Source organism: Streptomyces sp. NPDC058289 (assembly GCF_042880975.1).
Lineage (GTDB): Bacteria > Actinomycetota > Actinomycetes > Streptomycetales > Streptomycetaceae > Streptomyces > Streptomyces stoeckheimensis.
In genome coordinates this window covers 1-45,393 of the sequence record NZ_JBHVYI010000071.1, presented here as the reverse complement: position 1 = coordinate 45,393, position 45,393 = coordinate 1, and the positions used below count along the sequence as shown (strand labels likewise).

The window sequence follows — 45,393 nt, the reverse complement described above, 5'->3', positions numbered from 1 at the left end:
GGACGTACCCGGGTGCCCCGGCAGTGCAGCGAGGTGCGGTGCCGGACGGCGCGGGCCCGGCAAGATCCGAAAGAGACGGCCTAGGTCAGGTCGAACTCCCCGCCCCGTGCGTTCAGGACGAACTTGCGCCACTCGTCCGGCGCGAAGATCAGCGAGGGGCTTTCGGGGCGGTCGCCGTTGCGCATCGCGATGAACCCCTCCACGAAGGCGATCTGGACGTCACCCGCCCCCCGGCTGCTCGACTGCCAGTCCGCCTCGGTCAGATCGAGGTCCGGCTTGCCCCAGCCGGCCGGCGCCTTCGAAGTCATGCTCTCTGCCACGTGCGTGCTCCTCCCGGTACTCCCGGTTCGTCGTCCCGGGGCCAGGTTAGCCATCGCACGCCGTGCCGCACAGGCCACGGTGCGTCACTCGTGGCCTGTACGGCACCCCGCCCGGAATCCGGTTTCCGCTCAGGAGGCCGGCGGCTGCGCTCCGACCAGCCACATCGCGAAGAACTGCGCCCCGCCGCCGTAGGCGTGCCCCATCGCCCGCCGGGCGTCCGGGACTTGGTGCTCCCCGGCCTGACCGCGCACCTGGAGGGCCGCTTCCGCGAAGCGGATCATGCCGGAGGCGCCGATGGGGTTGGTGGACAGCACGCCGCCCGACGGATTGACGGGCAGGTCACCGTCGAGTTCCGTGACTCCGGCCTCGGTGAGCTTCCAGCCCTCGCCCTCCTCGGCGAAGCCGAGGTTCTCCAGCCACATCGGCTCGTACCAGGAGAACGGCACGTACATCTCCACGGCGTCGATCTCCCGGCGCGGATCGGTGATCCCCGCCTGCCGGTAGACGTCGGCCGCGCAGTCCTTGCCCGCCTGCGGGGACACGAAGTCCTTCCCGGCGAAGAGGGTCGGCTCGCTGCGCATCGCCCCGCCGTGCACCCAGGCCGGCGGCTTCGGCGAACGGGCCGCGCCCGCGCGGTCGGTGAGGATCATCGCGCACGCCCCGTCGGAGGACGGGCAGGTCTCGGAGTAGCGGATCGGGTCCCACAGCATCGGGGACGCCTGGACCTTCTCCAGGGTGATGTCGTGCTCGTGCAGGTGCGCGTACGGGTTCTTCAGCGCGTTGCGGCGGTCCTTGTACGCGACGAGCGAGCCCACCGTGTCGGGGGCGCCGGTGCGCCGCATGTACGCGCGCACGTGCGGGGCGAAGAACCCGCCGGCCCCCGCCAGCAGCGGCTGCTGGAAGGGGACGGGGAGCGAGAGCCCCCACATGGCGTTGGACTCGGACTGCTTCTCGAAGGCGAGGGTCAGCACCGTGCGGTGGACCCGGGCGGCGACCAGGTTGGAGGCGACCAGCGCGGTGGAGCCGCCGACCGAACCGGCGGTGTGCACGCGGAGCATGGGCTTGCCGACTGCGCCGAGAGCGTCCGCGAGGTACAGCTCCGGCATCATCACGCCCTCGAAGAAGTCGGGGGCCTTGCCGATGACGACCGCGTCGATGTCCGCCCAGGTCAGCTCGGCGTCCGCGAGCGCGCGGGCCGCCGCCTCGCGCACCAGTCCCGCGATGGAGACGTCGTGGCGGGCGGCCACGTGCTTGGTCTGGCCGATGCCGACGATGGCCACCGGCTCCTTGCCCGTCGTGCTCATGCTCGGTCCCCTTCCAGGACGGCGACCAGGTTCTGCTGGAGGCAGGGGCCGGAGGTGGCGTGCGCGACGGCCCGGTCGGACTCGCCGCGGTGGATGCGGGCGGCCGCCTCGCCGATCCGGATCAGGCCGGCGGCCATGATCGGGTTGGCGGCGAGCGCTCCGCCGGAGGGGTTGACGGCGACGTCCCCGCCGAGCTCGAGGGCCTTGCGCAGCACGACCTCCTGGGAGGAGAACGGCGCGTGCAGTTCGGCGGTGTCCACCGGGGACTCGAACACGCCCGCGTGCTCGGCGGCGATCCGTGTCGACGGGGAGTCGGTGAGGTCGCGCAGCCCGAGGCTGTGGGCCTCGATGCGGTGGTCGATGCCGGTGATCCAGGCGGGCCGCTCGCACAGCCGGCGGGCCACGTCCCCGGCGGCCAGGATGACGGCGGCCGCGCCGTCGCCGATGGGCGGGCAGTCGCCGGTGCGCAGCGGGGCGACCTGGTACTCGCCCTGGGCGACGGCTCCGCTGAGCTGGGCGTGCGGGTTGGCGCCCGCGGAGGCCCGGCTGCGGGCGCCGATCGCGGCGAGCCCGGCTTCGTCGGTCTCCCCCGCGTCGATGAGCGCCTGGGCCTGGAGCGCGGCCAGGGCCACCGAGTCGGGCCAGAGCGGAGCGACGTAGTACGGGTCGAGCTGGCGGGTCAGCACGTCACGGACCGACCCCGGCGAGGACTTCCCGTACGAGTAGACGAGCGCGGTGTCGGCCTCGCCGGTCTGGATCTTGACCCAGGCCTCGTACAGGGCCCAGGCGCCGTCCATCTCCACGTGCGATTCGGAGATGGGCGGCCAGGCGCCGACCCCGTCGAGGGTCATGGTGAAGGAGAAGGCCCGGCCGGCGAGGTAGTCGCTGGAACCGGAGCAGGTGAAGCCGATCTCGCCCGCCTTCAGCCCGGTGGCGGCCAGCACTTGGTGCAGGACCGGCATGACCATCTCTACTTCGCTGAGCTCGTCTGTGCGGCGCAGGTGGTCGCTCTGTGCGAAGGCGACCACCGCGACCTCGCGGGCGTATCGGGCCATCAGATGAGCTCCTTGTACACGTCGTAGTCCGCGTCCGGCTCTCCGGTGGGGCGGTAGTGGTCGGGGTAGCGGCCGCCTTCGGTCCAGACCGGTTCGACCCGCAGGCCCATCCGCACCTGGTCGTACGGGATTCCGCCGATCCGGCCGTGGAGGGCGAGGCCGGCGCCGTCGAGGGCGATGTGGGCGTAGACGTAGGGCACTTCGATGTCGAGGTTCTTGGCCTTGATGTTGACGATGCAGTACGTGGTGACGGTGCCGGCCGGACCGACCTCGACCCGGTCGGTGGTGGCGACCCCGCAGGTGGGGCAGGCGCCGCGCGGGGGCACGTACACCTTGTGGCAGGAGGGGCAGCGCTCGCCGATGGTCTTCTGTTCGGAGAGCCCGGCGATGTACGAGGTCTGCGCGCGGCCGGGGCTGTACGAGTAGTCCAGGCGGGCCTCGGCGATGATCCCGGTGACGGCGTCGGTGAACTCCCCGCTGTGCGGGGTCGCGTGCGCGGTCGGCTCCCCGCCCTCGGCGGGCTCGAAGCAGGCGATGTCGGTAATGGACCCGGTCCGCTCAGCGGCCCACCGCACGCGGACCCGCATGCCGGTGCTGACGGCCTCGGGTCCGGGGGCGTCGAGGGCGTGCAGGAGGGCGGTGTCGGCGCCGTCGAGGCGGACGAGGACCCAGGCGAAGGGCGTGGCGAGGGGCTGGTTGGGGCGCGGCGAACCGTTCCAGGCCCAGGTGGTGACGGTCCCGGTGGCGCCCACCTCGACCAGGTCGCGGATCTCCTCGGCGGTGACGGGGTCGTACTCGACGGGCGGCACCATCACCTTGCCGTCGGCGGTCGTGACCCCGAGGACGACCCCTTCGCGCAGCCCGGTGAGGAAGGCGCTCTGCACGGGGCCGAGGGAGCGGGTGAAGGGGAACTCGACGACGAGGGGTGCGCGGAGGATCTCGGGTGGCGACGCGGCTGTCATGGATGGGTCTCCGATGTAGGGGGCGGGACACGCTCGGCCCCGCCGGGCGAATCGGGATGCCGGGGCCGCACGGGCTCCGCCGGTCGAATCAGGCGCCGCGGGTCCAACTCGGCCCGCCGGGCCAATCGGGCGCCGCCGGGGGCGCATTCGGCCCCGCCGGCGTTTGAGGCGCAGGGGTCCGGGGACTGCTCCCCGGCAACGGCGCCGCACCGGTGTGCACGGCCCGGCACCGCACACACGGGCACGGGCCCGGCCGGGGCAGCCGAGCGGCCGGCCGCAAGCGAACTACTCCCGCCGATACAGCGCGGGCCGCTTCTCGGCGAACGCCCGCGCCCCCTCCTTCGCGTCAGCGGTGTCGAAGATCGGCCATCCCCGCAGCAGTTCCGCAGCCAGACCCTCCGACTCCGTCATCTCGGCCGTCTCGTAGACGGAGGCCTTCACCGCCTCCACAGCCAGGGGCCCGCACGCGTTGATCCGCTCCGCGATCTCCAGCGCCGCGGCCAGCGCCGTCCCGTCCGGTACCACCCGCCCGACGAGCCCGATCCGCGCCGCCTCCTCGGCCGCGTACGGCCGGCCGGTCAGCAGCATCTCCAGCGCGTGCGTCCGCGGTATCTGCCGTGGCAGCCGTACTGTCGAGCCGCCGATCGGGAAGAGTCCCCGCTTGACCTCGAACAACCCGAAGGTGGCCCCTTCTCCCGCGACCCGGATGTCGGTCCCCTGGAGGATCTCCGTACCGCCGGCCACGCAGTAGCCCTCGACCGCCGCGATGATCGGCTTGCGCGGCCGGTGGTGGCGCAGCATCGCCTTCCAGTGCAGGTCGGGGTCGGCCTTGAGCCGGTCCCGGTACTGGTCACCCGCCATGCCCTTGCCGGCCAGCGCCTTCAGGTCCATGCCGGCGCAGAAGTCCCCGCCGGCCCCCGTCAGCACCACCGAGCGGATCGTGTCGTCCGCGTCGGCCTCCAGCCAGCCGTCGTACAGCCCCACCAACAGTGGCAGCGAGAGCGCGTTCTTCGCCTCGGGCCTGTTCATGGTGAGCACCAGCGTGGCTCCGTGGCGTTCCACGGTCAGGTGTTCTGTCCCACCCATTGCCGTCCTCCCGTCTCAAGACCTAGAACAGGTTGCAGGAGGGGCGGGTGCAGTTCAATAGTTTTCTGACACCCAGTCAGATTTCTTGGACGGTCCCCTTCCTTGTTGGGGTTGGCGACGCTCTAATGACCGCCGAGCAGACCAGCCATGGGATTTTCTGGGTCAGGAGGACCGGTGGAGTACAACATTGCCGACCTGTTCGAGTCGGTCGTGGACGTGGTCCCGGACCGCGAGGCCCTCGTGTACGTGGACCACCCCGGGACCGGCGCCGAGCGCCGCCTCACGTACGCGGAGCTGGACGCGGCGTCCAACCGCATCGCGCACCATCTGCTGGACAGCGGCCTGAAGGCCGGTGAGCACCTGGGCCTGCACCTCTACAACGGCATCGAGTACCTCCAGACCGTCCTCGCCTGCCTGAAGGCCCGCCTGGTACCGGTGAACGTGAACTACCGGTACGTGGAGGAGGAGCTCGTCTACCTCTACAACGACGCCGACCTCGCCGCGCTCGTCTTCGAGGGCGAGTTCACCGAGCGGGTCGCGGCAGCCCTCCCGCAGACGACGAAGCTCCGTCACCTGATCCGTGTCGGGCCGACCCCCGAGGGCGCCCCGGAGCCCTCGATCGCGCCGGTCGCGTACGCCGACGCGGAGGCGGCCGGCTCGCCGGAGCGCGGATTCCCGCCCCGCTCCCCCGACGACCTGTTCATCATCTACACGGGCGGCACGACCGGTATGCCCAAGGGCGTCATGTGGCGCGCCGAGGACCTCTTCTTCGCCGGCCTCTTCGGCGGCGAACCGACCGGCGAACCGGTGAAGCGGCCCGAGGAACTGGCGGAGCGGGTCGCGTCGAAGGGCGCGGGGCTCACCTTCTTCCCCGCGCCGCCGCTGATGCACGGCACGTCCACGCTGACGTCGTTCATCGCCTTCAACTACGGGCAGCGGGTGGTCATCCACCGCAAGTACGCGCCCGAGGAGGTGCTGCGCACGATCGAGAAGGAGAAGGTCTCCAGCGTCTCGCTGGTGGGCGACGCGATGCTGCGGCCGCTCATCGACGCCCTCAACGGGCCCCTGAAGGGCGCCGACCTGTCCTCCCTCTTCAGCGTCTCCTCCTCCGGCGCGATCATGTCGGAGACGGTGCGCGCCGAGTTCCAGGCGCTCGTCCCGAACGTGATGCTCCTGAACAACTTCGGCTCGTCCGAGTCCGGCTCGAACGGCCGCGCGACGAACGACTCCAGCCCGGAGAAGGGTTTCCGACTGGAGGTCAACGAGCGGACGCAGGTGGTCGACCCGGTGACCCACGAGCCGGTGCCGGTCGGCGAACCTGGACGGCTCGCGCAGCGCGGGTACGTCCCGCTGGGCTACTACAACGACCCCGTCAAGACCGCCGAAACCTTCTTCCAGAAGGGATCCGAGCGGTGGGTGCTGCTCGGTGACATGGCGACCGTGGACGAGCAGGGCATCGTCACCGTCCTCGGCCGCGGCTCGCAGTGCATCAACACGGGCGGCGAGAAGGTGTACCCGGAGGAGGTCGAGCAGGCGCTGAAGTCCCACCCGGACGTCTACGACGCCCTGGTCGCCGGGGTCGCGGACCCGAAGTGGGGCAGCCACGTGGCGGCCGTGGTCCAGATCCGGGAGGGCGCCGCCGACCCGACGCTGGACGAGATACAGGCCCATTGCCGCACCAAGCTGGCGGGTTACAAGATCCCGCGCCAGCTCGTCGTCGCCCCCGCCATCCAGCGCTCGCCGAGCGGCAAGGCGGACTACCGGTGGGCCAAGTCGGTGGCCACGGAGGCGGCCACGGAGACGGAAGCCGCGAACTGACCCCGCACGGCGTGCGTCCGCGGGCCGGGACCCCTGACGGGTCCCGGCCCGCGGGCGTTTGCCCGTCCACGCACGACCGAGAAGGGCCGGGCCGGCGGCTCAGAGCCTGGTGCGCAGTCGGGGGCGTCCGCCTCGACGTACGCCCGCGGCCCGGCGGTCGCTGCTCAGGCCCCGGTGGCCAGGAACCGTTCGACGCGATCCGCGAACCACTAGGGCTCGTCCAGCCGGGGGAAGTGCCCGCCGCCCCGCTGCACGTCGGCGACGCCCCGCGCGAAGAGCCCCGCGAGCCGGGCGGCGAGGGCCGGGGAGGGGTTGGAGTCCAGCTCCCCGGCCAGGACCAGCGCCTCTCCGGCGAAGCGGCCGAGCGCGGCCCGGGTGGCGGGCGGGTCGAAGGCGCCCGGGCCGGCGAAGGCGACGGAGGCCTCGGCGTTCTTCTGAACCGGGCTCAGTGCCGCGTGGGCGCGCGCCGTCTCGTCCCAGCGCCCGTAGGCGAGGGGCATCGCCGCCGCCCAGTCGGCCTCGTCGGGGGTCCCGCCCGCGGCGAAGGCGGCGAGCGCCCGCTCGTAGGCCGCGACGGCCGTGTCGTAGGGCTCGCCGCCGGCCCTCCGGCGGACGTCCGCGAGGCGGGCTTCCGGGGACTCCGCGAGGTCCACGGCCCAGCAGGTCGGCGCGATCAGGGCCAGTCGGCGCACCCGCTGCGGATGCGCCGCCGTGTAGAGCAGGGCCAGGTTGCCGGAGGCGGAGTGGGCGAGCAGGTCGGCGCTCTCCAGGCCGAGGTGGCTGCGCAGCGCCTCGACGTCGGCCACCTGGTGGTCGACCCGGTACGTCGAGGTGTCGGCCGGGATCGCGGAGTCCCCGGTGCCCCGCAGGTCGAGCAGGATCAGCCGGCGCCCGGCGGACAGTCCGCCGAGGTCGCCGAGGTAGGCGGAGGCCCTCATGGCGCCGCCGGGGAGACAGAGGAGCGGCTCGCCTTCACCCTGGACGTGGTACGCGAGTTCGGTTCCGTCGTAGGTGGTGAAGGTAAAGGTGCAGGTGGAGGGGTGTGGAGGTCGACATGGGCGCAATCTCAGCAGACGATCACTCGTTCGAGTAATTGATTTGGCCGTCGAGGTCCGGCAATCTACCGAATGATCGGTCGGTTGACTCGAGATGGGGTGGGCGGCATGGGTACGGACGCGCGGGGCCACGACGGCGGTGCGGACAAGGCGGGCGCGGACACGACGGGCGCAGACACGACGGGCGCAGACACGACGGGCGCAGACACGACGGACGCGGGCGAGCGGATGGGCCGGGACGAACTGGCGGCGCTCCAGCTGACCCGGCTGCGGGCGACCTTGCGCCGGGCGTACGACCGGGTGCCCTTCTACCGGCAGGCCTTCGACAAGGCCGGCCTGCATCCCGACGACTGCCGCTCCCTCTCCGATCTCACCCTGTTCCCCTTCACCACCAAGTCCGACCTGCGCGACCAGTACCCCTTCGGGATGTTCGCCGTACCGCGCTCCGAGGTCCGCCGCATCCACGCGTCCAGCGGGACCACGGGCCGGCCGACCGTCGTCGGGTACACCGACGGGGACCTGTCCACCTGGGCGGACGTCGTTGCCCGCTCGATCCGCGCGGCGGGCGGCCGACCTGGCCAGATCGTCCACATCGCCTACGGGTACGGACTGTTCACCGGCGGCCTGGGCGCCCACTACGGCGCGGAGCGCCTGGGCTGTACGGTCGTGCCCGCCTCGGGCGGGATGACGGACCGCCAGGTCCGGCTGATCCAGGACTTCCGGCCGGAGGTCATCATGGTGACCCCCTCCTACATGCTGACCCTGCTGGACGAGATGGAGCGCCAGGGCATCGACCCCCGCACCACCTCGCTCCGTACGGGGATCTTCGGTGCCGAGCCGTGGACGGAGGAGATGCGCCGCGAGATAGAGGAGCGCCTGAACATCGACGCGGTGGACATATACGGGCTCTCGGAGGTGATGGGCCCGGGTGTCGCGCAGGAGTTCGCGGAGACCAAGGACGGGCTCCACATATGGGAGGACCACTTCTACCCGGAGGTGGTCGACCCTCTGACGGGCGCCGTGCTGCCGGAGGGGGAGGCCGGGGAGTTGGTCTTCACCTCGCTCACCAAGGAGGCCATGCCCGTCATCCGCTACCGCACCCGGGACCTGACGCGGCTGCTTCCCGGCACCGTCCGGCCCGCCTTCCGCCGGATGGAGAAGATCACCGGCCGTAGTGACGACATGATCATCCTGCGCGGGGTGAACCTCTATCCCACCCAGATCGAGGAGGTGCTCCTGCGGACCCCCGACCTGGCTCCGCACTTCCAGCTCCGCCTGACCCGGCAGGGACGACTGGACGCCCTGACGGTACGGGTGGAGGCGCGCCGCGGGAGCGACGCGGGCCGGCGGGAGGCCGCGGCGGCCTCGGTGGTGCGGGCCGTCAAGGAGGGCATCGGCGTCTCGGTCGCGGTGGAGGTGGTCGATCCGGAGACGCTGGAGCGGTCGGTCGGCAAGATCAAGCGGCTGGTGGACCTCCGGGAGGGCTGAGGCGCGGCGCGGGCGGTGGGTACCGGGCAACCCCCGGCCGGGGTTCCGCCGCCGGGCCGCGGCCGGATCCACCGGCGTCGGATCCACCGCCGTCGGATCCACCCCACCGGGTCCACCGCCGTCGGATCCACCCCACCGGGTCCACCGCCGTCGGATCCACCCCACCGGGTCCACCGCCGTCGGATCCTCCCCACCGGATCCACCGCCGTCGGATCCACCCCACCGGATCCACCGCCGTCGGATCCTCCCCACCGGATCCACCGCCACCGGATCCACCGCCGTCGGATCCACCCCTTCGGGCCCACTCGGGGGTCCTCCCGGGAAGGTGCGGGCCCATCCGGGTAGGGACAGAGGCGTGACCTCGACCTACCGGCGGATCCACGACCGGCTCCAGGCCTCCCAGGCCGGGCTGGCATGGAGCCGTGGCCGGGAGATGGAGCTGATGCACCGGGCCATGGGCTTCGCCGCCCTGGGCTTCCTCACCCTGGTGCCGCTGCTCGTCGTCGTCGCGGCCGCCGCGCCGGGCAGCGGCTCGGGCTTCGGCCGCTGGCTCGGTCAGGCCCTCGGGGTGACGGAGTTCTCCCGGGAGCGGGTGGAGATGCTGTTCGGCGCCGCGGACCTCGCGCTGGAGCGGACCACCGCCTTCGGTCTCGCCGCCCTCGCGGTCTTCGGCCTGACCTTCGGCTCCGCCGTGCAGACCGGGTACGAGAAGGTCTGGGACCTGCCGACGGCCCGCTGGCACACCATGTGGCGGCACGTCGTCTGGCTCGCCCTGCTGGTCTGCTACCTCGGGCTGCTCGTCCTCATCCCCGCCCCGTCGGACGACGCGCCCGGCACGATCCTGGGCACCACGGGCGATCTCATCGGGACCTGTCTGTTCTTCTGGACCTCCCAGTGGATCCTCCTCGGCGGCCGGGTGCGCTGGCGCGCCCTGCTCCCGGGGGCCGCGTGCACCAGTCTCGGCCTGCTCGGCCTGCGGGTCTTCTCGCAGCTGGTGTTCTCCCCGCTGATCGCCTCCAACGCCGTGACCTACGGCCCCTTCGGCACGCTCCTGGTCGTCCAGTCCTGGCTGGTCGGCGTCGGCTTCGTGGTCTACGGCGGCGCTCTCGTCGGCCGGCTCTTCCACGAGCACCTCGTCCTGCGCCGCCTCCACGAAGCGGAATTCGATTGAGCGTGCGATGCCGGCCGTGGTACCACTTCGTGGTTCGCAAGATGATCACGAGATGGACCAGAGGTGTGGTGGGCATGGCGCTCGGAGAACTGGTGAAACTGCGGGCGATGGGCCCCGAGGACGCCGAAGCCTTGTGGCGCTGGAACCACGACCCCGAGGTCATGCGCTGGATGGACGACAACTACGCCCAGCCGGTGGAGCGCGTCCGCACGTGGCTGACCGAGCGCCCCCGCAACTCCTACGGCGACCTGCTCTTCGGCATCGAGGCGCTCGCCGACGGCGTGCTCGTCGGGCTGGTCACCCTGCACGATGCGGAACCGGAGAAGGGCATCGCGAAGCTCGACATCTACCTGGGCGAGAAGGCGTACTGGGGCCGCGGCTACGCCACCGACGCGGTGCGGACGGCTTGCCGCTACGGGTTCGAGGACATGCGCCTGCACAAGGTGACGTTGACCGTGGTCACCGAGAACCACGCCGCGCGCAAGGCCTACGAGAAGGTCGGTTTCGTCGAGGAGGGCCGCCTGCGGCAGGTCTTCCGCCGCGACGGCCGCTGGTTCGACATGTTCACCATGGGGCTGCTGTCGGACGAGCTCCGCTGACTCCGCCGAGGTCGGTGCCGCTTCCCGTTCAGGCCGGGTTCGAGAAGCGGTCCCGCAGGGTGCGCTTGAGGATCTTGCCGCTCGCGTTGCGGGGAAGGGCGTCCACGAAGAGGATCCGCTTCGGGGCCTTGAAGTGGGCCAGCTTCTCGCGGGCGTAGGCCAGGAGTTCCGCTTCCGTCACCCCGTCGCGCGGGACCACCACCGCCGTGACGGCCTCGATCCACCGTTCGTCCGGCAGGCCGACGACCGCCGCCTCGGCCACGCCCGGGTGGGTGTACAGCACGTCCTCGACCTGTCGCGAGGCGACCAGCACCCCGCCCGAGTTGATGACGTCCTTCACCCGGTCCACGACCGTGAAGTACCCCTCCGGGTCCCGGACCGCCAGGTCGCCGGAGCGGAACCAGCCGTCCCGGAAGGCCTTCTTCGTGGCCTCCGCGTCGTTCCAGTAGCCCAGACAGAGCTGCGGGGAGCGGTAGACCACCTCGCCCGCCGTGCCGTCCGGCACCTCGGCGCCGTCCTCGTCGACGACGCGTGCCTCCACGTGGTGGACCGGCCGCCCGCACGAGTCCATCCGCCCCTCGTGCTCCTCCGGCCGCAGCACCGTGGCCAGCGGGCCGATCTCGCTCTGGCCGAAGCAGTTGTAGAAACCGAGTCCGGGCAGCCGCGCCCGCAGCCGTTCCAGGACCGGCACCGGCATGATCGAGGCGCCGTAGTACGCCTTGCGCAGGGCGGAGAGGTCGCGGACGGCGAAGTCAGCGTGATTGGCCAGCCCGATCCACACCGTCGGCGGCGCGAACAGGCTGTCCGCCTCCCCCGCCTCCACCAGGTCGAAGATCTCCTCCGCGAACGGCGCGTCCACGATCGTGTTCCGCGCGCCCACCGCCAGGTACGGCAGCAGGAACACGTGCATCTGCGCCGAGTGGTAGAGCGGCAGGGAGTGCACCGGCAGATCGTCCTCCGCCAGGTCCAGGGCCGCGATCGCGCTCTCGTACTCGTGGCACAGCGCCTCGTGCGTCATCATCGCCCCCTTCGGCAGGGCGGTGGTCCCGGAGGTGTACAGCAGCTGCGCCAGCCGGGACGGGTCCGCGGAGCGGGCGAACGCCCCGGGCCCGCCGGGCTCCGCCGGTTCGGCCGACCCGGTCTGCTCGGCCGACTCGGTCTGCTCGGCCGACTCGGTCTGCTCGGCCGACTCGGTCAGCTCCGACAGGAAGGAGCCCGGCGCGTCGCGCAGCGGGCGTACGGCGAAGCCTTCGGGGACCCGCCCGGCCAGGTCGGGGTCCGCAAGGACGAGCGTGCTCCCGGAGTTCTCCAGGATGTACGCGAGGTCCTCCCCGGTGAGGTTCTGATTGACGGGGACGTGCGTGAGCCCGGCCCGCGCGCAGGCGAGGAAGGCCAGGAGATAGGCGTCGGAGTTGTGCCCGAAGGTCGCGACCCGGTCCCCCTCGGCCAGCCCGTAGCGCCCGCGCAGCACGGCCGCGGCCGTGGAGACGGCCGCGTCCAGTTCCGCGTAGGTCCAGGTCCGTGCGCGGTAGCGGACCGCGATCCGGTCCGGGACGCGTCGCGCGCTGTCGTGGACCAGTCCGTCGACCGTGTTCTTCCGCACCGGGGTCATGGCGGGATCTTCGTCTGCGCGGACGGCCGGGGTCAATGACCCGGGCGCCGCGGATGCCGGGCCGGAACACCCCGTGGATACCAAACGGCATGTTGACACGGCGTCAGGTGGCCTGCATGAGTGTGGGGGCACACCAGCACCACCCGTCCGCACGGGCGATCGCGCCCGTCCGCAGGCTACTTGGGAGGTACGTTGCGCCTTTTCCACGGACGCCGTCGCGCCCGCCCGCTCCTCCGTCGTGTCGCCCTCACCGGCACCGCACTGCTGGCCGTCGCCTCTGCGATGCCCGAGGCCGCCGCCCGGGACCAGGGCTCCGGCCCGTCCGGTGGCGGCCTGTCCGCCGTCATCCGGTACACGGAGAACGGGATCCCGCACATCCTGGCCCGGGACTACGCCCACCTCGGGTTCGGCACCGGCTGGGCGCAGGCCGCCGATCAGGTGTGCGTGCTCGCCGACGGGTTCCTGACCGTCTCCGGGGAGCGGTCGCGGTGGTTCGGCCCGGACGCCGCGCCCGACGGTTCGCTCTCCTCCGCCTCCGGGAACCTCTCCAGCGACCTGTTCTTCAAGGGCGTGCGCGACTCCGGCACCGTGGAGAAGCTGCTGGCCGTGCCCGCGCCGGCCGGGCCGGGCAAGGAGGTCAAGGAGCTGATGCGGGGCTGGGCCGCCGGCTACAACGCCTGGCTGGCGCAGAACGAGATCACCGACCCGGCCTGCAAGGGCGCCGGGTGGGTGCGCCCGGTCACCGCCACCGACGTCGCCGCCCGGGGCCTGGCCGTCTCGGTCCTCGGCGGCCAGGGCCGCGCGGTCGACGGCATCACCTCGGCGCGGCCCCCGGGCACGGCGGCCGCCCCGGACACGGCCGGAGTGGGTCCGGCGGCCGGCCTCGATCCGGCGGACGCCGCGGAGGCGGCCCGGGAGTTCTTCGACACCGCCCGCTACGACATGGGCTCCAACGCGGTGGCCTTCGCCGGCTCCACCACCACGAACGGCGCGGGCCTGCTCCTCGGCAACCCGCACTATCCGTGGCAGGGCGGCCGCCGGTTCTGGCAGTCGCAGCAGACCATCCCCGGCGAGCTGAACGTCTCGGGCGGCTCGCTGCTCGGCACCACCGTGGTCAACATCGGCTTCAACGAGAAAGTCGCCTGGAGCCACACGGTGGCCACCGGTACCCCCGTCAACCTGCATCAACTGGCCCTCGACCCGGCCGACCCGACCGCCTATCTGGTGGACGGCAAGCCGGAGAAGATGACCACGCGCACCGTCAGCGTCCAGGTCGCGGGCGGCGCCCCGGTCACCCGGACCCAGTGGTGGACCCGGTACGGCCCCGTCCTGTCCGGCCTCGGCGGCGGTCTCCCGCTGCCCTGGACCACGACCACCGCCTACGCGCTGGCCGATCCCAACGCCGTGAACCTGCGCGGCTCCGACACGGCCCTGGCCATGGGCAGGGCCCGCTCGGTCGCCGGGGTCCAGGACGCCCTGCGGCGCACGCAGGGCCTGCCCTGGGTCAACACGGTGGCCGCCGACTCGGCGGGCGGCACGCTCTTCACGCAGTCCCAGGTGCTCCCCCGGATCACGGACGAGCTCGCCGCGCGCTGCTCGACCCCGCTGGGCAGGGCCACGTACCCCTCCTCGGGGCTGGCGGTGCTGGACGGTTCGCGCGGTGACTGCGCGCTCGGCTCCGATCCGGACGCGGTCCAGCCCGGGGTCTTCGGTCCGGGCCGGGCACCGACGCTGCGCGACGCCGCGTACGCCGAGAACTCCAACGACAGCGCCTGGCTGGCCAATGCGAAGCAGCCGCTCACCGGCTACGAGCGGGTCTGGGGCAATGTCGCAACGCCGCGCTCGCTGCGGACCCGGGGCGCTCTGGAGGACGTCTCCGCGATGGCCGACCGGGGCGGGCTGACGGTGGCGGACCTGCAGGAGCAGCAGTTCGCGAACCGGGTCCCGGCCGGTGATCTGGCGGCGGCCGACGCGGCGGGGGCCTGTGCGGCCCTGCCGGGCGGGACGGCCACGGGCAGCGACGGCGCCGCCGTGGACGTGTCGGCGGCCTGCGGGGTGCTGGCGGCCTGGGACCGCAGGGCCGACAGTACGAGCCGCGGCGCGCTGCTCTTCGACCGGTTCTGGCGGAAGCTGACCGCGAACACGGCGGCCAAGGACCTGTGGCTGGTGCCCTTCGACGCGGCCGATCCGGTACGGACGCCCCGCACGCTCAATCGGGCGGCGCCCGGGATCGGGCGGGCCCTCGCCGACACGGTGACGGAGCTGAGGGCGGCGGGCATCGCTCCGGACGCCCCGCTCGGGGAGCACCAGTTCGTGGTGCGCGGTGGGCAGAAGCTGCCGGTGGGCGGCGGAACGGAGGCCCTGGGCGTCTGGAACAAGATCGAGGCTCCGTGGAACGCCGCGGGCGGTGGCTACCCGGAGGTCGTGCACGGCTCCAGCCACATCCAGGCGGTCGGCTGGGACGGCGGCCGCTGCCCGGTCGCGCGCACGCTGCTGACGTACGGCCAGTCCTCGAACCCGAATTCGCCGCACTCCGCCGATCAGACCCGGCTCTTCTCCCAGGAGCGCTGGGTGAAGGCGCGGTTCTGCGAGCGGGACATCCTCACCTCGCCCCGGCTGAAGGTGGTCTGGCCGCGCGAGCGGCGCTGACCTGCGCGACCCCGTACGACAGGCTCCGGCGCCTGTCGTACGGGGTCGTGGCACGCTCAGGGGCTGACGGCGAGGAAGAGGTACGCGGCCAGCAGCACGAGGTGCACGCCGCCCTGGAGCAGCGTGGCGCGACCCGGGACGATGGTGAGGGCGCTGACGACGATGGTCAGCGCGAGCAGCACCATGTGGAGCGGTTCGAGCCCGAGCAGCAGCGGTCCGGAGAGCCAGATCGTGGCGAGGGCGATGGCCGGGATGGTCAGGCCGATGCTGGCGATGGCGGAGCCGTAGGCGAGGTTGAGGCTGGTCTGCACCCGGTCGCGGCGGGCGGCGCGGACGGCTGCCAGGGTCTCGGGCGCCAGCACGAGCAGGGCGATGATCACACCGACCACGGCGTAGGGCAGGCCGAGGTCCGCGACGCCGCGTTCGATGGTCGGGGAGACCGCCTTGGCGTTTCCGACCACGGCGACGAGCGCGACGAGCAGCAGCCCGAGGCTGATCAGGGCGGCGCGGGCGGTGGGCGGTTCGGCGTGCTCGTCGTCTTCGCCGGCGGCCGCGGCGGCGGCCGCCTGCGCGGCCTCCTTGCGGATCCGCTTGGTGTCGACGGGCAGGAAGTAGTCGCGGTGGCGGACCGTCTGGACGGCGACGAACAGGCCGTAGAGGGCGAGCGAGGCGGTCGCGGCGAAGGCGAGTTGGGCCGTGGAGAACTCGGGGCCGGGCTTGGTGGTGGTGAAGGTGGGGAGCACGAGGCTGAGTACGGCGAGCGTGGCGACGGTGGCCAGGGCCGCGCCCGAACCCTCGGCGTTGAAGACGGCGACGCGGTTGCGCAGGGCCCCGACGAGCAGGGACAGGCCGACGATGCCGTTGCACGTGATCATCACGGCGGCGAAGACGGTGTCACGGGCGAGGGAGGAGGTCTTGTCCCCGCCGTCGGCCAGCAGGGTGACGATGAGGGCCACTTCGATGACGGTGACCGCGACGGCGAGGACGAGCGAGCCGAAGGGTTCGCCGACGCGGTGGGCGACGACTTCGGCGTGGTGGACCGCCGCCAGCACCGCACCGGCCAGGCAGAGGGCGACCAGGGCCACGGCGAGTGAGGGCAGGTCGCGTCCCCAGCTGAAGACGAGCGCGACGAGCGCCACCACGGGGACCACGACGGTCCAGTCGGTCAGGGGGGATCTGTGGGTTGCCGTACTCATATCAGCCAACTTGCCAGAACTGTCCGCCCTGTGCGGTCGAACAGCCGCCTTCACGCCCCTGACGTGGCACTTCTCACGAAACTTCGGGCGTGGCGGACGGATGGACCGGGCCGGCCCCGCAGGGCCGGCCCGGTCCTCACATCGCGCGCTCGTGGCCTTCCCAGTACGGCTCGCGCAGCCGGCGCTTGTACAGCTTGCCGTTGGGGTCGCGCGGCATCGTCTCGATGAAGTCCACGGTCTTGGGCCGCTTGTACCCGGCCAGTTGCCGCTCGCAGTGGTTCAGGATCTCCGCCGCCAGCGCGTCGCTCGCCGCGAAGCCCTCGGCCGGTTCGATGACCGCCTTGACCTCCTCGCCCCAGGAGGGGTGCGGGATCCCGAAGGCGGCGGCGTCCGCGACCGCCGGATGGGTGAGCAGCGCCGATTCGATCTCGGCCGGGTAGATGTTCACCCCGCCCGAGATGATCATGTCGATCTTCCGGTCGCGGAGGAAGAGGTAGCCCTCCTCGTCCATCAGGCCGAGGTCCCCGACGGTGAAGAAGTCGCCGATGCGGTTCTTCTTCGTCTTGCCCTCGTCCTTGTGGTAGCTGAAGCCGCCGGTGTTCATCTTGATATAGACGGTGCCGAGTTCACCGGCGGGCAGCCGCTCGCCGTCGTCGTCGAAGATGGCGAGCTCGCTGATGGGCCAGGCCTTGCCGACGGTTCCCGGCTTCTTCAGCCAGTCCTCGGCCGTCGCGAAGGCGCCGCCGCCCTCGCTCGCCGCGTAGTACTCCTCCACGCACCGGCCCCACCAGTCGATCATCGCCCGCTTGACGTGGTCGGGGCAGGGTGCGGCGCCGTGGATGGCGTGCCGCATGGAGGAGACGTCGTACGCGTCCTTCGTCTCCTGCGGGAGCGCGAGGAGCCGGTGGAACTGGGTCGGGACCATGTGGGTGTGCGTGCAGGCGTGCGCGTCGATCAGGCGCAGCATCTCCTCGGCGGTCCACTTGTCCATCAGGACCAGCGGGTGCCCGATGTGCAGGGCCGCGGCGGCGAACTGCAGGACGGCCGTGTGGTAGAGCGGCGAGCACACGAGGTGAACGTTGTCATCGAAGGCGCGGATGCCGAAGATGCCGAGGAAGCCGCCGAGGTACGTCTCCTCCGGGAGCTTGCCCGGCAGCGGGCGGCGGATGCCGCGCGGCCGGCCGGTGGTGCCGGAGGTGTAGTTCATGACCCAGCCGAGCGTGCGGTCGGCGGGGGCGGTGTCCGGCTGGCCGTCGAGCAGTTCGCCGTACGAGCGGAAGCCCGCGACCGCTCCGACCGCGTACCGGTGGCTCGTGGGCAGACCCGCCTCGTCGGCCGCGGCGGTGGCGGCCTCGGCGAACCGCTCGTGGGCGACGAGGACCTTGGCTCCGGAGTCGGAGACGATCCAGGCGATCTCGGGGCCGACGAGGTGGTGGTTGACCGGGACGAGGTAGAAACCGGCCTGGGAGGCGGCCAGGTAGGCCGTGAGGAACTCGACGCTGTTGGGGAGGACGACGGCGAAGACGTCTCCCCGCTCCAGGCCGGCGGCGCGCAGGCCGTGGACGAGGCGGTTGACGTCGGCGTGCAGCCGGGCCGCGGTCCAGGTCTCACCCTCGGGGGTGACCAGGACGGTGCGCTCGGGGTCGGCGGTGGCCTGGGCCCAGAAGCCGTTGGGGGGTGTGTCGGTCATCTTGTCCACTCCTCAGATGCTCAGGCCCGGCCGGCGATGCGGGTGATGCGGTCGATGGCACGCTCGAAGCCGCTGGTGAGGTCGTCGAAGACGGCCTGCACGCTGCGCTCGCTGTTCATCCGGCCGACGATCTGCCCGACGGGGGTGCCGAGCAGCGGCTGGATCTCGTACTTCTGGATGCGGGACACGGCCTCCGCCACGAGGAGTCCCTGCAGGGGCATCGGCAGTGCGCCGGGGCCCTCCGGGTCGTCCCAGGCGTCGGTCCACTCGGTGCGCAGCTGCCGGGCGGGCTTGCCGGTCAGCGCGCGGGAGCGGACGGTGTCGCCGGAACCGGCCGCGAGCAGCTTCTCGGTGAGGGCGCGGGAGTGCATGTCCGCCTCGGTGGTGGTCAGCCAGAGGGATCCGAGCCAGGCGCCCTGGGCGCCGAGGGCCAGTCCGGCGGCGATCTGCTCGCCGCTGCCGATGCCGCCGGCGGCGAGGACCGGGATCGGGGCGACGGCCTCGACCACCTCGGGCACCAGCACCATGGTGGCGATGTCTCCGGTGTGTCCGCCCGCCTCGTAGCCCTGGGCGACGACGATGTCGATGCCGGCCTCGGCGTGCCGGCGGGCGTGCTTGGCGCTGCCGGCGAGGGCGGCGACGAGGACGCCGTGTTCGTGGGCGCGCGCGATGACGTCGGCGGGCGGGGAACCGAGGGCGTTCGCCAGGAGTTTGATGGGGTAGTCGAAGGCGACGTCGAGCTGGTTGCGGGCGACCTGTTCCATCCAGCCCGTGATGCGCCAGCCGGAGGCCTCGCCCTCCGGGAGTTCGGGTACGTGGTGTTTGGCGAGGGTGTCGCGGACGTACTCCCGGTGCGCGGCCGGAATCATCGCCTCGATGTCGGCCTCGCTGACGCCGTCGACGGCCTTCTTCGCGGGCATGACCACGTCGAGCCCGTAGGGCTTGCCGTCGGTGTGCTCCTGCATCCAGTCGAGGTCGCGCTTCAGGTCGTCGGGGGCGGTGTAGCGGACCGCCCCGAGCACCCCGAACCCGCCCGCGCGCGTGATGGCAGCGGCCACCGCCGGGAAGGGCGTGAAGCCGAAGATGGCGTGCTCTATTCCCAGTTTCCTGCTCAGCTCCGTCTCCATGGGCGGCAGGATGCCGCAGCCCGGCCGCCGAGGGAAGGGGTTTTCTGATGCAGCGTCAGATTCTTTGCCGGCCGGTCGCCGCGGGGCCCGCCTCGTGAGCGGGCAGATACTCGGGAGGGCACGACGGCGGACGGGAGGACCGGTCATGAAGGCACCAGGGGCAGCCGGGAACGACGGTGACACGAAGGGCTCCGGCGGGACCGGCCCGACGGCGCCGGAAGGCGGCGGCAGCGCGCCCGAGACGGACGGCGTCGAAGTCGAGAGCGAACTCGAGGCGGACGGCGGCGCCGGGCCCGGGGCGGACGGCGGCGCCGGGCCCGGGGCGGACGGCGGCGCCGGAAGCGGGCGGGGGCTCAGTCGGCGGCGGCTCGGGGCGCGGCTGCTGGCGCTGGGCGGCGTGCTCGTGCTCCAGGCCGCGCTGCCGGGGTCCGCGGGGGCCTCCGGGGGGCCGGCCGAGCGGCGCGCGCTCCAGGGACTGCGGCTGCGGTACGGATCCGCCCGCCAGGCCGGGCTACTTGAGAAGCATCTCGAAGGGGTGGCGGACGAGGCACGGCGCTTCCTCGGCCCCTCCCCCGAACACCCTTACTACGCCGGGGCCGTGGTCCTCGCCGGCCGGGGCCGCACCGTGGCGCTGCACCGGGCGATGGGCGACGCCGTGCGGTACGCCGACTACGACGGCCGCACCGACCGGGTCCGGGAGTTCCCGGCCGCGCAGCGGATCGCGATGGCCGAGGACACGGTCTTCGACCTGGCCTCCCTCTCGAAGCTGTTCACGTCCCTGCTGGCCGTGCAGCAGATGGAGCGCGGACGGCTGGAGCTGGAGGCGCCGGTGCACCGGTACCTCCCGGAGTTCACGGGCGGGGGCAAGGAGTCGATCACCGTACGCCAGCTGCTCACGCACACCTCGGGGCTGCGGTCCTGGGCCCCCTTCTACCAGGAGCCGACGAGGGCGGGTCAGTTGAGGCTGCTGTGGTCAGTGAGGCCCCAGGAGACCCCGGGAACGGTCTATCGCTACTCCGACCTGAACCTCATCGCCCTGCAACTGCTCTTGGAACGGATCACCGGTCACACTTTGGACCTCCTGCTCCAAGACGAGATCACTGCTCCGCTCGGGATGCACCGCACTCGTTACAACCCACCGCTCTCCTGGCGCCGGGTCACGGCCGCCACCGAAGTGCAGCGCCCGCCCTGGTCCGGGCTTGACCGCGGGCTCGTCTGGGGCGAGGTCCACGACGAGAACGCGTACGCGCTGGGCGGCGTCGCCGGCCACGCCGGGGTCTTCGGCACCGCCTGGGACCTGGCGATCCTCGCCCGCACCCTCCTCGACGGCGGCGTCTACGCCGGCAAGCGCATCCTGCGCCCTGCCTCCGTCGAGCTCCTCTTCACCGACTACAACACCGCGTTCCCCGGCGACGACCACGGCCTGGGCTTCGAGCTCTACCAGCACTGGTACATGGGCGCCATGGCCACCCCGCACTCCGCCGGCCACACCGGCTTCACCGGAACCTCCCTGGTCCTGGACCCCTCCACGGACTCCTTCCTGATCCTGCTGGGCAACTCCGTCCACCCCGTGCGCACCTGGCGCGCCGGCAGCGCCCCGCGCGTCGCCGTCGGCAACCGCTTCGCCCGCGCCGTCCCCGTCCGTACGAAGCACGGCGGCCCGGCCTGGTACTCCGGCATGGAAACCGGCGGCTCGGGCACCCTGACCCTCCCGCCGCTCACCCCCACCACCGGAGCCGCCCGGCTGCGCTGCGCCGTGTGGTGGGACACCGTGCCCGGCGCGGGTGCGCTGCACCTGGAGGCTTCCGCCGACGGGCAGGCCTGGGAGCCGCTCCCCTTCACCACCGTCCGCACCACCGGCGGAGCCGCCGAACAGTGGCCGCAGGGTTCCGCCTCCGGCTGGTCGGGCCGCATCTGGCACCGCCTCGAAGCCCCGCTCGCCGCCTGGGCCGGCCGTGAGGTCCGCCTCCGCTTCCACCACGCCGCGCAGGGCCGCTACGTGGGCCGCGGCGCCTACGTCGACGTCCTGCGCGTCTCGGAGCCCGCCCACCTCCTCTTCGCCGAGGACCGCCCCGCGGACGCCTCCCGCATCGAGGCGACGGGCTGGTCCCGCTCGGCGGACTGAAGCCCGCACGGGCCCCGGAGGTCCGGGTGCTGCGCGAGCCGCGCCCGGACACGTCCTAGGCGAGGGCCGCGTCGATCATCCGGCGGGCCACGGCCGTCAGTTCGGCCGGGTCGGGTGCCGGGCGGGTGCGGGCGAGCGCGCCCGCGAGGCGGTCGTAGAGGAGTCCGTCGGCCCATGCGACCAGGAGTTCGGCGGACTCGACCGGCCGGGCGGCGCCGAGCGCCGCGAGGATCCCGGCGGCCAGGTCGCGCGAGCCCCGGCCGGCCCGGTGGAGTTCCGTCGCGAGCTCCGGGTTCCGTGCGGCCTCCAGGCTCAGCTCGAAGCGCGCCAGTTGGCGGGAACGCCCCGTGGTCAGCCATCGGTACAGCAGCGCGGCGACCGCCGCGGCGGCGGCGTCCCGGTCCGTCGGCGAAGGCATGGCGTCCCGGTCCGTCGATGAAGGCGCGGCGCCCCCGTCGAAGTCGCCGAGGTCCAGCTCGGCCAGCCGCGCGTAGCAGGCGCCGATCAGCGCCGTCCTCGTCCGGAAGTAGTACGAGGTGCTGCCCGCCGGAAGCCCGGCCGCGCCGTCGACCGCCCGGTGGGTCAGACCTCTCAGGCCGGCGGCGGCCACGAGGTCGATCGCGCTGTCCGCGATCAGGGTTCTGCGGTCGCCGCGCTCGGGGGAACTCATACCGCCACTCTACAAGTGTAGAGTGGCGGTCGAGGTTCCTCTACATTTGTAGAGGGTCTGGGGAGCGAGGGAGGAACGGCCATGACCCGACGTCATGCGGTGGTCGCGGGTGCGGGGATCGGCGGACTCTCGGTGGCGGTGGCCCTGCACCGTCGCGGGTGGTACGTCACCGTCTGCGAACGCGCCGCGGAGCCTTCCGCCGTCGGTGCGGGGATCGTCCTCGCCCCCAACGCCCTGCGCGCCTTCGACGCGATCGGATTCGACGCCGCCCGCGCGACGGGGCACGCCGCCCCTGCCGCGATGGACCTGCGCCGCCCCGGCGGCCGCCTGCTGAGCCGCGCCGACTGCGCCGCGCTGACCGCCCGGTACGGCCGGCCCCCGCTCGCCGTGCACCGCCCGTCCCTCTCCGCAGCCCTGGCCGCCGAGCTCCCCGGGGGAACCGTCCGGTACGGCACGGCAGTGACCGCCGTCGACGACGCGGACGGCCGTCCGATCGTCCGCACCTCGGCCGGCGCACTCACCGCCGGCGCCCTCACCGCCGGCGCCCTCACCGCCCGCCCTCTCACCGCCGGCTCTCTCACCGCCGACGTCGTCATCGCCGCCGACGGCATCCACAGCCCGATCCGACGCCAGCACTTCCCGGCCCATCCCGGCCTGCACCACAGCGGGGAGACCGCCTGGCGGACCGTCCTCGCGGCCGGCGGCCCGCCCGTGCGCGCCGCCGCCGAGACCTGGGGCCGCGGGGAGCGCTTCGGCGTCGTCCCGCTCGCCGACGGCCGCGTGTACCTCTACGCCACCGCGGTCGTCCCCGAGGGCTACCGGCCCGCCGACGTCCGCGCCGAACTCCTGCGCCGCTACGGCACCTGGCACGATCCGATCCCCGCCCTGCTGGAACGGATCGACCCGGCGGCCGTGCTCCAGCACGACCTGTACGACCTCGCCGCCCCGCTCCCCCGGTTCCATCAGGGCCGGCTGGCGTGGCTCGGCGATGCGGCGCACGCCATGACCCCCAACCTCGGCCAGGGCGGGTGCCAGGCCGTCGAGGACGCCGCCGTCCTCGCGCACCTGCTGGAGGGGGCCACCGTACGGGCCGCCCTGGCCGCCTACAGTGCGGCCCGCTGCGCCCGCACCGACGCCCTGCGCGTCCGCTCCCGCCGTGCGGGCCGGGTCGCCGCCCTCACGCACCCCCTCGCGGTGGCCGCCCGCGACCTCGCCGTCCGCGCCACTCCGGCCCGGGCCGCGCGGCGCGCCCTGGACGACCTGTTCGCCTTCGACGGGTTCGGGCTTCCGGAATAGGGCATGCGGCCTCGGGCGCCAGGGCCGTGCCCTGTGGCGCCGACACTCGTTGTTGTGGTTCGTTGACCGTTCAACACGAAGGCAGGCGAAGCCATATGACCGACATCGACTGGGACAACCCGATCGACCCCAAGCCGGGCTGGACCCTGGATCACGTCAAGCTGTACGTCGGTTCGGGCGGGGCCGAGGGGCAGTACTGGAACAACACCCAGACCCTGCTGCTCACCACCCTCGGCCGCAAGTCCGGGAAGCCCGTGCGGACCCCGCTCATCTACGGCGAGGACGGCGGCCGCTACCTCATCGTCGCCTCCAAGGGCGGCGACCCCGCGGACCCGCTCTGGTACCGGAACCTCACCGAGCACCCCGAGGTCCGGGTGCAGGTCGGTCCCGAGGTCCGGCAGGGCATCGCGCGGACCGCCACCTCCGAGGAGCGTGCCCGGTTCTGGCCGCTGATGGTGAAGCACTGGCCCTCGTACGACGAGTACCAGACCAAGACCAGCCGGGAGATCCCGATCGTCGTGATCGACCCCGTTGGCTGACAGGGCGCCGGGGCGCGTCAGTGTCCCAGTACCGCCATCGCCGCGTTGTGGCCGGGCACCCCGCTGACGCCGCCGCCGCGGACCGCCCCCGCGCCGCACAGCAGTACGTTGCGGTGGGCGGTCTCCACACCCCAACGGCCGCCGCCCTCACCGGAATCGGAGTACGGCCAGGACAGGTCCCGGTGGAAGATGTGCCCGCCGGGCAGGCGCAGTTCGCGCTCCAGGTCGAGCGGGGTCTTGGCCTCGATGCACGGGCGGCCGTCGGCGTCGAAGGCCAGGCAGTCGGTGAGCGGTTCGGCCAGGTGGGCATCGAGCTGGGCGAGGGTGGCGGCGAGCAGCACCTCCCGCGCCCCCTGGTTGTCCTTTTCGAACAGCCGCGCAGGGGTGTGCAGTCCGAACAGGGTCAGGGTCTGGTAGCCCTGCTCCGCCAGCTCGGGCCCCAGGATCGTCGGGTCCGTCAGCGAGTGGCAGTAGATCTCCGAGGGCGGTACGGAGGGCAGTTCACCGGTCGCGGCCTCCGCGTGGGCCCGGGCGAGCTGTTCGTACCCCTCCGCGATGTGGAAGGTGCCGCCGAAGGCCTCGCGCGGGTCCACGGAGGTGTCCCGCAGCCGGGGCAGGCGGCGCAGCAGCATGTTGACCTTGAGCTGGGCCCCCTCGGGGGCCGGCTCGGCCGGTTCCTCCCCCAGGAGCTCGGCGAGCGCCCGCGGCGAGGCGTTGACGAGCACCACCCGGCCGGCGACCCGGCCCTCGCCCGTCGCCGTACGGAAGGTCACCTCGGCCGGGGCGGTCGTGCCGTCGGTGTCGATGCGCAGCGCCTCGTGCCCGGTGGCGATCTCCGCACCGGCCGCCAGCGCGGAGGCCGCCAGCGCGTCCGTGAGCGCGCCCATGCCGCCGACCGGGACGTCCCAGTCGCCGGTGCCGCCGCCGATGACGTGGTAGAGGAAGCAGCGGTTCTGGGCCAGGCCCGGGTCGTGGGCGTCGGCGAAGGTCCCGATCAGCGCGTCGGTGAGGACCACCCCGCGCACCAGGTCGTCGGCGAACTCCCGCTCGACGGCCCGTCCGATCGGTTCCTCGAACAGCATCCGCCAGGCCGCCTCGTCGTCGAGCCGTGCCCGCAGCTCGGCGCGCGTGGGCAGCGGTTCGGTCAGCGTGGGGAAGAGGCGTTCGGCGGCCCGCCCGGTGGTCCCGTAGAAGGCGCGCCAGCTCTCGTACTCCCGCTCCGAGCCGGTCAGCCGCATGAAGGACTCCCGGGTGCGCGCCTCGCCGCCGCCGACCAACAGGCCGCCGGGGCGTCCGGCGCGCTCGACGGGGGTGTACGAGGAGACGGTGCGCCTGCGCACCGCGAAGTCCAGCCCCAGCTCGCGGACGATCTTCGCCGGGAGCAGCGAGACCAGGTAGGAGTAGCGGGAGAGGCGGGCGTCGACGCCCGGGAACGGCCGGGTGGACACGGCGGCCCCGCCGGTGCGGCCGAGCCGCTCCAGGACCAGGACCGAGCGGCCGGCCCGGGCCAGGTAGGCGGCGGCGACGAGGCCGTTGTGGCCCCCGCCCACGATCACCGCGTCGTACACGTCGTGCCCGAAGCCCCGCGAGGTCGTCATGGCTCTTGGTAACACACCTGGCCCAGCCGCTCCAGACAGTGCGCCTCGTCGGCGTGTGCCGCGACCGTGTCCGGATGCCCGTCGCCCAGTGACCGTTCGCGGATGCCGGAGAGTTCCCGGTAGACCGGCAGCGCCTGGTCCCAGCGGCCCAGCCGGCCGAGCCCGACGGCGAGTTCGCGGCGGCTGACCAGGGTGTCGGGATGTTCGGGGCCGAGGGTGCGGGCCCGCACCTCGCCCACCTGCCGGGCTTCGGCCACCGCTTCCTCCCAGCGCTCCAGGCGCCCGAGGTTCACCCCGAGGACGTGCCGGGCCCGCAGCGTCTCCGGGTCGGCGGCCCCGTAGGCGCGGGTGCGGTCGCGGACCAGGTCCTGGAACAGCTCCAGGGCCTGGGCCGAGCGCCCGGTCCGGCCTAGGGCGATCCCGGCCTCGTAGCGGGCGGCCAGCGTGTCGGGGTGGTCGCGGCCGAGCACCCGCTCCCGTACGGCCGCGATGTGCCGGAACGCCTCCAGCGCCTCCTCCCAGCGTTCGAGGCGGCCCAGCGCGTACGCCACCTCGTACCGGGTCAGCAGCGTGTCCGCGTGCTCCGCCCCCAGGACGGCCGCCCGGTCCGCGGCCACCTCGGCGGCGGCGGCGTGGGCCTCGGCGAAGCGGCCGAGGGCGCCCAGCGCGCAGGCCAGGTTGTGCCGGCAGCGCAGGGTGTCGGGGTGGATCCGGCCCACGGTCCGCTCCCGGGCCGCGAGCACCGCGCGGTAGCCCTCGTACGCCTCCTGGTGGCGGCCGAGCAGGCCCGTCTCGTACGCCGCCTCCTGCCGCGCGGCGAGGGTGTCCGGGTGCTCGGCTCCGAGCACCCGCGCGCGCCCTTCGGCGACGGCCGCGTACCCGGCGAGGGCCTCCTCGGTGCGGCCGGCCCGGCTGAGGGCGAAGGCCCGCGTGTGGCCGGCGTCGAGCGCGGCCGGGCCCGTGAGGGCTTGGCCGGGGCCGTGCGGGAACCCGTAGGCGGCGGTGAGCCGGGGGTCCTCGGCCGGACGCGGGCGTACGACGGTCGGCGCGGGCGGGGCCGGGGCGCCGGAAGCCGTCGCGGCCGGGGCCCCGGACTCGGGAACGGCCGTGGCGGGCGCGCCGGAGCCCGTGGCGGCGTGCGCGGCATGGGCCGTCCAGGAACCCGTCAGGACGGCCCACTCGCCGCTCGCGGGACGGGCCTCGATGCCGGCCTTGCGTCCGGCGGTCATGCCCCCGGCCCACTCGGGCAGCGGCGGGTGCGCGCCGGCGGCCACGGCGGGGCCGAGCCGGGCCTCGACGAGCTGTCGGTGCAGGTGGCGGGCGTCGCCGGGCCGGTCCTCGGGGGACTTGGCGAGCAGGTCGAGCACCAGCCGCTCGAAGTGGACGGGCAGTTCGGGGCGGTGCTCGCGCGGCGGCACGGGCGCGGTGTCGCGGTGGCCGACCAGCACGGACCAGGAGTCGCCGAGGTCGAAGGGCGGGGCTCCGGTGGCGATCTCGTACAGGACGCAGCCGAGGGAGTAGAGGTCGCTGCGGTGGTCCACCTCGCCGCCCGCGATCTGCTCGGGCGACATGTAGTGCGGGGTGCCCATGGCCATGCCGCCGCCGGTGAGCTTGGCGGTGAAACCGATGTCGGCGGCCAGCCGGGCGATGCCGAAGTCGCAGATCTTCACCGTGCCGTCGGTGAGCCGCATGATGTTGGCGGGCTTCAGGTCCCGGTGGACGACGCCCTGGTCGTGGGTGTAGCCGAGGGCGGCCGCCATCTGCTCGGCGATGTCGACGACCACGTCCACGGGGAGCGGGCGCGCGTCGTTGTCCTCCAGGAGCTGGCTGAGATTGCGGCCTTCGAGGAGCTCCATGACGAGGTAGAGGGGACCGCCGGCCGCGCTGTCGTCGCCGAAGTCGTGGACGACGGTGACGCCACGGTGCTGGAGGGAGGCGGCGACGCGCGCCTCGCGGCGGAATCGCTCGCGCAGCACCTGCGTGAAGTGGGTGTCCTGCTCGGGTCCGATGGGCTTGAGGCATTTGACGGCGACCTGCCGGCCCAGCGACTCGTCGCGGGCCCGCCACACCTCGCCCATGCCTCCGCGGCCGATCAGATCGAGCGACCGGTACCGGCCGTGGATCAGTCTGGACTCCGCCATGTCTTGAAGTCGCCCCCGTGTGTCGTGCTACGCCCTCCCCGGCCGGTCCAGTATGGCCGCTGATGTACGCAGTGTGTACGGCGCGGGGCGGCTCCCGGGGCCCATGCGGCGCATCGCTTTCAAGATGTGACCTGGAGGCAGCTGCCAGCGCAGACCTGCGGGAATGCTGCGCAGCAGGCTACCGGTGAGACGCAGGCGGCGGGTGACGCTGCGCGGGGCCGGTGCGGGGCGGCCGTACAGCTGGTGCGCCCAGCCGGGGAGGGATCCGTAGGCGAGGCCGGCGAGCGGGCGCCACACCAGGTTTCGGCCAGGGACGAGGAGGGGGTGGATGGGCGGGGCGCACAGGAAGGCGTCGACGGCGTGGGCGTCGGGTCCGGCGGCGAGTTCGGGACGGATCCGCTCGAAGTAGGCGGCGAGGGCCGCGGTGTCCCCCGGTACCCCGGACGGGTCGAGACCGACGAGCCGGGCGTTGACGCGGTTCTCGGCCACGTAGCGGTCCGCCTGCGCGGGGGTGAGCGGGACCCCGGAGCGGCGCAGGACGTGCAGGAAGCTGTCGATCTGGGCGCAGTGGATCCAGAGCAACAACTCGGGCTCGTCCACGCGGAACCGTGCGCCGGTGGCCGGATCGGTCGCCGACAGCATGGTGTGGATCTTGCGGACGCGGGCGCCGGCCCGCTCGGCGGCCTCGGTGGTGCCGTAGGTGACCGTGCCGACGAAGTCGGCGGTGCGCAGCAGGCGTCCCCAGGCGTCGCCCCCGCCGTTCTCCCCGCTGAAGGCGGAGCTGTTCTCCATGACACCGCGGACCGCGCGCGGGTGCAGGGCCTGGAGGTAGAGCGCGCGGACCCCGGCGATCCACATGACCGGGTCTCCGTGGCACTGCCAGGTCACGGAGCCAGGGCCGTAGAGCCCCGGATCGGGGCCTGCGCTCTCGTCCATGTCCGGATCCTCCCCCGTCGCTGTGGGCTCTTCCAGCATTCCACCGAACGGCCGCACGCACGCACGTGGGCGCATAGGCTTTCCCGCCGGCGGACCGCACCCGCCTCCCCTCGGGACGCGGAGGCACGGTCATGCGTACGGGACAGCTCGAAGGGCAGGTCGCCGTCGTCACGGGCGGCTCGTCCGGCATCGGCCTGGCGACGGCCCGGCGCTTCGTGGCGGAGGGCGCCCGGGTCTTCGTCACCGGCAGGCGGCCGGAGGAACTGGCCGCGGCGGTCCGCGATCTGGGCCCGGGCGCCGTGGCCGTCCGGGGTGACGCCTCCTGCGTCGCCGACCTTGACCGGCTCTACGCGGCGGTCGCGGCCGCGGGCTGCGACGCGATCGACGTACTGGTCGTGAACGCGGGCGGCGGCCCGCCCGGCGGCTTCGCCGAGTTCACCGAGGAGCAGTTCGACGCCACCGCGGACCTCAACTTCCGGGGCGCCTTCTTCACCGTCCAACGGGCCCTGCCGCTGCTGCGCGACGGCGCCTCGGTCATCTTGCTGGGCTCGGCAGCCGGCTCCTCGGCGTCCACGCGGTACGGGGTGTACGCCGCCACGAAGGCGGCCGTACGGTCCCTCGCGCGCAGCCTGGCCCTGGAGCTCGCGGGGCGCGCGATCCGGGTCAACACCCTCAGCCCGGGCCCGATCGACACCCCGGCCCTGGCCGGCGCTCCGGCGCACGTACGCGAGCGGGCGACCGCCGGAGTCCCGCTCGGCCGGGCGGGACGCCCCGAGGAGGTGGCCGCGGCGGCCCTGTTCCTCGCCTCGCGGGAGAGCAGCTTCATCACCGGGATCGAGCTCTTCGTGGACGGTGGAGCCGGCCAGGTCTGAACTCCTGTGGTGTGCCGGACCGGGGGCGGCGGCGTTTCAGTCGGCGGCCGGCGTGAACTCCACGAGCAGGGACTTCGGCCCGCGGGTGAAGACGCCCTCGGCGGCCGGGTCGTACCCCGGGGCGGGCCGGAGGCCGGGCATCGCGTCGAGGAGCTGGTCGACTGCGATCTCGACCTCGGCCTTGGCCAGCAGCGCACCGACGCAGAAGTGCCGTCCGAGTGCGAACGCCAGGTGGTCCGCGGCCGCGGAGAAGGCGGTGGTCGCCGTGAGGTCGTCGCGGAAGAGGTCGAAGCTGTCCGGGTCCTTGTAGCGGCCGGGGTCACGGTTGGCCGCACCGATCAGACAGGTGACGGTGGATCCGGCCGGGATCGTGCCGCCGCTCATGGTCACGTCGACGGCGGTCTGCCGCATGATCATGTGGACCGGCGGGGTGTAGCGCAGGGTCTCCGCGAAGGCGCGGTCGATGAGTCCGCGGTCCCGCCGTACGGCGTCGAGCTGGTGGGGGTTGGCCAGGAGGTTCGCAAAGAGGCCCGCGATGGCCTTGTCCGTGGTTTCGGCGCCCGCCGTGAGCAGGAGGCTGCAGAACGCCTTGATGTCCTCGTCGCTCATGCTCACCCCGTCGACCTCGGCGGTGCAGAGCGCGGACAGCAGGTCGTCTCCGAGGTGTTCCCGTCGGTTCCTGATGATCGGCAGCATGTATGCGGCGAACTCGGCCTGGGCGCGCGCACCTTCGGCCGCCCGTTCCGGGTCCCCGGACAGGTTGGCGACGAACGCCACGAAGGCCCTGTACCAGCCGCTGAGGGCCTCCTGGCCGGACCGGTCCAGTCCGAACATGTCGGCGATGACCGAGATGGGGAAGTGGGAGGCGAATCCGCTCACCAGGTCCACGGAGCCGGAGTCGCGGAAGTCGGCGATCAGTTCCCGGGCGTTGCGCTCGATGATCGGAACGACCGTGTCGCGGAGCGCGTTGCCGCGGAAGGCCGGCGCGACCAGGGCGCGGCGCGCCGCGTGTTCGCGGCCGCTCATCTGGAGCAGGGTCTTGCCGTGCACGGGCTCGGCCTGCCACGCGTAGTTGTCCGTGGTGAAGAGCGCCTCCTTGTCCTTGAAGGCCCGCGAGACGTCCTCGTAGCGCGAGAGGACCCAACTCTGCGTCCCCTCGTGCCAGAAGAGCGGCGCCTCCTCCCGCATGGCCCGGTAGACCGGATAGGGATTCTCTGCGAACTCCTGCGAAAGGATGTCCGGAATCTCGTGCGCGGCGGTCATGGAGTTCCCCCATCGGCTCGGCCCGGCGGCTGTCCTGAGGTGCCACGGCCCCCGTCGGTACGGAGACCGGTCGTGCTGCCACAACGCTCTGTGCGTACGCCTTCCAGCAAACCGCAGGACGTCCGCCACCGCCAGGCTGCCGAAGCGCCGCAAGTCGCGGCCGTGTTGGCCGCCCGGGTCGTGCTCGGCCGGGTTGATGTCGCCGCGACCGCCCACCCTCACAGCCAGGCCGTAGCCAGCCAGGCGGTCACGGCCGCCGCGACGAAGAGCCCGGCGTTGAGGGCGATCTGCCGGTCTCCACGGCGCAGGTGGACCACGGTCGCGCCGATCTGCAGGACGACGAAGCCGATCGCCGCAGCCAGGGCCGACCAGGGGGCGGTGCCGGTCAGCGGCGGCAGGACCAGCCCGATCGCCCCGAGCACTTCGATCACACCGATGGCCCGGACGGCCGGCATCGGGGTGCTGTCCACCCAGGCCATCATGGGCCGGAGCTGCTCGCGGCTCCGCAGCACCTTCACTCCGCCCCCGTAGAGGTAGAACAGGGCGAGCAGGCCGGCGACGATCCAGTACGCGTTCTTCATGCGTCGAGTCCACCGCCGGGGGCACCCCGCTGTCCAAGACCCGTTCGGCGACCTCGATACCCTACGGGTATCGTTGGGCCATGGAGCTACGCACGCTGCGCTATTTCGTGGCGGTCGCCGAGGACCTCCACTTCGGCCGGGCCGCCGCCCGGCTGCACATGAGCCAGCCGCCGCTGAGCCGGGCGATCAAGCAGTTGGAGACCGAGTTCGGCGCAACGCTGTTCGACCGGTCCTCCGCAGGTGTCGCGCTCACCCCCGTGGGGGCGGTGCTGCTCGACGAGGCCCGCGCCCTGCTCGACCAGGCCGACCGGGTGCGCGTGCGCGTGAGCACGGCGGCCGGCGCCGCGACTCTGACCGTCGGCGTACTGGGTGACAGCACGGACCCGGCCGCGGCCCGGCTGGCCGACGACTACCGCCGGCTGCACCCGCGTGTCGAGGTGCGCGTCCGCGAGACCGACCTGACCGATCCCACCTGCGGGCTGCACGCCGGGTCGGTGGACGTGGCCCTGACCCGCGCGCCGTTCGACGAGACCGGCCTGTCCGTGCACGCGTTGCGCGCCGACCCGGTGGGGGCGCTGCTGCGCGCCGACGATCCCCTGGCCCGCCACGGCAGCCTGTCGCTGGCCGACCTGGCCGACCGCCGCTGGTTCCTGTTCCCTGAGGGGACCGATCCCGTCTGGCAGACGTACTGGAACGGCGGAGGGCCCCGCGAGGGTCCGGTGGTACGCGCCGTCCAGGAGTGCCGGCAAGCAGTTCTCTGGAACGGCACGGTCGGCATGACGATCCTGGCCCACCGGCCCGGGCAGGGCCTCACCGTGGTGCCGCTGACCGACATGCCACCGAGCCGGGTGGTGGTCGCGTGGAGGGAAGGCGACACGAATCCCCTGATCCGCTCGTTCGTCCGGATCGCGACCACCGCCTACCGCGGCTGACCGCTCAGCGGCGCACCCTCGGCATGCCCAGGCCGATCCACGAGATGATCTCCCGCTGGATCTCGTTGTTGCCTCCGCCGAAGGTGAAGATGACCGCGCTGCGGTAGCCGCGCTCCAGTTCGCCGTGCAGGACCGCGCCCGCGGAGCCGTCCTTGAGGGAGCCGGCCGCGCCGACCACCTCCATCAGCCAGGCGTACGCGTCCCTGCGCGCCTCCGAGCCGTAGACCTTGACGGCGGAGGCGTCCTGCGGGGTGAGGTTGCCGTCCTGGACGGCGTTGACCATCTGCCAGTTCAGCAGCTTCATCGCGTCGAGGCGGGCGTGGGTGCGGGCGAGGCGGCCGCGGACCCAGGAGAGGTCGATGACGCGGCGGCCGTCGGCGAGCTTGGTCTCGGCGGCCCACCGCTGGACGTCGTGCAGGGCGCGGATGGCCATGGTGCCGTGGGCGGCGAGGGTGACGCGCTCGTGGTTGAGCTGGTTGGTGATCAGGCGCCAGCCCTTGTTCTCCTGGCCGACGCGGCGGCTCGCGGGGACGCGGATGTTCTCGTAGTAGCTGGCCGTGGTGTCGTGCGAGGCCAGGGTGTTGATGAGGGTGCAGGAATAGCCGGGGTCGAAGGTCGGTACGAGGAGCATGGTGATGCCCTTGTGGGCGGGGGCGTCCGGGTCGGTGCGGACGGCGAGCCAGACCCAGTCGGCGGTGTCGCCGTTGGTGGTCCAGATCTTCTGCCCGTCGACCACGTAGGTGCCGGTCTCCTCGTCGCCCTCGCGGACGGCCTTGCACTTGAGGGCGGCGAGGTCGGTGCCGGCGTCGGGCTCGCTGTAGCCGATGGCGAAGTCGATCTCCCCGGCGAGGATCTTGGGCAGGAAGTACGCCTTCTGCTCGTCGGTGCCGAACTGCATGATGGTCGGCCCGACGGTGTTGAGCGCCATCAGCGGCAGCGGTACGACGGCCTGCGCGGCCTCGTCGAAGAAGATGAACTGGTCCATGGGCGACATCCCGCGCCCGCCGTACTCCTTGGGCCAGCCGACCCCGAGCCAGCCGTCGGCGCCGAGCCGGCGGATGGTCTCCCGGTAGAAGCGCTTCTGTTCGGCCGGGTCCTCGTACCGCGCGTAGACGTCGTCCGGGATCAGTTCGGCGAAGTAGGCGCGCAGCTCGGCGCGCAACCGCTGCTGCTCAGGCGTGTATTCGAGGTGCACGGCCCCTCCGGGTCTCTCGTGGCTCAGGTCGCGCGGCCGTCCGCCGCCGCTGCGGGGGCAGACTAGAACCTGTTCCAAGAATCCGGAAGGGTCAGCGGGTCATCACCCCCGTTCCGCACTGCGCGGGCCGGATCAGGACCTTGATGTGTTCCTCGGGGCGCCGCAGGGAGGCGAAGGCCGCGTCCAGCCCGCCGAAGCCCGCTTCTCCCGTGACCAGGGACGCGGGGTCGATGCGGCCGTCGGCGAGGCGGGCGAGGGTGGCGCCGAACTCCTCGGGCGGGTAGGTCAGGCACATGCGGATCGTGACGTCCTTGTAGATGCCGACCACCGGCCGGATCACGTCCTCGGTCATCACCCCGCCGATCTGCAGGATCTCGGCGCCGCGCGGGACGGTGTGCAGGAGTTGGTTCAACATGCCGGGTACGCCCACGCAGTTCACGACCACGGTGGGGCGCGGGCGGGCTCCCGCCAGTTCCGCGCAGAGTCGTACGGGGTCCTGCGCGGCCGGGTCCACCACCGCGTGCGCGCCGAGCCGGGCGGCGGCCGCCCGGCGCAGCGGCGACGGGTCGGAGGCCACCACCGGTCCGGCGCCGCGCTCCAGCAGCGCGGCGACGGCCCCGAGCCCGACCGGGCCGCAGCCGACGACCACGGCCGGGGTGTCCCTTCCCGCCGCGCTCCGGGCGATGTTGCCGAAACCCACGGCCAGCGGCTCGGTGAGGGCGGCGAGCCCGAGGTCCAGGGACGGCGGGACGCGCAGCAGCGCCTGCGCCTGTACGACGATCCGTTCGCCGAATCCGCCGGGGAAGGCGTTGCTGTAGCCCACGGTACGCACGACGCCGCCCGGGTCGACCGCCCAGGGCAGGCCGACGACCCCGGTGCCCGGTTCGGGACCGGTCGCGCCGGGCCCGTAGGAGAGGACCCGGCCGGAGAACTCGTGGCCCATCACCAGCGGCCGGTCCGGGTCGAAGAGGAAGCTGGTGGTTCCGCTGTCCCGGGAGGCCCGGAGGAACTCGTCGGTGTGCGCGACGGCGCTCAGGTCGGAGCCGCAGATCCCGCAGGCGGCGGTCTCCACGAGTGCCTGCCCGGGGCCGGGCACCGGATCCAGGTGCTCCCGTACGCGGAACCGGCCCTCCTCGAGCACGGCTGCCCTCAACGGACCTCTCCCTTGCGGGCGATGGCATCCATCGTGGCCCGGCGCATCGCCCCGATGAACCGTTCGCTGTTGCGCCCGGCCCACTCCAGGCTGGCGCGGCGCGCTTCGGTGTGTCCGGTGAGCCGGGGGACGACCCGCTCGGCGAAGAGCTCCAGGCTGCGCAGGGCGGCCGCGGGCTCGGCGAGGTCCAGTCGCAGGATGAGGAAGGTCCCGAACCCGCCGGTCTTGTCCGCGAGTTGCTCGATCCTCTGCACGGCGTCCTCGGGGGTTCCGATGACGGCCCGGCCGAAGGTGGGCAGCCCTTCGGTGGTCCACCGCTCGACGGCGCCGGCCGGGGTGGCGCAGCCGTCCAGCCGGGTACCGCTCAGCTTCTCGATGTAGTCCACGAGGTGCGGCGTGCCGTACTCGGCTTCGCGCAGGGCCTGTTCGCGGGTCTCGGCCAGGTGCACCGGGGTGACCAGCCTCCAGGCGGAGCGATCGGCGGCGCGGCCGGCTTCGCCGCAGGCCCGCTCGTGGGCGGCCCAGTTGGCGTCGAGCACCGCGTACCCGGCGGGGTCGGCCGCGGCGAGCGAGAGCATCCCGACCCCGTGGCGTCCCGCGAGCACCGCCCCGGTCGGCGATACGGCGGAGGCGACCGCAACCTCCAGTTCCCGGCCCCGGTAGGGTCCGAGCTGGAGCCGGGCCTCCTCCAGGGCGAACCAGTCGGTGGCGGCCGTGACCGTCTCCCCGCGCAGCAGCCGCACGATCGCGTCGAGGGCATCGGCCGTCATCGCGCGGGAGCGGAGCAGGTCGACTCCCATCATGAAGGCGTCCGAGGGCAGTTGACCCGGTCCGACCCCAAGCATGGCTCGCCCCCGGGACTGCTGGTCGAGCTGGCAGATCCGGTCGGCGAGGATCAACGGCTGGTGGTAGGGAAGGGAGTTGACCCCGGTTCCGAGCATGATCCGACCGGTGCGTTCGGCGGCCGCGGCGAGGAACACCTCGGGCGAGGCGATGATCTCGTACCCCGCGGAGTGGTGTTCACCGGCCCACAGTTCCTCGTAGCCGAGACGGTCCAGGTCGGCGGCGAGGTCGAGGTCCCGGCGCAGCTGGAGCGCCGGGTCGCCGTCGGGGCGGTGGTAGGGGGCGAGGAACACCCCGAAGCGGTGCGGGAGATACGGCTGCGGCCGCTGCGGTGGCGTGTGCGGTGGCATGTGCTGCGACTGCTGCGGCATGTGCGGTGGCCTTCCCTCGGCGGCGCCTGCTCTGCTCCGGCAATCCGACGAAACACCGCCCGGGACGCAGCTTCAATGCCGGCGCGGCCGTCCTCCCACTGAGTGGGAGGAATCCCGCGGGCCACCGCTCAGCCGTGGCTCAGGTGTAGAGGAAGACGTAGTCGAAGTACACGAGGTCGCGGATGCCGTCGAAGCGGAAGGTGCCCGACGGGACCACGTTCAGGCCTTCCTCCAGGGCGACCTTGTCGTACGTCACGCTCTGCTTCCAGGCCGCACTGGAGGGTACGTACGGTTTCAGCGGGGCGGGCAGCCCGGCCAGGGACCCGACCTCGAAGCGGTGGGCGGGATCGCGCATGATGCGGTTCGCCGTGCCCTGCTTGAGGTGGGCGACCCCGACCAGCCGCATCCGGGAATCCGGGCTCGGGATCGTCCGGTCGCTGCCGGACTCGTCGATGTCGTAGCCCAGCCAGTGCGCGTCGGACACGTCGCCCAGCGCGGTCCAGAAGCGCCGGTTGAGCGGCGCCAGGTCGGTGCGGACCTTCTCCGCGTCTTCTCCCTCGGGCCACATGACGTAGCCGAGCCCCGCTGCGCCGAGCAGCAGCGGGGCCCCCAGTCCCAGAAGAAGCCGCCGTCTGCTGCTGAGGCCCCGCTGTGCGTCCATTCAGTCCCCCGATACCCGTTCCGGTCAGTTCAGGGCGCTGATCATAGCGGCGGCCGTCGCCGTCATGGCCTCCCGTGCGGCGGTCAAATACGGACGGGGATCCGCGGGGGTGAGATGGGTGCGGATGGCCTCGGTCATCGCCACGTTGAGCGCGGTGCCGATGTTGACCTTGCGGATGCCGCCGGCGACGGCCGCGGCGAGTTCCGCGTCCGGCAGACCGGAGGATCCGTGCAGCACGAGCGGCACGTCGACCGTCTTGGCGAGGCGGCCGAGCAGCACGTGGTCCAGGGCCGCGGTGCGGCTGGTCATGGCGTGGCTGCTGCCGATGGCGACGGCCAGCGCGTCCACTCCGGAGTCGGCGACGAACCGCCGCGCCTCGTCGGGGTCGGTACGGGCGCCGGGCGCGTGCGGGTCCAGCGGCGCGGCCCCGTTCTTCCCGCCGACCTCGCCCAGTTCGGCTTCGATCCAGAGCCCGTTGACGTGCGCCCAGTCGGCGGCGGAGCGGGTGGCCTCCAGGTTCTCGGCGTAGGGGAGGTGTGCGGCGTCGTACATGACCGAGCTGAATCCGGCGTCCACGGCCTGCCGCAGCAGTTCTGAGCTCTTGACGTGGTCCAGGTGCAGCCCGACCGGGACCCCGGCGGCCTCGGCGACCGCCACGGCCGCGCGGCTGATCGGCAGCAGCGCCCCGCCGCGGAACTTGACGGCGTTCTCGCTGAGCTGGAGCACCACGGGAAGGCCGGCCGCTTCGGCGCCCGCGACGACCGCTTCGGCGTGCTCCAGCGTGATGATGTTGAAGGCGGCGACGGCGCGGCCCTGGGCGGCGGCGTCCAGGACGAGCCGGCCGGCGGGGACGAGGCTCATCGGACCGCCTCCTCGCCCGTGGTGAGGATGACGGACCGGGTCAGGTTGCGCGGCGCGTCCGGGTCCAGCCCCTGGTGGGCGGCGACGGCGATGGCCAGGCGGTGGACGCGGACCAGTTCGGCGAGCGGGTCGAGGTGCCCGGCCACCCACTGGGCTCCGGTCCCCCGGACCTGTTCGGCGAGCCCTTCGGGGGCGTCGCCGAGCGACCAGGTGGCGGTGCCGGGCGCCGAGACGCTGATGGGACCGTGCCGGTACTCCATGGCCGGGTAGGACTCGGCCCAGGCCAGGGCGGCTTCGCGCATCTTCAGGGCGGCCTCGTTGGCGAGTCCGACGCTCCAGCCCCGCCCGAGGAAGGTGAACTGTCCCCGGGTCTCCAGCTCCGCGGGGAGCGGGTCGGCCAGTGCGGCGCGCGCGTCCGCGACGACGGACGGGCTGTGCAGGCCGACGTGGGCGCGCAGCAGGGTGAGGGCGGTGGTGGCGAAGCGGGTCTGCACGACGGACTGCTCGTCGGCGAAGTCGAGGACGACGAGCGCGTCGGCGAGGGTGATGACGGGGGTGGCGGGGTCCCCGATGACGGCGGTGGTGGGCACGCCCGCTTCCCGCAGCCCGGCCAGCAGGTCGAGGACCTCGGTGGTGGTCCCGGACCGGGTCAGCGCGACGACCCGGTCGTAGCGCCGGTGGCGGGGGAACTCCGAGGCGGGGAAGGCGTCGGTCTCGCCCTGCCCTGCCTCCTCGCGCAACACGGCGGCGGCCTGGGCCATGTAGTACGAGGTCCCGCATCCGACGATCGCGGTACGCTCCCCCGGCCGCGGCAGCACCGCCCGGTGTTCCGGGGCCAGTTCGGCGGCCCGCTCCCAGCATGCGGGCTGCGTGCCCAACTCGTACGCGACATGGCTCATGGCGGCTCCCTAGCGCGGTGCGTGCACCCGTGAGTGCGTGTTCTTGCAAGATACTGGGCCCTTTCGCGCAACTTCAAGCATCTCAGGAATCATCTCCTGCGTTAATCTCGACGTGTAGGCCAAGAGGGAGCGCCGAAACGAACGGCGACGCGAATATCGAAGGCAAGACCGGAAGGGCGGCCGATGACCCGCAAGGAACGCTGGCAGACACTGCTGGACCTGCTGGTGGAGCGGGGCGAGCTGGAAGTGGAACCCGCCGCCGAGGCCCTCGGCGTGTCCGCCGCCACCATCCGGCGCGACCTCGACCAGCTCGCCGAGCAGCAGCTGCTGGTCCGCACGCGCGGCGGAGCGGTCCTGCACGGGGTCTCGTACGAACTCCCGCTGCGCTACCGCACCTCGCGCCGGGCCGCCGAGAAGAGCCGCATCAGCGAAACCGTCGCGGCCCTGATCGTCCCCGGCGAGGTGATCGGCCTGACCGGCGGCACCACGACCACCGAGGTGGCGCGTGCGCTGGCCGCCCGCCCCGACCTCGCCACCGGCTCCCCCGCCCTCACCGTGGTCACCAACGCGCTGAACATCGCGGGCGAGCTGGTCATCAGACCGCAGTTCAAGATCGTGCTCACCGGTGGCGTGGCCCGGCCCCAGTCCTACGAGCTCACCGGCCCGCTCGCCATGGGGGTGCTCGGGCAGCTCTCCGTGGACACCGCCGTCGTCGGCGTGGACGCCTTCGACCCGGCGGACGGGGCCGCCACCCGCCACGAGGACGAGGCGGCCATGAACCGGCTGCTCTGCGAACGCGCCCGCCGCGTGGTGATCGCCGCCGACTCCAGCAAGCTCGGCGTCCGCGCCTTCGCCCGCATCGTCGCCACCGACGCCGTGGACGTACTCGTGACGGACACCGGCCTGTCTCCGTCGGTGGCCGAGGCCTTCGAGGCGGCGGGCGTGGAGGTCATCCGCGCCTGATCTGATCACACGGCCGGGGGCAGCCGACCCGGGGGCCGCCCCCGGGGCCGCCCCGCGCGGCCTCCTAGACTCCCCGGATGGCAGACGATCCTCTCCGGCTCACCGTCCTGGGCAGCGCGACGCCCTACCCGCGCGCCGACAACCCCTGCTCCGGCTACCTGCTCGAAGGCGGCGGCGCCCGGGTCTGGGTCGACGCGGGCAGCGGAACGCTCGGGCCGCTGCAACGGCACGTCGGACTGGGCGAGTTGGACGCCATATGGATCTCGCACCTGCACGCCGACCACACGGCCGACCTGCTGACCGCGTACTACGGCCTGCTGTACGCCGACGTACGACGGCCCGCGCCGCTCCCCCTCTACGGGCCGCCCGGCATCGCCGACCGGCTGGCGGGGTTCCTCACCAACGGCCCGGAACGCAGCCCGGTCGAGGCCGCCTTCGAGGTCCACGAGCTGCACGACGGCCACCGTGCGCAGGCCGGAGCGCTCGGCCTCGCCGGCCGGGCGGTGTCCCACGGCATGCCCGCCTTCGCGCTGCGGGCCGAGTCGGGAGGCCGGTCACTCGTGTACTCCGGGGACACGGCGCCCTGTTCGGCCCTGACCCGGTTCGCCGAGGACTGCACGCTCCTGGTCTGCGAGGCCGACAGCTCCGCGCACCCGGCCGACGGCGAACCGGTGCACCACACCCCCGAGGAGGCCGGCGACACCGCCCGCGCGGCCCGCGCCGGGCGGCTGGTCCTCACGCACCTCGGCCGGGACCTGGATCCGGCCGAGGCCGTGTCCCGCGCCTCGGCCCGCTACCCCGGGCCGGTCGACTACGCCGCGCCGGGCGCGGTGTTCCCGGCCGGGTAGGCCTTCAGTGCGCCGGGAGCCGGCCCGCCTCGCGGGCGAGGGCCGCCAGGACCGGGGCGATCAGCGGATGCGTTTCGGCTCCGCGCCGGGTGGCGGCGAAGACCCGCCGGGTCGCCGCCGGGCCGGTCACCGGGCGGACCTGGACCTCCTTGAGTTCCATGCCGCGCAGCGCCGAACGGGGCACCAGGGCGACCCCCGCGCCCGCGCCCACCAGCGCGACCACGGCCCGGAAGTCGTCGGAGGAGTGCACCAGCCGGGGCTGGAAGCCCGCGAGTTCGCAGGCGAGCTGCATGACGTCGTGGCAGGGGTTGCCGGGGTACTGGCCCACCCAGTCCGCGTCCGAGAGGCCGGCCAGCGGCACCTCGGGAAGATCCCCGAGGGGGTGGCCGGCGGGCAGGACCGCGTCGAAGGGTTCCGCGTACAGCGGGAGCACGGACAGCCGTCCGTCGTCGGCGCCGGGGGCGCCCCGGTACTCGACGGCCAGGGCCACGTCCGCCTCCCCGTCGAGCAGCAGAGGCAGGCTCTGGTCGCCCTCCGCGTCGCGTACGCGCAGCCGGATCCCGGGGTGGTCGACGGCCAGCCGGGCGATGGCCGGGGCCAGCACCTCGGCGATGCCGGTGGCGAAGGCCGCCACGGTGACGGCGCCCGCAGAACCGCCCGCGTAGGCGGCGAGTTCGGCCTCGGCCCGCTCGAGCTGCGCCAGGACCTCGTGGGCGTGCCCGAGCAGGATCTCGCCGGCCGCGGTGAGGCGTACGCCCCGGCCGCTGCGGGTCAGCAGGGCGTGCCCCGTCTCCTGCTCCAGCGCCGCGAGCTGCTGCGACACGGCGGAGGGGGTGAGGTACAGAGCTGCGGCCGCGGCGGTCACCGTACGGTGGTCCGCCACGGCCCGCAGAATGCGCAGCCGGCGGGGGTCGATCACCCCACCATTCTCGCAGCCCACAAGCCCCTGCCGCCCCGACCGAACGTGCGGGGCCGGCGCCGGGCGCCGGCGTGAACCGAGTCGGGGGTCACGCCCTCCGGCCGGGTGCGTGGCCCGGACCAGGCGGGGGTGCTGTCCCCTACCCGCCCTTCGCCCGTTCCCGGGGCTGCGCCCGGACCCGTCCTGGGGCTCCGCCCCAGACCCCGGTCCTCAAGCGCCGGACGGCTGGATTTGGCGGGCGCAGCCTGCATGTGCGGGCACGTGCGCACCGAATCCAGCCGGGCGCCGGCCAAAGACCAGCCCCTCCGGCGTTCGAGGGGCCGGCCCGGGCTCAGTTCTCGGCGCCCGCCAGGGACGCCCGCGCGTCGATGAACGCCGCGATCGCGCGTTCCACGTCGGCCGTCGAGTGCGCGGCCGAGAGCTGGACGCGGATCCGCGCCGCGCCCATCGGGACCACCGGGTAGGAGAAGCCGATCACGTAGACCCCGCGCTCCAGCAGGAGTTCCGCCGTCTTGGCCGCCTCCGCCGCGTCGCCGATCATCACCGGGGCGATGGCGTGGTCGCCGGGCAGGATCTCGAAGCCGGCCTCGGTCATCTTCGTACGGAAGAGCGCGGTGTTGGCGGCGAGCCGCTCGCGCAGGTCGTCGGCCGACTCCAGCAGGTCGAGGACCTTGAGGGAGGCCGCCGCGATGACCGGGGCGAGGGAGTTCGAGAAGAGGTACGGGCGCGAGCGCTGACGCAGCAGCTCGACGATCTCGGCGCGCGCCGCGACGTAGCCGCCGGAGGCCCCGCCCAGCGCCTTGCCGAGGGTGCCGGTGATGATGTCCACGCGGTCCATGACCCCGTGCAGTTCCGGGGTGCCGCGGCCGCCGGGGCCGACGAAGCCGACGGCGTGCGAGTCGTCGACCATGACCATGGCGTCGTAGCGCTCCGCGAGGTCGCAGATCTCGGCGAGCGGGGCGACGTAACCGTCCATGGAGAACACGCCGTCGGTGACGATCAGCTTGCGGCGGGCACCGCCCTCTGTGGCCTCCTTGAGCCTGGTCTCCAGCTCCGCCATGTCGCGGTTGGCGTAGCGGAAGCGGCGCGCCTTGGAGAGGCGGATGCCGTCGATGATCGAGGCGTGGTTGAGGGCGTCGGAGATCACCGCGTCCTCGGGGCCGAGGATGGTCTCGAAGACTCCGCCGTTGGCGTCGAAGCAGGAGGAGTAGAGGATCGTGTCCTCCTGGCCGAGGAAGGCGGAGAGCCGCGCCTCCAGCTCCTTGTGCACCTCCTGCGTACCGCAGATGAAGCGCACGGAGGCCATTCCGTAGCCCCAGCGGTCCAGGGCCTCCTTCGCCGCGGTGACCACCTCGGGGTGGTCCGCGAGACCGAGGTAGTTGTTGGCGCAGAAGTTGAGCACCTCGCCGGCGGCGCCGCCCGAGGTCACGGCCACGGCGGCGTTCTGCGGGGTGCCGATGACGCGCTCGGGCTTGTGCAGACCCGCGGCGCGGATCTCGTCGAGGGTCGTACGGAGGTCCGCGCGGACGGTCTCGAACATGTGCGGTGCTCTCTTTCTCCTGGTGCGGCGGAGGGAGGGGGGGCCGGGCCCCGCGGAGGGGGGGAGGGTGGTGCGGGGCCCGGCCGGAGGGAAATGGTCTGTGGGGCTGAACGCCCAGGGGCAGGGCCCGGGCGGCAATGCCCGGGCGGCCAAGCCAAGGCGGCCAAGCCAAGGCCGCTACGGCCCGGGCGACTGCGCCCGGATCGCTACGCCTGGGTCCAGTCCAGGATGATCTTGCCGCTGCGGGCGGTCGCGGCCTCGTCGAACGCGGCCTCGAAGTCCCCGTAGGCGTACCGGCCGGTGATGACGGGGCTGAGGTCGAGCCCGCCCTCCAGCAGCACGGTCATCGCGTACCAGGTCTCGAACATCTCACGGCCGTAGATGCCCTTGATCGTGATCATCGAGGTGACGACCTTGGCCCAGTCGACGGCGAAGTCCTGCGCCGGCAGGCCCAGCATGGCGATCCGGCCGCCGTGCGTCATGTTGTCGATCATGTCGCGCATGGCCTCGCCGCGGCCGGACATCTCCAGACCGATGTCGAAGCCCTCGCGCAGGCCGAGCTGGGCCTGCGCATCGGCGATGGTCGCCTTCGAAACGTCGAGCGCGAGGGTGGCGCCGGCCTTGCGGGCGATCTCCAGACGCTCCGGGCTGACGTCGGTGATGACCACGTTGCGCGCTCCCGCGTGCCGGGCCACGGCCGCCGCCATGATCCCGATCGGGCCCGCGCCGGTGATCAGTACGTCCTCGCCGACCAGCGGGAAGGAGAGCGCGGTGTGCACGGCGTTGCCGAAGGGGTCGAAGATCGCCGCGACGTCGAGGTCCACCTTGGTCCGGTGCACCCACACGTTCTGCGCGGGCAGCACCACGTACTCGGCGAAGGCCCCGTCGCGTCCCACTCCGAGCCCGATCGTGCTGCGGCACAGGTGGCGGCGCCCGGCCAGGCAGTTGCGGCACTTCCCGCACACCAGGTGGCCCTCGCCGCTGACCAGTGCGCCGACCTCGATGTCGGAGGACACGTCCGCACCGAGCGCGGCCACCTCGCCGACGAACTCGTGGCCGAGCACGAGGGGGGTCTTGACGGCGCCCTGCGCCCAGCCGTCCCAGGAGCGGATGTGCAGGTCGGTCCCGCAGATGCCGGTCCGCAGCACCTTGATCAGCACGTCGCCGGGGCCGTACTCGGGCTCGGGAACGTCCATGAGCCACAGCCCGGGTTCGGCCTTGTGCTTGACGAGTGCCTTCATGGGGTGGCTCCAGGCATGCGGAAGGAAGCGCTACGGGGCGTGCGGGCCGGGCAGCGTTCGGACGGCACCAATCTGCCGACCTGCGGGTGATCAGTCCATCGAGGATTTCTTAAGCGGGTCCACAGCCCAGCTTCACGCCTATGCTCCTCAGGTGACGGGCAGGGGCCGGGGAGTGGGCCGGGCCGGGAATGGGGGAGGTGAGGGGCGTGCCGAGTCTGCGCAGCAGGGCGCTTTCGGTCGCGCTGATCGCGGCGGGTCGGCGAAGACGGTTCGGGAGCGCCGAGGCGGTCCGTACCCGGGTGGCGGAATCGATGCGGCGCCCGGCGTCGCACCTCCCCCCGCATTCGCTGGGCCGGGTGGCGGAGGTCTCGCGGACCTTCGTCGGGGCCTGGCCGGTGTACGAGGTCTCGCCGCTCGGCGTGGAACCGGCCGCCCGGGTGCTGTACGTGCACGGCGGCGGGTACATCAACGAACTGGTCCGGGCGCACTGGTCGCTGATCCGGACCCTGGTCACGCAGGCGCAGGCCCGGGTCGTCGTACCGGCGTACATACTGGCCCCGCGCGGAACCGCCGACCGGACCGTCCCGGTCGCCGCCGACCTGCTCAGCGGCCTGATCGCGAGCGGGGACGCGGGCGGCACGGTGCTCCTCGGGGATTCTGCGGGCGCCGGGCTGGCGCTGGCCGCGGCCCAGCGGCTGCGCGACCGCAACGGGGCGCAGCCGTCGCGGATCGTGCTGATCTCGCCCTGGCTGGACGTGTCCATGAGCCACCCCGACCAGGCGGCCATCGAGGCGGGCGACCCGATGCTGGCCCGCCCCGGCCTGCGGGAGGCCGGGCGGCTGTACGCGGGCAACCTGGCGGCCGACGATCCCCGGGTGAGCCCGCTGCACGGGTCGTTCGCGGGGCTGGCCCCGCTGACGGTGTTCACCGGCACCCGGGACGTCCTGACGACCGACAGCCGCGAACTGCTGAACCGGGCGCGGGCGGCCGGCGCCGAGGTGGAGTTCATCGAGGAGCCGGGGCTGCCGCACGACTACCCGCTGATGCCGGTCCCGGAGGGCAGGGCGGCCCGCGACCGGATCGTGGAGCTGGTCCGCGCGGCGGCGGCGGAGTCCTGAGGCGCGCCGGGCGGGGGGTCGGGCCCCGTCCCCGTCCCCGTCCGATGACCGTCCCGGTGACCCTCGGGGTCCGAGAAAAGGACCGGGCCCCGACCCATGGGGGCGGTCGGGGCGCGGAGTAGGGCCGGGCACGCCGGCACGGGCCCTTCAGCTCCACCGGCTCGGGTGAAGCGGGCGAACTACCAGCGGAAGGTTTCCCAGGGACCGGCGGTCGACGAGCGGGCTCGCAGCTTGGCGTAGCCGTCACCGGTGTATCCGAGTTCGGCGGAGACGAAGCCCTCGTTGGCGTAAGACCAGAAGGCCGTGTTCCCCTGACCGGGTGCGGTGGACGTGTAGAACTTCTCCCACGGGCCTACCTCCGTGGCGCGCGCACGCAGTTCCCCGTAGTCGGACCCGCCGTAACCGAGTTCCGCCGAGACGATGCGGCCGTTGGCCTCCGACCACAGGACCGTATACCCGGTGTCCCGGCTCCGGCAGAGGCCGAACAGCTCCCAGGGGCCGATCGCCGTGCCGCGAGCCCGCAGCTCGCCGTAACGTGCTCCCGCGTACCCGAGTTCGGCGGAGACGAACTGGCCGTTCGCTCCCCTGATGGTGATGTCGTCGTAGCAGTCCACCGTGTCGAGGGGCTGAGCCGCACTCAGCGCCGTCGTGGCTGCCCGGCGAGCGGCGTCGGCCGGCGCGGCGTCGGCCGGGGC

General features: G+C 73.0%; 39 protein-coding genes. 13 read left to right on the top strand and 26 right to left on the bottom strand.

What is annotated here, in order from left to right; genetic code table 11:
• Window positions 1–80 precede the first annotated feature (80 nt).
• From ACFVX6_RS29720 to ACFVX6_RS29700, 5 genes are all read right to left on the bottom strand, one after another.
• Complete coding sequence (locus ACFVX6_RS29720) at window positions 81–308, bottom strand: DUF397 domain-containing protein (RefSeq protein ID WP_375949687.1); 228 nt, start codon at window positions 306–308, stop codon at window positions 81–83.
• Between the two features lie 141 nt (window positions 309–449).
• Complete coding sequence (locus tag ACFVX6_RS29715) at window positions 450–1,625, bottom strand: thiolase domain-containing protein (RefSeq protein ID WP_389696619.1); 1,176 nt, start codon at window positions 1,623–1,625, stop codon at window positions 450–452.
• Entirely contained in the window at window positions 1,622–2,680 is a 1,059-nt protein-coding gene (locus ACFVX6_RS29710) for a thiolase domain-containing protein (protein ID WP_389696617.1), read from the bottom strand. The genes ACFVX6_RS29715 and ACFVX6_RS29710 overlap by 4 nt, the downstream gene beginning before the upstream one ends.
• Complete coding sequence (locus ACFVX6_RS29705) at window positions 2,680–3,642, bottom strand: Zn-ribbon domain-containing OB-fold protein (RefSeq protein WP_389696615.1); 963 nt, start codon at window positions 3,640–3,642, stop codon at window positions 2,680–2,682. The genes ACFVX6_RS29710 and ACFVX6_RS29705 overlap by 1 nt, the downstream gene beginning before the upstream one ends.
• A gap of 285 nt (window positions 3,643–3,927) precedes the next feature.
• A complete protein-coding gene (locus tag ACFVX6_RS29700) occupies window positions 3,928–4,728 on the bottom strand; it encodes a crotonase/enoyl-CoA hydratase family protein (protein WP_250739189.1) in 801 nt (266 codons plus the stop codon).
• Between the two features lie 174 nt (window positions 4,729–4,902).
• On the opposite strand from ACFVX6_RS29700, the gene ACFVX6_RS29695 reads away from it, so the two are divergent.
• On the top strand, window positions 4,903–6,546 hold the full coding sequence (locus ACFVX6_RS29695; protein ID WP_389696613.1) for an acyl-CoA synthetase: 1,644 nt from the start codon (window positions 4,903–4,905) through the stop codon (window positions 6,544–6,546).
• A gap of 209 nt (window positions 6,547–6,755) precedes the next feature.
• Here the strand turns inward: ACFVX6_RS29695 and ACFVX6_RS29690 are convergent, their stop codons facing one another.
• Complete coding sequence (locus ACFVX6_RS29690) at window positions 6,756–7,610, bottom strand: alpha/beta fold hydrolase (protein WP_389696611.1); 855 nt, start codon at window positions 7,608–7,610, stop codon at window positions 6,756–6,758.
• Window positions 7,611–7,829: 219 nt separating this feature from the next.
• On the opposite strand from ACFVX6_RS29690, the gene paaK reads away from it, so the two are divergent.
• From paaK to ACFVX6_RS29675, 3 genes are all read left to right on the top strand, one after another.
• Complete coding sequence (paaK, locus tag ACFVX6_RS29685) at window positions 7,830–9,089, top strand: phenylacetate--CoA ligase PaaK (RefSeq protein ID WP_389696621.1); 1,260 nt, start codon at window positions 7,830–7,832, stop codon at window positions 9,087–9,089.
• Window positions 9,090–9,444: 355 nt separating this feature from the next.
• Window positions 9,445–10,260: a YhjD/YihY/BrkB family envelope integrity protein gene (locus tag ACFVX6_RS29680; RefSeq protein ID WP_389696609.1), complete on the top strand. Its 816-nt coding sequence runs from the start codon at window positions 9,445–9,447 to the stop codon at window positions 10,258–10,260.
• A gap of 74 nt (window positions 10,261–10,334) precedes the next feature.
• Window positions 10,335–10,859, top strand: a complete 525-nt coding sequence (locus tag ACFVX6_RS29675) for a GNAT family protein (RefSeq protein WP_327251237.1) — start codon at window positions 10,335–10,337, stop codon at window positions 10,857–10,859.
• Between the two features lie 28 nt (window positions 10,860–10,887).
• On the opposite strand, the gene ACFVX6_RS29670 is transcribed toward ACFVX6_RS29675, so the two are convergent.
• Window positions 10,888–12,471, bottom strand: coding sequence for a fatty acyl-CoA synthetase (locus ACFVX6_RS29670; RefSeq protein ID WP_389696607.1), 1,584 nt, complete (start codon window positions 12,469–12,471; stop codon window positions 10,888–10,890).
• 192 nt (window positions 12,472–12,663) lie between these two features.
• Here ACFVX6_RS29670 and ACFVX6_RS29665 point away from each other — a divergent pair, with 192 nt between their 5' ends.
• On the top strand, window positions 12,664–15,120 hold the full coding sequence (locus tag ACFVX6_RS29665; RefSeq protein ID WP_389696605.1) for a penicillin acylase family protein: 2,457 nt from the start codon (window positions 12,664–12,666) through the stop codon (window positions 15,118–15,120).
• Between the two features lie 56 nt (window positions 15,121–15,176).
• On the opposite strand, the gene ACFVX6_RS29660 is transcribed toward ACFVX6_RS29665, so the two are convergent.
• From ACFVX6_RS29660 to ACFVX6_RS29650, 3 genes are all read right to left on the bottom strand, one after another.
• The gene (locus tag ACFVX6_RS29660; protein WP_389696603.1) at window positions 15,177–16,316 is read right to left on the bottom strand and encodes a calcium:proton antiporter; all 1,140 of its coding nucleotides are present in this window, start codon (window positions 16,314–16,316) and stop codon (window positions 15,177–15,179) included.
• Between the two features lie 136 nt (window positions 16,317–16,452).
• Window positions 16,453–18,006 (bottom strand): acyl-CoA synthetase, encoded by a 1,554-nt coding sequence (locus ACFVX6_RS29655; protein WP_389696601.1) that lies wholly within the window; start codon window positions 18,004–18,006, stop codon window positions 16,453–16,455.
• Window positions 18,007–18,026: 20 nt separating this feature from the next.
• Window positions 18,027–19,133, bottom strand: a complete 1,107-nt coding sequence (locus ACFVX6_RS29650; protein ID WP_389696599.1) for a nitronate monooxygenase — start codon at window positions 19,131–19,133, stop codon at window positions 18,027–18,029.
• 145 nt (window positions 19,134–19,278) lie between these two features.
• On the opposite strand from ACFVX6_RS29650, the gene ACFVX6_RS29645 reads away from it, so the two are divergent.
• The gene (locus ACFVX6_RS29645) at window positions 19,279–21,258 is read left to right on the top strand and encodes a serine hydrolase (protein ID WP_389696597.1); all 1,980 of its coding nucleotides are present in this window, start codon (window positions 19,279–19,281) and stop codon (window positions 21,256–21,258) included.
• 55 nt (window positions 21,259–21,313) lie between these two features.
• On the opposite strand, the gene ACFVX6_RS29640 is transcribed toward ACFVX6_RS29645, so the two are convergent.
• Window positions 21,314–21,928: a TetR/AcrR family transcriptional regulator gene (locus ACFVX6_RS29640; RefSeq protein ID WP_389696595.1), complete on the bottom strand. Its 615-nt coding sequence runs from the start codon at window positions 21,926–21,928 to the stop codon at window positions 21,314–21,316.
• An 81-nt stretch (window positions 21,929–22,009) separates the two neighbouring features.
• Here ACFVX6_RS29640 and ACFVX6_RS29635 point away from each other — a divergent pair, with 81 nt between their 5' ends.
• Together ACFVX6_RS29635 and ACFVX6_RS29630 are read left to right on the top strand one after the other, a co-directional pair.
• On the top strand, window positions 22,010–23,224 hold the full coding sequence (locus ACFVX6_RS29635) for an FAD-dependent monooxygenase (protein WP_389696593.1): 1,215 nt from the start codon (window positions 22,010–22,012) through the stop codon (window positions 23,222–23,224).
• Window positions 23,225–23,319: 95 nt separating this feature from the next.
• The gene (locus ACFVX6_RS29630) at window positions 23,320–23,763 is read left to right on the top strand and encodes a nitroreductase family deazaflavin-dependent oxidoreductase (protein ID WP_389696591.1); all 444 of its coding nucleotides are present in this window, start codon (window positions 23,320–23,322) and stop codon (window positions 23,761–23,763) included.
• Window positions 23,764–23,780: 17 nt separating this feature from the next.
• Here the strand turns inward: ACFVX6_RS29630 and ACFVX6_RS29625 are convergent, their stop codons facing one another.
• Genes ACFVX6_RS29625 through ACFVX6_RS29615 form a run of 3 tightly spaced genes read right to left on the bottom strand, consistent with a single transcriptional unit; the run spans window position 23,781 to window position 28,438 of the window.
• Window positions 23,781–25,361, bottom strand: coding sequence for a phytoene desaturase family protein (locus ACFVX6_RS29625; RefSeq protein WP_389696590.1), 1,581 nt, complete (start codon window positions 25,359–25,361; stop codon window positions 23,781–23,783).
• Window positions 25,358–27,502 carry a tetratricopeptide repeat protein gene (locus ACFVX6_RS29620; protein ID WP_389696588.1) on the bottom strand — a complete coding sequence of 715 codons (2,145 nt, stop codon included), beginning with the start codon at window positions 27,500–27,502 and terminating at the stop codon, window positions 25,358–25,360. The genes ACFVX6_RS29625 and ACFVX6_RS29620 overlap by 4 nt, the downstream gene beginning before the upstream one ends.
• Window positions 27,503–27,529: 27 nt before the next feature.
• The gene (locus ACFVX6_RS29615) at window positions 27,530–28,438 is read right to left on the bottom strand and encodes an oxygenase MpaB family protein (protein ID WP_389696586.1); all 909 of its coding nucleotides are present in this window, start codon (window positions 28,436–28,438) and stop codon (window positions 27,530–27,532) included.
• Between the two features lie 131 nt (window positions 28,439–28,569).
• On the opposite strand from ACFVX6_RS29615, the gene ACFVX6_RS29610 reads away from it, so the two are divergent.
• On the top strand, window positions 28,570–29,310 hold the full coding sequence (locus tag ACFVX6_RS29610) for an SDR family oxidoreductase (protein WP_389696584.1): 741 nt from the start codon (window positions 28,570–28,572) through the stop codon (window positions 29,308–29,310).
• Window positions 29,311–29,346: 36 nt separating this feature from the next.
• Here the strand turns inward: ACFVX6_RS29610 and ACFVX6_RS29605 are convergent, their stop codons facing one another.
• Both ACFVX6_RS29605 and ACFVX6_RS29600 read right to left on the bottom strand, forming a co-directional pair.
• Entirely contained in the window at window positions 29,347–30,573 is a 1,227-nt protein-coding gene (locus tag ACFVX6_RS29605) for a cytochrome P450 (protein ID WP_389696582.1), read from the bottom strand.
• A 218-nt stretch (window positions 30,574–30,791) separates the two neighbouring features.
• Entirely contained in the window at window positions 30,792–31,154 is a 363-nt protein-coding gene (locus ACFVX6_RS29600; RefSeq protein ID WP_389696580.1) for a DoxX family protein, read from the bottom strand.
• A gap of 80 nt (window positions 31,155–31,234) precedes the next feature.
• Between ACFVX6_RS29600 and ACFVX6_RS29595 the strand changes: the two genes are divergently transcribed.
• Window positions 31,235–32,086: a LysR family transcriptional regulator gene (locus tag ACFVX6_RS29595; RefSeq protein WP_389696578.1), complete on the top strand. Its 852-nt coding sequence runs from the start codon at window positions 31,235–31,237 to the stop codon at window positions 32,084–32,086.
• A 4-nt stretch (window positions 32,087–32,090) separates the two neighbouring features.
• Here ACFVX6_RS29595 and ACFVX6_RS29590 read toward each other — a convergent pair whose 3' ends face one another.
• From ACFVX6_RS29590 to ACFVX6_RS29565, 6 genes are all read right to left on the bottom strand, one after another.
• Window positions 32,091–33,281: an acyl-CoA dehydrogenase family protein gene (locus tag ACFVX6_RS29590; protein WP_389696576.1), complete on the bottom strand. Its 1,191-nt coding sequence runs from the start codon at window positions 33,279–33,281 to the stop codon at window positions 32,091–32,093.
• A 91-nt stretch (window positions 33,282–33,372) separates the two neighbouring features.
• On the bottom strand, window positions 33,373–34,434 hold the full coding sequence (locus ACFVX6_RS29585) for a zinc-binding dehydrogenase (protein WP_389696574.1): 1,062 nt from the start codon (window positions 34,432–34,434) through the stop codon (window positions 33,373–33,375).
• Window positions 34,431–35,648 carry an LLM class flavin-dependent oxidoreductase gene (locus tag ACFVX6_RS29580; RefSeq protein ID WP_389696572.1) on the bottom strand — a complete coding sequence of 406 codons (1,218 nt, stop codon included), beginning with the start codon at window positions 35,646–35,648 and terminating at the stop codon, window positions 34,431–34,433. The genes ACFVX6_RS29585 and ACFVX6_RS29580 overlap by 4 nt, the downstream gene beginning before the upstream one ends.
• A gap of 139 nt (window positions 35,649–35,787) precedes the next feature.
• The gene (locus ACFVX6_RS29575; RefSeq protein WP_389696570.1) at window positions 35,788–36,309 is read right to left on the bottom strand and encodes a hypothetical protein; all 522 of its coding nucleotides are present in this window, start codon (window positions 36,307–36,309) and stop codon (window positions 35,788–35,790) included.
• Window positions 36,310–36,333: 24 nt separating this feature from the next.
• Window positions 36,334–37,170, bottom strand: a complete 837-nt coding sequence (locus tag ACFVX6_RS29570) for a ketose-bisphosphate aldolase (protein WP_389696568.1) — start codon at window positions 37,168–37,170, stop codon at window positions 36,334–36,336.
• On the bottom strand, window positions 37,167–38,069 hold the full coding sequence (locus tag ACFVX6_RS29565; RefSeq protein WP_389696566.1) for an SIS domain-containing protein: 903 nt from the start codon (window positions 38,067–38,069) through the stop codon (window positions 37,167–37,169). The genes ACFVX6_RS29570 and ACFVX6_RS29565 overlap by 4 nt, the downstream gene beginning before the upstream one ends.
• 183 nt (window positions 38,070–38,252) lie before the next feature.
• On the opposite strand from ACFVX6_RS29565, the gene ACFVX6_RS29560 reads away from it, so the two are divergent.
• Window positions 38,253–39,032: a DeoR/GlpR family DNA-binding transcription regulator gene (locus ACFVX6_RS29560; RefSeq protein ID WP_389696564.1), complete on the top strand. Its 780-nt coding sequence runs from the start codon at window positions 38,253–38,255 to the stop codon at window positions 39,030–39,032.
• A 77-nt stretch (window positions 39,033–39,109) separates the two neighbouring features.
• Window positions 39,110–39,880 carry an MBL fold metallo-hydrolase gene (locus tag ACFVX6_RS29555; RefSeq protein WP_389696562.1) on the top strand — a complete coding sequence of 257 codons (771 nt, stop codon included), beginning with the start codon at window positions 39,110–39,112 and terminating at the stop codon, window positions 39,878–39,880.
• Between the two features lie 4 nt (window positions 39,881–39,884).
• On the opposite strand, the gene ACFVX6_RS29550 is transcribed toward ACFVX6_RS29555, so the two are convergent.
• From ACFVX6_RS29550 to tdh, 3 genes are all read right to left on the bottom strand, one after another.
• Window positions 39,885–40,799 (bottom strand): LysR substrate-binding domain-containing protein, encoded by a 915-nt coding sequence (locus ACFVX6_RS29550; RefSeq protein WP_389696560.1) that lies wholly within the window; start codon window positions 40,797–40,799, stop codon window positions 39,885–39,887.
• Between the two features lie 331 nt (window positions 40,800–41,130).
• Complete coding sequence (locus tag ACFVX6_RS29545) at window positions 41,131–42,339, bottom strand: glycine C-acetyltransferase (protein WP_389696558.1); 1,209 nt, start codon at window positions 42,337–42,339, stop codon at window positions 41,131–41,133.
• Window positions 42,340–42,545: 206 nt separating this feature from the next.
• Complete coding sequence (gene tdh / locus ACFVX6_RS29540) at window positions 42,546–43,580, bottom strand: L-threonine 3-dehydrogenase (RefSeq protein WP_389696556.1); 1,035 nt, start codon at window positions 43,578–43,580, stop codon at window positions 42,546–42,548.
• A gap of 206 nt (window positions 43,581–43,786) precedes the next feature.
• Here tdh and ACFVX6_RS29535 point away from each other — a divergent pair, with 206 nt between their 5' ends.
• Window positions 43,787–44,698, top strand: a complete 912-nt coding sequence (locus ACFVX6_RS29535; RefSeq protein WP_389696554.1) for an alpha/beta hydrolase fold domain-containing protein — start codon at window positions 43,787–43,789, stop codon at window positions 44,696–44,698.
• Window positions 44,699–44,877: 179 nt separating this feature from the next.
• Here the strand turns inward: ACFVX6_RS29535 and ACFVX6_RS29530 are convergent.
• Window positions 44,878–45,393, bottom strand: a 516-nt coding sequence (locus ACFVX6_RS29530; protein WP_389696552.1) for a hypothetical protein, incomplete at its 5' end; no start/stop codon positions are given.

Coding starts and splice junctions, on each gene's coding strand:
- ACFVX6_RS29720 (WP_375949687.1), bottom strand. CDS start 308: ATGACTTCGAAGGCGCCGGCCGGCTGGGGCAAGCCGGACCTCGATCTG.
- ACFVX6_RS29715 (WP_389696619.1), bottom strand. CDS start 1,625: ATGAGCACGACGGGCAAGGAGCCGGTGGCCATCGTCGGCATCGGCCAG.
- ACFVX6_RS29710 (WP_389696617.1), bottom strand. CDS start 2,680: ATGGCCCGATACGCCCGCGAGGTCGCGGTGGTCGCCTTCGCACAGAGC.
- ACFVX6_RS29705 (WP_389696615.1), bottom strand. CDS start 3,642: ATGACAGCCGCGTCGCCACCCGAGATCCTCCGCGCACCCCTCGTCGTC.
- ACFVX6_RS29700 (WP_250739189.1), bottom strand. CDS start 4,728: ATGGGTGGGACAGAACACCTGACCGTGGAACGCCACGGAGCCACGCTG.
- paaK (WP_389696621.1), top strand. CDS start 7,830: ATGGGCCGGGACGAACTGGCGGCGCTCCAGCTGACCCGGCTGCGGGCG.
- ACFVX6_RS29675 (WP_327251237.1), top strand. CDS start 10,335: ATGGCGCTCGGAGAACTGGTGAAACTGCGGGCGATGGGCCCCGAGGAC.
- ACFVX6_RS29670 (WP_389696607.1), bottom strand. CDS start 12,471: ATGACCCCGGTGCGGAAGAACACGGTCGACGGACTGGTCCACGACAGC.
- ACFVX6_RS29660 (WP_389696603.1), bottom strand. CDS start 16,316: ATGAGTACGGCAACCCACAGATCCCCCCTGACCGACTGGACCGTCGTG.
- ACFVX6_RS29655 (WP_389696601.1), bottom strand. CDS start 18,006: ATGACCGACACACCCCCCAACGGCTTCTGGGCCCAGGCCACCGCCGAC.
- ACFVX6_RS29650 (WP_389696599.1), bottom strand. CDS start 19,133: ATGGAGACGGAGCTGAGCAGGAAACTGGGAATAGAGCACGCCATCTTC.
- ACFVX6_RS29645 (WP_389696597.1), top strand. CDS start 19,279: ATGAAGGCACCAGGGGCAGCCGGGAACGACGGTGACACGAAGGGCTCC.
- ACFVX6_RS29640 (WP_389696595.1), bottom strand. CDS start 21,928: ATGAGTTCCCCCGAGCGCGGCGACCGCAGAACCCTGATCGCGGACAGC.
- ACFVX6_RS29635 (WP_389696593.1), top strand. CDS start 22,010: ATGACCCGACGTCATGCGGTGGTCGCGGGTGCGGGGATCGGCGGACTC.
- ACFVX6_RS29630 (WP_389696591.1), top strand. CDS start 23,320: ATGACCGACATCGACTGGGACAACCCGATCGACCCCAAGCCGGGCTGG.
- ACFVX6_RS29625 (WP_389696590.1), bottom strand. CDS start 25,361: ATGACGACCTCGCGGGGCTTCGGGCACGACGTGTACGACGCGGTGATC.
- ACFVX6_RS29620 (WP_389696588.1), bottom strand. CDS start 27,502: ATGGCGGAGTCCAGACTGATCCACGGCCGGTACCGGTCGCTCGATCTG.
- ACFVX6_RS29615 (WP_389696586.1), bottom strand. CDS start 28,438: ATGGACGAGAGCGCAGGCCCCGATCCGGGGCTCTACGGCCCTGGCTCC.
- ACFVX6_RS29610 (WP_389696584.1), top strand. CDS start 28,570: ATGCGTACGGGACAGCTCGAAGGGCAGGTCGCCGTCGTCACGGGCGGC.
- ACFVX6_RS29605 (WP_389696582.1), bottom strand. CDS start 30,573: ATGACCGCCGCGCACGAGATTCCGGACATCCTTTCGCAGGAGTTCGCA.
- ACFVX6_RS29600 (WP_389696580.1), bottom strand. CDS start 31,154: ATGAAGAACGCGTACTGGATCGTCGCCGGCCTGCTCGCCCTGTTCTAC.
- ACFVX6_RS29595 (WP_389696578.1), top strand. CDS start 31,235: ATGGAGCTACGCACGCTGCGCTATTTCGTGGCGGTCGCCGAGGACCTC.
- ACFVX6_RS29580 (WP_389696572.1), bottom strand. CDS start 35,648: ATGCCGCAGCAGTCGCAGCACATGCCACCGCACACGCCACCGCAGCGG.
- ACFVX6_RS29575 (WP_389696570.1), bottom strand. CDS start 36,309: ATGGACGCACAGCGGGGCCTCAGCAGCAGACGGCGGCTTCTTCTGGGA.
- ACFVX6_RS29570 (WP_389696568.1), bottom strand. CDS start 37,170: ATGAGCCTCGTCCCCGCCGGCCGGCTCGTCCTGGACGCCGCCGCCCAG.
- ACFVX6_RS29565 (WP_389696566.1), bottom strand. CDS start 38,069: ATGAGCCATGTCGCGTACGAGTTGGGCACGCAGCCCGCATGCTGGGAG.
- ACFVX6_RS29560 (WP_389696564.1), top strand. CDS start 38,253: ATGACCCGCAAGGAACGCTGGCAGACACTGCTGGACCTGCTGGTGGAG.
- ACFVX6_RS29555 (WP_389696562.1), top strand. CDS start 39,110: ATGGCAGACGATCCTCTCCGGCTCACCGTCCTGGGCAGCGCGACGCCC.
- ACFVX6_RS29545 (WP_389696558.1), bottom strand. CDS start 42,339: ATGTTCGAGACCGTCCGCGCGGACCTCCGTACGACCCTCGACGAGATC.
- tdh (WP_389696556.1), bottom strand. CDS start 43,580: ATGAAGGCACTCGTCAAGCACAAGGCCGAACCCGGGCTGTGGCTCATG.